The organism is Pseudodesulfovibrio sp. S3 (assembly GCF_004025585.1).
Lineage (GTDB): Bacteria > Desulfobacterota > Desulfovibrionia > Desulfovibrionales > Desulfovibrionaceae > Pseudodesulfovibrio.
The window spans coordinates 170,020-225,789 of sequence record NZ_QTZO01000004.1; the positions used below are offsets into that span (position 1 = coordinate 170,020).

Genomic DNA, 55,770 nt, shown 5'->3' on the forward strand with positions numbered 1-55,770 from the left:
TGAAGAAGGCATGTCGCAAGCTGATCATCGACGGTCCCAACTGTGTTATCGGCTGTCTGCCCGACGGTTCCATGTTCATGGTACAGGATCGCAAGAAGCTGCGGCCCGGCGTGGTCGGGGGTAATCCCGATCTCGGTATCTATGGATTCTCGTCCGAGATATGCGGACTGAACGCTGCTATCCCCGATCGTGACAGGACCAAGGATTTTCAACCCATGCATCTCGATACGGCGATCGTCAGCCCAGATTGCCTGGAGGTTTCCCAATGCTCTCAGAAAGACCCATTACACCTTCAACGTTAAGCCGCAAGGACCTGCCCTGGCAGATCAAGTGGGATATCAACACCTGCACCAAGTGCGGGCGGTGTACCTCGGTCTGTCCGATCAACGCCATTGAACTCGGCGTGTTCCGCAAAAGGGATATCAAGGCCCCCATGGGATTGTCGGCCAAGCCGACCACGGAATTCTCCACCTATTACGGCATCCGTCAGCGCACGGATCCGGCCTATGCCTGCATCGGCTGCTCCATGTGCAACATGGTCTGCCCCAACAACGCCATTGAACCGATACGGCAGTATGACTCCACCACGCTCCAGTTCCAGAACAACCGTGGCGGCCAGTCCCGGACGCGCGGCGGGCGCAGGAACAGTTCCGAGTCGTTGCTCGATCAGATCAAATTCATCCGTATTTCCATGCTCACCGACCCGGCTCTGGATGCCGGCCGTCACGAGTTCGAGATGCGGACCCTGCTCGGTCGTGTGCTTTCACCCGAAGCCGAAATCAAGTGTTTCCGCGAAAACGGCTGGAAACCGCCGGTTCGTGAAATTTATCCGTTGGTTATCGGTGGTATGTCTTTCGGCGCTCTCTCCCCGAATATGTGGGAGGGCCTTCAGATGGGCGTGGCGTATCTCAATGAGGAAATGAACATGCCGGTGCGCGTTTGCACGGGTGAAGGCGGCTGTCCGCCGCGTCTGTTGCGCTCCCGCTTCCTCAAGTATGTCATTCTCCAGATCGCGTCCGGTTATTTTGGCTGGGACGAAATCATCCATGCCATCCCTGAGATGAAGGAAGACCCCTGTGCCATCGAGATCAAATACGGTCAGGGTGCCAAGCCCGGTGATGGCGGCCTGCTCATGTGGTACAAGGTCAACAAGCTCATTGCCGCTATCCGGGGTGTGCCCAAAGGTGTGAGCCTGCCGAGCCCTCCCACGCATCAGACCCAGTATTCCATTGAGGAATCCGTTGCCAAGATGATTCAGTCCATGTCCATGGCCTGGGGATTCCGTGTGCCGGTGTATCCGAAGATCTCTGCATCCTCTACCTCTTTGGCGGTGCTCAACAACCTGGTGCGCAACCCCTATGCAGCCGGTCTGGCCATTGACGGCGAAGACGGAGGCACTGGCGCGGCCTACAATGTGTCCATGAATCACATGGGTCATCCCATCGCTTCCAATCTGCGCGATTGTTACAAGGCGCTCTGCGTTGCCGGTGCTCAGAATGAAATTCCGCTCATCGCGGGCGGCGGTATCGGCAAGAACGGCAATCTGGCGGCCAATGCGGCGGCATTGATCATGCTCGGCGCTTCCACCGTACAGATCGGCAAATACGTCATGCAGGCCGGTGCAGGTTGTCTCGGTTCCGAAAAGGACCGTTGCAACGTGTGTAACATCGGTGTTTGTCCCAAGGGTATTACTTCCCAGGACCCAAGAGTGTATCGCCGCCTCGACCCGGAAAAGGTCGCTGAACGCGTGGTGGACTTCTACCTGAGCTTCGACACGGAACTGCGGAAGGTGTTCGCACCGCTGGGACGCTCCACGTCCCTTCCCATCGGGATGTCCGACGGACTCGGCATCAGCGACAAGGACGCTGCCGAACGCCTTGACATCAAGTACGTGATTTAACCGAAGTTTCAGGATATATCGGAGTATACAATGGCTAAGAAAATACAGCGTATAGACGGGCATGACAATGGTGTCCGGATAGAATCCCGCATCCTGGAAGAGCGTATTCAAACCGCAGTTCGCCAGGGCGGACGCAGGTTTGAGGTTGACGCCATGGGCCAACACGGCATCGGCGGCAGGCTCTGGATTTCCAAGGAAGAGCCGATCTTTGTGTCAATCACGGGGTCGCCAGGGCAGCGCATAGGTTCCAAGGGGTTCCCCGGAACCACCATAGAGGTGTGCGGTCCGGCGTCTGATGACGTGGGTTGGCTGAATGCCGGTGCTGAAATCATCGTCCATGGCAACGTGTCCAACGGCGCGTGCAATGCCATGGCGCAGGGCAAGGTCTTTGTTGCGGGCAACACCGGTTCCCGTTGCATGACCATGACCAAGACCAACCCTCGTTTTGAAGCTCCCGAACTATGGGTGCTCGGTTCCGTGGGAGACTACTTCGCCGAATTCATGGCCGGTGGTACGGCAGTGATTTGCGGTCACGAGGCCCAGAGTCCCAAGAATGTCCTTGGCTATCGTCCCTGTGTGGGCATGGTCGGTGGTCGGATCTTTGTGCGCGGTTCCATTGATGGCTATTCCCAGTCAGACGCCGTGATGGAACCCATTGACGACGAGAGCTGGACCTGGTTGACGGACAATCTCTCGGAATTCCTAAATAAAATTAAACGAACCCGGCTGCTTAAACGGCTTACCAAGCGCGAGGAATGGCAGTTGATTCGGGCCAAGACCCCTTTTGAGAAAAAGGGCAGGGTTCGTCGCTCCATGGCCGATTTTCGGGTCAATGTATGGGATTCGGAGTTGGGCCGTGGCGGTATGATAGGTGATTTGACCGATCTGGACCGTTCGCCCATTCCGCTCATCGTACACGGTGACCTGCGTCGTCGGGTTCCCGTCTGGGAAAACCGCAAGTACATGGCTCCGTGTCAGTCCAGTTGCCCTACGGGTATGCCTGTGCAGAAACGGTGGCAGTTGGTTCGCGACGGACTGGTGGACGAGGCCGTTGATCTGGCCCTTGCGTACACACCGTTCCCGGCTACGGTTTGCGGTTATCTCTGTCCCAATCTGTGCATGGAAGGGTGTACCCGATCCACGCAGCAGGGCATGGCAGCAGTGGACATCACCAAGCTCGGTCGTGAAGGGCACAAGTCCAAGGAGCCGAAGTTGCCGGCATTGTCGGGCAAGCGGGTGGCTGTCATCGGTGGCGGTCCCGCCGGTATATCCGTGGCGTGGCAGATCCGCATGAAGGGCCATGAGGCCGTCGTTTTTGATATGGCCAAGACATTGGGAGGCAAGATTGCCTCGGCCATTCCCTACAGCCGTGTGCCCAAGGAAGTGGTTGAAGCGGAAGTGGCGCGCGCTGCCAAGGTGTTGCCGCATGTGCATCTGCAACAGGAGCTCAAGACCAAGGAATTCGAGGCCTTGAAGTCGGAATACGATTACGTGGTCCTGGCGATAGGCGCGCAGAAACCGCGCATGATCCCGGTGCCGGGTCATGAGCGCATCATCCCTGCCCTGACTTTCCTTCAGGAAGTGAAGAAGGGCACGATGACAGCAGGCAAGCGGGTGGTCATCATCGGCGCCGGAAACGTGGGCTGTGATGTGGCCACGGTGGCCGCAACCGTGGGTGCCGAGGACATCACTCTCATCGATATCCAGGAACCGGCCTCCTTCGGCAAGGAACGCAAGGAAGCAGAGGCTGCCGGGGCGCGTTTCAAGTGGCCCTGTTTCACCAAGGAGATTACGGACGAAGGCGTACTGCTGCAAAGCGGCGAGTTGCTTGAAGCCGATACGGTCATCATGTCCATCGGCGATCAGCCTGACGTGGATTTCCTGCCGGATGACATTGCCCTGGACCGCGGACATGTGGTGGTCAACGACGACTACCAGACCACGGATTCCAAGGTGTTCGCCATCGGTGACCTTGTCCGTCCGGGCCTGCTGACACATGCCATCGGTCATGGTCGCCGTGCTGCCGAGGTCATTGACGATCTCTTCAACAACCGACGTCCCCAGAGCGACACCCGTTCGATGATCGATTATACCCGCATGACCCTGGAGTACTTTGACCCCCGAGTCATCGAATTCAGCGACATGAACCATTGCGGTTCCGAGTGTTCAAGCTGTGGCTCTTGCCGTGACTGTTATATCTGCGACACCGTGTGTCCGCAGAATGCCATCATTCGTAATGAGTTGCCTGACGGCGGATTCGAGCGCGTGGTGGACCCGGAAAAGTGCATTGCCTGCGGGTTTTGCGCCGACTCCTGTCCCTGCGGTATATGGGACATGAAAGACCCGGCTCCCATGGAATAGAGCCTGGCTGCTTAATGAAATAATAAAGGCGGCGAGATTAATCTCGCCGCCTTTATTATTTGGGTTTTGAACCGTGATCAGGGATATCTGCCCCGGTTGCGTTCCTGCTTGAGGCCGTGTTCCGTGAGTTTGTCGTAATCCACCTGATCCTGCTTCATTTTATCCATGATGGTTTTGATACGGTTTTTGATCATGCCCTTGTAGTTGATACAGTCGCCTGCACCCAGAGCTTTGAGCGTGTCGTCAAGTTTATGGGCGGCCTTGGTGGATATCTCGCCGTGAACGAGTTCGTGTTCTTCCAATTGGCCGTAGAATTTCTTCCACCAGGTGCGTGTCTTGTAATCCACGCTGTGGGCCAGTTTGGGATAAAGGTAGGTCAGGTGCAGGTAGATGATCGCATCCTTGATCTGGCATTGCGAACCGCGCTGCTGTACTTTGTATTTGGTCTGAATCTGCGTTCTTGTGTGGGCCTGGTAGGTCTCAGTTCCCTTGTTCAAAGGGGATTGATTCTTCAGATTGTTATAGATCGTGCTGATATCGGTCCCCTCCACGGTGTAATACTCCGTACTCACGGTCAGGACCACATCGGCCAGGGCCGGGGTGGCGAGAAAGAGAATGACTAGGTACGAGAGGAGAAAGCGTTTCATGGTTCCGTGTGGGGTTAGTCTCCTGAAGAGCACTGGTTGTCGAATTGCATCTGGTAGAGCCTGTCGTACAGCGGGCAGGTCTCAAGCAGTTCTTCATGTTTGCCGGTGGCGATTATGCGGCCTTTTTCCATGACGACGATAACATCGGCGGACAGAATGGTCGAGAGCCTGTGAGCGATGACGATGGAAGTACGGCCCTGCATGAGGTTGTCGAGAGCCTTTTGGACCACCCGTTCTGACTCGGTATCCAGGGCGCTGGTGGCCTCATCGAGGATGAGGAGCGACGGGTTCTTCATGATGGCGCGTGCAATGGTCAACCGTTGCTTCTGTCCGCCGGATATCTTCACGCCGCCTTCGCCGACCAGGGTGTTGTAGCCGTTGGGCATGGCCTCAATGAACTCGTGAGCGTAAGCCCCTTCGGCAGCTTTAATCACTGCATCCATTTTGTACTCACCCTGGGCATACGCGATATTTTCGGTGATGGAGACGTTGAACAGGAATGTGTCCTGCGAGACCAGACCTAGATGGATTCGCAGGCTGTCCAGGGTGTAGTCTTCAAGCGCGGTGCCGTTGAGGGTGATGGTGCCTTCCTGGGCCTGGTAGAAGCGGGGGAGGAGGTTGACCAGAGTTGTCTTGCCGGAACCGCTGGGGCCGACAACGGCCACGCGCTGTCCAGCCTTGATGGACAGCGAGACTCCGTTTACGGCAGGGGTCGTGCAATTGGGGTAGGTGAAGCGGACGTCCTTGAAGGATAATTCTTTCAGGTTGCCATCAAAAGCGGTGCTGCCGCTCTGTTCAGTCTGGATATTCGGTGAGTCGAGGATGTCAAAGACACGTTCGGCCCCGGCCAGGCCGCCCTGGATTTGATTGTTGGCAGCGTTGAGCTTCTTGATCGGTTCGTAGAGTTGAACCACGCAGAGCGAGAATGCCATCAGGTCTCCGGGAGTCATGACGCCTTCAATGACCTGCATGCCGCCGACCCACAGGACCGCTGCGCCGGCAAAGGCGGAAATGATGTCCATGACGCGCGAGGAGCCTTCATTATAAAGCATCTGGCGCACGAGGAGTTGAGTCAGGCTGTTGTTTTCCTTGTTGAATTTGAGGTTTTCAAGGAGTTCGTTGGCAAAGGCCTTGATGACCTTGATGCCTGAAAAGCTTTCTTCGAGGACCACGTTGACGCCCGAGAGTTCGGCTTGCATCTTGCGGCCGTATTTCCTGATCTTCTGCCCGAAATAGATAAAGGGATAGATGGCGATGGGCATGATCAAAAGGCTCCAGAAAGCCAGGTACGCATCAAGGTAAATGGTGGTGCCTATCAGGGCAACAAGGGTAAAAACCTGTCGGATGAACATGATTATGCTTGGCAGACAGGTACGCACGGCCGTGACGTCGGAGACGATCCTGCTCATGAGCATGCCGATTTCGCTCTCGGCGAAGTAGGGCATGGGGAGGCGGAGGATTTTCTTGAAAAGGTCACTTCGCAGATCCCGGAGGACCAGGACGCCGGTGGCGTTCATCACATAGACCTGCCCGAGCATCAGGATGCATTTGAGGATATAGAGAGCAACGAATCCCAAGATGCAGAATTTCAGCATGTCGATGTCTTTTGCTATCAGGACATCATCGGTAACGTATTTTCCAAGCCAAGCCAAAGCCGGGGGGATGGGAGCATAGAGAAGCATGGCAATGACAGCCAGGACAACGCGTACCTTGTACTTGGCAAAGTAGCCGATGCTGCGTTTGAGCAGGTAGCGATTTGAAAATGAATGTAGTTTGGTATTGTGGGCCAAAAGAACTCCTGAATGTCCTGTTTTTCGGAATCAAAGGTTTATCGTGCCTTCCTCAAATAAGGTGTTGGGAGGCCATAGTAAAGGAAAATACGGACTGAATTGCAGTATTTTAAAAATAATATCAAATATTACAGAATGTTGATGCGTCGCGTTGAAAGGGGGGGCTTAAGCTGAAAGGAATGTTTCCGCTTCATCTCTTTGTAAGAATCCAAGTCTTATAACCGACATCATGCCGTGATGAGACGCCGGACCAAACTGAAAAAGGACTGCCTTCAGGATTTGGGCAGTCCTTTAATTTATGGTACCTGGGACGAGATTTGAACTCGTACGCCCCGGAGGGCAAGGGATTTTAAGTCTCATTGTCAAACAACTTATCCAATTATTACAGATATTATCTCATAATTCATGCGTTGCTGAGTGTTGCCCACGTGACAATGTGTGTGACTTGGTGTTCAGGGAAGATTTTTAAATGATTAAATCTACTTCGTCATTTTGGCGGTAGTTGTTCTTGTCTTTGATTTAGACTAGTAAATATTCGGTGAGAAGGAAGTTGGGGCAAAATTTTCATTGACAGTGTACCAAAGATTAGTACATTTGAACTAGACGAGGTTCTGAAATGGCTTGGAAAGTTGCCATTCCAAAAAAAACAGTTAAACAAATTGGCCAATTACCGCAACGGGTTCAAAAAACACTCACATTACTGGTTACCGAAATTGAAAATGGAGGTCCAATAAGAGGGAATTGGCCCAATTATGGCAAGTTGACGAGGTATACCCATCATTGCCATTTGAAAAAAGGTAATCCGACCTATGTCGCTGTTTGGCGAGAGGTCGAAGGCGAGATTAAATTGGTGGAGGTGACATATGCAGGCACGCACGAGAAAGCCCCGTACTGACGACACGTTGTTCTACGTTTCTTGTCCCCCTAGTAAGGTTAAGCAGGCAAGAGATTTCCTGAAGCAGATTGGTTGCCAGGTGAATGATGATGTCGATGCGAAGGAAGTCTTCCCTGATCGCGCCCCTGGTACTCTTTTGGCTGGCGCTAGGTATCGTGAAGATATTACCCAGGTTCAGTTGTCTGAGGAGTCCGGCATTCCGAGGCGTCATATTTCCGAGATGGAGAATGGAAAGCGTCCGATTGGCAAGAGTAATGCCAAGAAGCTCGCCGGTGTCCTGAATATTGATTACAGGATTCTTCTGTAGATTTAGCTTCTTGTGTTAAGAAGACTTAACCCGTCCCACCTTGTTGGTAGGACGGGTTTTTTAGGCGATGGTACCGGGAGCGGGAATCGAACCCGCACGATCATCAATGATCTCCAGATTTTAAGTCTGGTGTGTCTACCAAGTTCCACCATCCCGGCTTGAGGTGTGTTTCAGTATCCCGCAAATTGGCGGGGAGTCAATGGTTTTGGCTACCTGAACAAATCCAGGTAGTTTCGGTAGAGCCGGGGGCTGACTCGGGAGTATGGATCGAAATCCGAGATCAATTCCAGGCCCGGAATGACGGCTCGGGTGACCGGGATATTCAGGTCCTTGCGTGTCAAGTCAACATAGGCCGGTGTGTAGCCGTTGGCCATGAGGGTGTTTTCCAGGACCATGAGATCGCCGTCAGCACTGCCGGTGGAGTGGTCGGGCAGGTCTTCGAGTCTGCGGGTTTCCAGTCCTTCCGGGGCCGGGCCGCTCTTGGGGCCGGGGTAGGGATAGGCGGTTTCCGTCATGGCCGAGACCAAGGCTGCCCTGCCGTTCAGATCGCAACCGCCGCCCTTGTTCACGTCTCCGTGTTTGCCCAGTACCACGGACTTATAGCAGGGCACGCCCAGCTCTGTGGTCATGTCCATGAACCAGACATCTATGCCGTCATTCTTGTAGTCATTCAGGAGTTTGCCGATTTCCGGGTCGTGGGTTTCGATGCGGAAGCATTGTTTGGGATCAAAGAGCATGGTGGCGTCCGAGTCCCGTTCGATGACTTCTGTCAGTGCGGAAACCTTTGCTTCAGCCATGGTATTTCCGGAGGCCAGACCTGTGGAACCGAGGGCGCTGAACAGGCTTTGCTCGTCCAGATTGCAAAACAGAAAAATGAACTGGGCCGGGATCAGGATGGGGCTGACGCCGCCTTTGCCATCGGGGCAGTGACCTTCCAGCCAATGGAGTTTCTGTCCGGCATACGGTACTTCCAACCGGATATCGTGGGGATTGAGGGCATTGATTTCAAGATCTTCGTATGCCGCGTGTGTGAGCGGGTATCTTTGCTTGTAGCCGATGATACCGTCTTTTCCCGCACCGGCATAAGAGGAAAAGCGTTCCGCCATCTCCATACAGCAGGAGGCGTCCGCCTGGTTGCGGGACAGGCCGCGGCCATAGCTGGTCTGGATGCCTTCAAGGGAGTTGGACAACCTGCCGCTGACCGAGCGTGTCTTGACCATCCAGTGACGAAGGCTGGCAATGGGCGACAGGGAGGCCTTGTGGGCCATGACCGGGCCGAGAAATGCATCGGCCTTTTCCAGTACGCCGAAGGCGTAGTCGATGGTTTCTTTCAGCGGACGGCGCGGCTTGGGCTGTGGGAGTTGCCCGTCCAGTTTTTTTCGAATCTCTTTCGCAGTAACCGGAGTCGGGAAAACAAGCTCGGATTCGGTATACAGTGATTCCGGTGCTGCTTCCGGTGAGGGGAGTGGGGCCAGGGTGAAAATGTTTTCCCTGAATATTCTGATCCATTGTGCGTGTCTGGGTTGGTCTTCGAGCAGGTTGGAACGGATGTGGATGGCCGGGGTATACTCCAGCAGGGCGGCCGGATTCAGACCTTGAAACAGGGGCAGGAGTTGGGTCTGGCGTTGATGGCAGAGACATGCCTCATACATGACGGCGGTCAGAACCGGATCGGATTCGCCGTTATCCCGCATCACTTCCTTGATGAGTTTTTCCAATTTGCGGGTACGAAAATCCTTGAAGCCCTGGAGCACGAATTCGTGCATATAGTCGTCATACGGTTGCTTTCTGAGATGATCGATCATCTGGTTGAAGCTCAGGTTGCTGTCCGGCAGGGCCGCGAACATGCCCACACCGAAATCCGTATCCATCATCTGCAATTTGTAACGCATCAATCCCTCGTTTGCGCGGTTAGAATCAGTTCCCTGACCTGGGGCAACAGTTTTTGCGCCACGGCAATCACGCCCTGGGCATTGGGATGTATTCCGTCCAGCAGGGTCAGCGAGTTGTCGCCGAAATAGCAGGCCAGAATGTCCGGGAAGAGGGGCAGGGAGTATCGATCGGCCAGCTCTTTGAAAAGCGGGTCGAATTGCCTTTTGTATTCGAGGCCCAGTTCCGGCAGGGCGGTGATGCCCACCAGCAGGATCGGCAGACCTGCTTGGATCAGGGTTTTGATGACGAGTTCGGCATTGGACCGGATGATGTCTACGGGGTCCTCTTCGAAGCAGTCGTTGGCTCCGAATTCGAGGATGACCGCGTCCGGTTCAGCGGCCAGCACTGCGTCGATACGGGCCAGTCCGTCTCCGAATGTGTCGCCAGACATGCCGAAGTTGAGGCACCTGACATCAATACCCTCATCGTGCAGCAGACGCTCCAGGGAGGCGGGCAGGGCCTCGTCGCGAGCCAGCCCATACCCTTGGGTCAGGCTGTCGCCAAAGCAGGCTATGCGCGCCGGGCCATCGGTCATGGGCTATCCGTTGATCCAGAGTTTCACGCTGGCCGCTTCTTCGGCCCACTGTTTGCTCATGCGGAGCTTGAGGAATTCATTGTAGACCACGTCGAACATCTCCAGACACCGTTCCACGAGAAAGAGCTTTTCCAGGAACTTGGCATCCGGGTCGTCGCCATCATCGTCTTTAGTATTTATTTTTGGGGTCTTGAGACCGGACAGGCCAAAGTCGGCGGCGTTCACCGTGACCAGCCAGTTGTCCTGGTCCATGGCAAAAAGCAACTGCGCCTTGCTGACCTTCTTGCCGGTACTCAGGCCGGTCTTGGCCTCGGACAACTCCCCGGCAGGGCTGGAGACTGTGGCCGTGGCCTTGGTTTCGCCTTCGCCGCCCTGGACCGAAAGCTTTTGTTCCATTTGCAAGGTGAAGGTCCGTTTGTCCTTAAGGGCAAAAAGAATGGTGTCGCGGTCTGTCTTGTACCAGAGCCAGGTCAGGAAATCCTGCCCAAGCAGGGTGTTTTCGCGTTCGACGAGTGAAAGATCCATGGCGCGCTCCTTAAACGAATATGGTGGGGTCGAGGTTTTCGAGTCTGGGGGCTGCCTCTTCGCCGAGGATGTCCATGGCCATGAAGAACGGGGTCAACGGTTCGAGGTGAAGGTCGAAGGTCAGGGTGAACTGGTCTTCGAACAAGGCGCATACCTTGGCGTTGGTTGTGGTCAGGTATATCCGGTTGGCCGCGGGGTTCCAGATGATGTCGAACACGGCCGGGATGGGCAGAGTGCGGGCACGCAGCCTGAGGGTTACCTGTTCCTTGACCTCGCGCTTGCGGTCGCGGGATACGAAGTTCTTGCCCTGCTCCTTGTTGTGCTCAAGCTCTTTGTTGAGAGCTATGGTGTTGTGTTTTTTGAGTACGGCAGGGGAGATGCGACGGGTGTCCAGCCTCAGACCGAAAGCGAAGTAGTCTGCCTTTTCCGGCGGCGACTGGGTCCAGTTCATGTCCAGCATGTCGTCGATATTGGTCCAGCCGAAGGAGCGTTCGTCAGCGGTGCCGTCAATGTCAACCATGCAGAATTGCTTCAGTTTGTCTGGTACTTTTTGAAGCAGTTCGTTGGATACTTCCTCGATGATGCGGTAGCGTGTCAGCCCGAGGCTGGCAGAGAGTATACTCACCTTGAATCTCCTCCGAGATGTTCTTTTACAGGGACCCTCTGAGGTAAAATCTATTGAGCCGCATGTAAAGCTTAATTGCCTCCTGAGTGGTTGCCCATAGATATGGGGAGTCCCTTGTTATCCTGTTGTTTCATGGTTATGCTCCGAAAAAAACAGGAGAATGATATGCCTAATCAAGCTGTGCTCGATCTGATAGAGTATCTCGAAGCCGTTAATGCGAAGGTAAAAGAGATAGAAGCCGAAGGGGAACTTGCCCTGAAAAGCGACGGCCAGACGGCCTTTCAGGCGAAATTGGAAAAAAAAGCCAAATTGTTGGCAGAGTTGGCCAAGGATGCCTGGGAGTTGACGGAGAAGGTCGACGGCACTCTCGGGAACGAGATTGCGAAGCGACTGGAACGGTTTTCCATGAGTGCCAGCGCGGCCCTGCGCATCGGCAGTGTGTTTTTCATGACGGCACTGCTCTATCCTGAAGATCACGAACCGGGTGGCCCGAATGATCTTGAGTCGTTTATTACGGAATTGAAGGACAAGGCGTAACTGGTTTCAAGGGGGGCGTAGATTTTAAGTCGGAATCTTGAATTCCGCATCCTTTTTGGCCTTCTTTCGTTCAGCCTGTTGTTTTTGGCCGATCAGAACGATTTTGTGCACCGCATCGTCCTGGGCCCGGTCCAGTTCCACGAAAGCACAGCCGACATTGCCGCGTTCGTGACGCATGACCTTACATAATACACCTACAGCTTCCTTCTTTCCCTCTAAAACGATGTCCATCTCCAGTTTGACTCCGCCCTTGATGCGGGGCTTTTCGAATTTGAAGCCCAGCCCAGTGGGACTGATGTCGGACACTTCGAACGATTTCTTGAGCCGGGGGATAAAGACCTTCAGTCCCTTAACGGAAATGCGCAAGGAGTGGCGTTTTTTGACGTGATCGTCTTTAAGGGAAATGCTGAAACCGAGGGCTGTTTCGTCAATGGGATCGACTGTGACCTGGTGGGATTTCTTTCGGCCCTTGGGCTTGTCCTTCAAGTCGAGGGGGATGGACTCGGTTACTTTGGGAGATCCCTGCCTGCTTTTTTTAACGGTCTTTTTTTTGCCATGCTTCAAAGATATGTCACCAGCAGCGGTTTTTTTCCGTTTTGCGGGTTGGCCTTTGCCTGGTTTGAAAAGAAATTCTTTGAGAGTGTCTATAAGGCCCATGGTTCACCGCTTGGGATGCAATTCATCGAACTTTGGCGCAACTGTATGGAAAAGAAACGGTTCTGACAAGGGAGCAGGGGGCCAGGATTGAAAAGAGGCGCTGTAATTTTCGGAATGGGGTTGACAATGAGCCGTTTTGAAAGGCAAGAAGATACATCTTTTCAAGCTTAAAAGGGTGGAGGAATAACATGATTGGCGAACTGCTTTCCGGAATGGCTCACAGCTCTGGCCCCGGCTTTGTCGGTGTATCCCTGATTTTCATCTATCTTGCATGGATTGTCACCATCGGTATCATCCGTGTTCGTGAGGCCATGCATTCGGATCATCACTAGTCATTAAAAAAAACGCGACCATCCGGTCGCGTTTCCATGTTTCGTGAATAACCGCTTCCACCATTGGTGGAGGCGGTATTCTATTGTTCGGTTATGCGGACATCCCCGGTTCTTCCTCGGCCACTTCCAGAAGGTACTTGCCGTAGTCGTTGTTGCTCATGGCAGCGGCGAGCATGGTCAGTTGCGAGTGGTCGATGAACCCCATGCGGTAGGCGATCTCTTCGGGACTGGAGATGACGTATCCCTGCCGGGCCTGTACCGCCCGTACAAAACTGGCTGCGCCGTGCAGGGACTCATGGGTACCCATGTCGAGCCAGGCATAGCCCCGGCCCAGTGTCTGGACCTCCAGGGTGCCTTTTTCGAGATACAGCTTGTTGATATCGGTTATCTCCAGTTCTCCTCGGGCAGACGGCTTGAGGGATCTGGCCATTTCAATGACATCGTTGTCGTAGAAATAGAGGCCGGTGACAGCATATTTTGATTTGGGTTTCACCGGTTTTTCTTCGATGGACAGCGCCTTGAAATTCTTGTCGAACTCAACCACGCCGTAGCGCTCCGGGTCCTTGACCAGGTAGGCGAAGACGATGCCGCCCTTTTGCAGCCTGCCAGCCGTTTTGAGGATGGAGCCGAGTCCGTGACCGTAATAGATGTTGTCGCCCAGAACCAGGCAGACATTGTCATTGCCGATGAAGTCTTCGCCGATGAGGAAAGCCTGCGCCAATCCTTCGGGGTTCGGTTGTTCTCGGTAGGAGAGATTGAGACCGAGTTGGGAGCCGTCGCCGAGCAGCTTTTGAAAATTGGGCAGGTCGTGCGGCGTGGAAATGATCAGGATGTCCCTGATGTCGGCCAGCATGAGCGTGGACAGCGGGTAGTAGATCATCGGCTTGTCATAAACGGGCAGCAGTTGCTTGCTGACAACGCGGGTCAGGGGGTGGAGGCGGGTGCCGGAACCGCCAGCGAGGATGATGCCTTTCATGGATGCCTCATGGGTGCTGTGATTTACTTCGATATCAAGTTAGGATACATCCCAACTGCATGGCCAATCCCTTACTATAGGGCCGGGATAAAAGCAAAAGCAACAGACCTGCAACAGTCTGGAACAAAGGTGAATATATATGTATCCCTATTTTCAATATTCAGGCGGATTCCTTCCGGTGCTGCTGTTTCTGTTCATGCTCGTTTTTCTCTTTATCCTATTCATATTCTTGCCGATATCCATTGTTGCAGAGGCGTTCTCCAAGCTCGGGCTGACTCCGGTTCAGGGCGTTTTAATGTTTGCGGCCATCTTGGTGGGGCGGTTGGTGAACATTCCGGTGTTTACCAGTGAGCGGTTGGTCGTGGTATCAAAGCCGCGCACGGTGAGCTATGGCATGGACGAGGCGGGACGGCCCGTTCAGATAGAGCAAGAGAGCGCCAACGAACTGAAGAAACAGGTTTTCGCCGTCAACGTGGGTGGATTCATCTTGCCTTTTCTGCTCAGCCTGACGTTTATCCTCCGGCAGCATATGATCTTTCAGGCTGACGGAGTCTACCCCTGGATAGTCTTTGTCATGGTCATGGTGGCCGGGGGATGTTATGTCCTGGCCAAGCCCGACCCCTACACCGGGGTGCGCATTCCTCTGGCCTTGCCTGCCCTGATCACGTTTGTTTGTGTCTATTTTTTTGTTCCCGAGCAGTTTAGGCCTGTGGCTGCCTATGTAGCCGGTACCATGGGGGCTGTGCTCGGCGGCAACATCATTCCGCTTTTGGTGCCGCGCTTCAGGAATCGCGTGGGAACCCAGCAGGTTTCCATCGGCGGACCGGGAGTCTTTGGCGGCGTGTTCGTGGCGGGAATACTGTCGGTCCTTTTGGCCTGATCAAGCATTTGGAGGATATATGTCCGATATCACGGTACGTTATCAACTGACGGCTGCCGTCAACAAGGGAGATCGTCTCTCCCTGTGCGCCTCATCTGACGATCTTCCGGTTGGGAGCATACTGACGGCCGATGTCAGGCCGGGGTTGCGCGTTGGAGAGCGGCTTTCGTGTGAAAGCGGGGCCTTTCTGGTCCAGTCGGCCGGATGGTGGCCCGGCGGCGCAGGAGCCGCTTCACGCCCGGTCTACCTGGTCGAGGCCCTTCAGGACATGAAGCCGGGCTCCGGGGTTTTCACGATTTCGCGTACCGGGGCTACTTTGGCATGGATCACATTGAGCGACAAGGGGTCGCAGGGAAAGCGCGTGGACGAGTCCGGCCCGTTGGTGGGTGAGCTTGTCGGCAAGACGCTGGATTTGGCCTTTGTCCAGGGGTTTGTCATCCCTGACGAGACGGACCGTCTCAAGGGACTTTTGGTCGATCTCGCTCTGAACCAGGGATTCGACCTCATTCTGACCACGGGCGGCACAGGCGTCGCACCACGCGATATCACCCCCGAGGCCACCCTGGCGGTCATTGAAAAAAGGCTGCCCGGTTTCGAACGGGCCATGACTGCGGCCAGCCTTTCCAAGACTCCGCATGGAGCCATATCCCGAGCCGTGGCGGGAACTCTGGCCCATACGTTGATCGTCAACATGCCCGGCAGCCCCAAGGCCGTGGCCGAGTGTCTGGAACCGTTGTTGCCGACATTGCGCCATACGTTGGAAAAATTGCAGGGCGATCCGTCGGACTGCGCTGCTCTGCGAAATGAGTGATTTCATTTTGGCTTGCAGCGTCGGAAAAGAGTTGGTAGTGAAGTAGGTTATTAATTGTTGTTGATTCAACTGGACTCAGAATACACAAGCAGGAATTCACTATGAACCGTAAACGGTTTTCTTTGTTGGTATTGATTGTAGTAAGCCTTTTGGCCACTGCCGGACTTGCCTATGCTCAGGATGCTGATCCTGCCATGAATGCCGGAGATGATGCGACGCCCTCCATTTCCGGTCCCTTTGATCTTGAACGGAGCGTGCAGCGGGCGTTGGAGTTTAATCCGAGCATGACTGCCATCCGTGCCCAATTGAAAGGGGCGGGGTATGGTACCCGTTCGGCCTTGGGCAGCTTTGGTCCGGCTCTTGGCGGCAGCTATGGTTATACGTATTATGACCGTGAATACACATACAGCGGCAAAGAGAATGATTGGGTCGGATCGGTCAATCTCACCCAGCCGGTGTTCAAGGGATTCAATCTTCTGGCCACTTGGCAGAAGGCCTCGTTGAACGAGGAGTCCACCGAGGCTTCTCTGACGAATGTGGAACTTTCCCTGGTCGAAAGTGTCCAATCCAATTTTCTGTCCCTGCTCAAGGCTCGGATGGACGTGAAGAGCGCCGAGGATTCCGTGGCGCGTCTCGAATCCCAGCTCAAGGTAACCAGTGCGTTTTATGAAGTCGGCCTGCGGCCCAAGTCCGAGGTTCTGGATGCCGAGGTTGATCTGGCCACTTCCAAGCAGGATCTCCTCAAGGCTCAAAACAACGTTTCCACTCAGGAGGCGCAGCTCAATACCCTGTTGAATATCCCCATCGAAACTCCTGTGGAGTACATCGGTGAGTTGAAGTATGTTCCGTTCTCCCTGGGACTCAAAGATTGTCTGACCCGTGCATACGCCCACCGTCCCGACCTGCTCATCGGTCAGAAGAGCGTGGAAATTTCCCAGAAAGATGTCACCATTGCTCAAAGCAGTTTCTATCCTTCGGTCGACGCTACATGGGACTATGTCAATAGAGGTGATGATCCCGGCCTGGGCGGTGGCGGTTCATACTCTCATAGACAAAGCGAATACTGGACTGCCGGCGTCAGTGCTTCCATGACCCTTTTTGAATGGGGTCACGATTACTACGATACCAAGCAGTATGAAGAGACGGTGAAGCAGTTGGAAGCGGAGTTGGAAAATACCCGGCTCAATGCGGGTTTTGAAGTGAAGCGTTCGCTCTTGAATATCCAGGAAGCCGCTGACCGTATCACCGTGGCAGACAAGTCCGTGGCTGCAGCCGAAGAGGCATACCGCATGGCTGTTGCGCGGTATCAGGCCCAGGTCGGCACGAACACCGACGTTCTCAACGCACAGGAGCGGTTGACCGCCAGCGAGGCGCAGCTGTCTCAGGCCATGGCCGACTACGGCACTGCTGTTTCAGCATTGTATGTTGCCATGGGTGAGAAGAATCTCGGGTTGAAAGAAGCCAAGTAGAATCATGTTCTCCCACCGTAAGCGTTCTTGGCAAGCCCGGGGCATGGAATGTGCCCAGTGCGGGCTGGATTTGACTGCACACCGGGGATGTCGGGAAGTGGTTCTCCGATGTCCGTCCTGCGGGGCAGCTTATGATCTCAGGGAGTACTCGGCCGAAATGGACGATGACTTCGAGGAGGAAATGGGTTTTGTTCCCATGGACCGAATTTGACGCACTCTCAATCAGGCGCATGATACGCGCGGCCATCGTTACTTCGTTGGCCGCCGTTTTTGTATGCACCGCATTGCTTGGTTCTCCTGGTTGTGCCGATACCTTGTGGCAGCCTCTGGTTGACCAGCTTGTGAAAGACGGGTTTGATCGTCGGAGGGTAGCCTACCTATTTTCCAGTCCCGATCTGGAGTTCGCTCCGACCATCATGGCCCGAAAGATGAATGTGTTGCTCAACACGAAACTGTCCACTCGTGAGCCCGGTCCGTCAGCGGAACCTGAAGTCATGGATCAATATCTCAATCCGCTTCTCATTGCCGGAGCCTATGCGTTTTATCGTGAGCATCGTGCGGATATGACCTTGATCCACGAGCAGTATGGTGTGCCGGGCGAGGTGTTGACTGCGTTGATGCTGCTTGAGACCCGTCTCGGAATGAGCGTCGGCAGTAATAACGGATTCACCATTTTGGCTTCCATGGCCTTGTCTCGTGATTTTGCACTTATCAAACCATACATCGAACGTTCCGACATCTCTGATGAGGATATGCAATGGTTGATCAAGCGTACGGAGCAGAAGGGAAATTGGGCTTATGAAGAACTCAAGGCCCTGATGCGATATGCCCAGGCCAATGGTCAGGATCCGCTCACCATACCCAGTTCGGTTTACGGAGCTATCGGGCTGTGCCAGTTCATGCCGACCAGCGTCGAACATTATGGCAGGGATGGTTCAGGGGACGGGCGTATAGACCTGTTTGAAACACGAGATGCCTTGTACAGCATGGCCAACTTCGTTGCTAGTCATGGTTGGAAGGATTCGTTGAGCCATGAGGAAAAGCTCAGGGTTATCTACCGCTATAACCATTCGGAAAGTTACGCCATGACCATCCTGGCCGTAGCGGAGAAGATTAGAAAAACCAAAGAATTGTTCGGAGGGTGATGAGCTCAGTCTTCGTCGAGCAGACTTTGGTAGAGGTTCAGTGTCCGCTTGAGGAATTCATCCAGAGTCAGTTGCGACATGGTTCGTTTCTGGTTCACGAGCACTTCTTTCAGCAAATCGGGTTGCCGTGCCACCATGCCGATGGTTCGGGCCAGTCCTTGGATGTCTTTGGGCTTGGTCAAGAGCGCAGGGCTGACCAGATCGGGCATGACGCCTACGTCGGTGGAGACCAGAGGGCGTTCCGCTGCCATGATTTCCAGAGCGGACCGGGCAATGGTCTCTGACCAGAGTGAGGCCACCACGCCGATATCAAGGGCACTGATACAGGCTCCGACATCGTCGCGCCTGCCGCTGATCCGGGTGATGTCTTCAATGCCGGCTTCTTTGATGTGTGCCTGGATTTGCTCGCTGGTCATAGCCGTATCAAATCCGATTAGAAACAGGTGGATGTTGCTCATGCCGTCTTTGTGCAGACGGGCTATGGCCTCAATGGTTTCCTTGTGTCCCTTAACCCGGTCGAATCGACCGAGCAGGCCGACGACCAAGTCATCGGGTTTGAAGCCGAACTCGTTTCTGACCCGATCCCGACCAGCCTGGTCAAAGCAGAATCTTGACGTGTCCACACCGCCGTGGATGAGCCATAATCCGTGACCGGGGGTGCGCATTTTTTCCAGGAAATAGTCGGCCATGCGGCGGTTGGTAACCACTACTGCGTCCGCTACGCCTGCGTGGAGCCAGCGGTTGATGGCATCGCTCCGGGGGGGGCGCTGGTCGCCTCGGGTGCGCACCAGCCTGAATCCGAAGCCGGCAAGCTTGAGCAGACCCCAGAGAAAGAAGCCTTCGCCCCGGTGGGAGTTGACGATCTGAGGGCGGTGCTTCCGCAGGAGTTGTATGATATGCTTGGTCGCGCTAAGAAAGCGCACGGGGTTGGTCGTGTTCAGATCGACGGCAACGGTCGATAACCCGGCATCCTTGGCTGCCTTTTCCGCTTGGGTCCCCGCCAGGGTCAGGACTGTGACGTCATGGCCCGCATTGGCCAGGAGGCGGCTCAGGGTGATGGCGTACCATGCGGTGGCGTTGTACCAGCGGACATTGATGACTTGAAATATTCTCATTAATTGCGCCTAGGTGGACTGTTGGATACACAACATGACAGTTCAAGCCGGGGAACGCAAGGGCTTAAATATATGGAACACAGTTTGGTATCAATAATCATGCCCACATACAACAGGGCAGAGTTCATCGGCAAGGCGTTGGATTCGGTGCTGGTTCAGACATACAGGAATTGGGAATGCCGGATCATCGATGATGGTTCCACCGACAATACCCGGGAGGTTCTGGCCCGGTATGACGATCCGCGCATTTATTATCAATTTCAAGAAAACCAGGGCGTTTCCGGGGCGCGCAACACGGGCATCGCCGAAAGCATGGGTACGGTCTTTGCCTTGCTTGATTCAGACGACGAGTGGCTGCCGCACAAGCTCGAAACACAACTGAAGTACATGTACGACAACAGATACGAAATCTGCCAGACTGAAGAAATATGGTTTCGAGGTGGCAAACGGGTCAATCAACCCGCCAAGTACGCCAAACCCGAAGGGTGGTTTTTTGAAGCGTCACTGGAAATGTGTCTGATCAGTCCGTCCTGCACCATGTTTACCCGCAAGGCATGGGAGTTGATGGGGCCGTTCGACGTCAGTCTGCCGTCGTGTGAAGACTATGACATGTGGTTGCGGGCCTGCCTGCACCTTCCTGTGGGGTTGGTCAGGGAACCTTTGACCCTCAAACATGGCGGCAGGCCGGATCAGTTGTCCGTAGCTGTGCCTTGTGCGGACCTGCACCGCATCCGTGCGCTGGTAAAAATCCTGCAAAGTCGAAAACTTGACGACATGCAGCAGGCAGCCGCCCTGAATGCGTTGGAGACAAAGGTTGCCATTTATATGCAAGGGTGTGAAAAGAGGGGGAAAAGTGCAGAAGCAGATCGTGTTTGGAATCTGTTTTGCAAGGTGAGGGACGGGAAAGATATTCCCCTGAATACATTGTGTTAGCGCATACAGGTGGTGAACAATCCCCCTGTATGCTTCATTGTTGACGAATAATGCCTGTCTGGGGCTTGAGGTGGACACGTGCCGGCAATTGCCAAACTCATAGATAAGCTTCCCGAAATAAAACAGTCGAGGCTGGTTGCCTCGGGGTTCGGCATCTGGGTGGCCTGGAAAGGCGAGTTGCACAACTCCATTGACAACACGCTTCAGGAATACGGTGCCTTGTGCGTGGCCCGAGATACGGACCAGGCGTTGTGGTATTGCAACACGGCAGAGGTGTTCCGCGCCATAGCGCGGTTGCAGGTATGGGCGCGCGTCAATCCCATGCAGGTGTTTTGCCAGCTTGTTCCACTGACTTTCCTGGTTGGGTACGACCTCGAATATACCGTTTCCCTTTCCGTTGAGTTGGACCGCCAGAATACGGGAACCCCAAGCGGTTTCGAGGTTGTTGTTCATCCGAAGCTCAAGGATGAAATCAAATCCGTACAAGGGTTGACCACTGAACCTCTGGGCGGGGTCGAGGGGCTTGCAAATGTGGAGTGGTTGCGGCTGGTGGCCGATCAGGCACTGGACTATGAATCTTTCAGGAAATGGTATTTCATAATCAAGCCGTTGGGAAGGATGTCCGACAAGGAGAGCATCCTTGGCTGGCGGGATTTTTCGGCCGACATCATCGAATTGCTTCAGAAGCTCGGACTCAAATATATATCCGACGTCAAGGAGGGAGCCCTCCTCTTTCCTTTGGATAATTTCCGTCTTCTTCGTTCATTTTCCATGGAAATCATGGGTTTGATAAAAGAGAACAAGGAGAATCCGGATAAGAAGAATTGGCCCATTGTCATGGTTGCCATGCCCCAGGGAAATCTCCATTTTACGGCGGATTTGTCGAAAAAGGTGGAGTTGGATTGGAACCGGATGAGTGCCGATTATCCTCATGTTCGCTTCATGGACGGATTTCTTCTGTCTCCGTGGTTTCGTATGAACGAAACCAGGTACGGCACGAACCAGGTTTCGTTGGATTCCTGGTGTACCATCAGTCTCAAGGAAGGCGAGGAGGGCATGGGGTATGGGACCATGCAGGTGGCCTTGCCCAACGCAATGGTGGGAGAGGACGGGGCTGAGTGTTTTTATTGTGGTCTGAAGAACCATTCGCCGAAGCAATGTCCATCCAAACACATCGCGACACTTCAGCCGCAAGTATGGAATCTTTTGGCCAGGGCCAACGTCCAGGATTTTTCCGAAGGTTTTGCCGGCATTGATGCGGATGTGAGCGCAGATAATTTCGTCACCGATATCGCCCGATTGATGGAGTCCAAGGACAGCCTCAAGAGCATCTTGGCCCGGGCTGTTTTCGAAATCAATTTCCCGGCCCAACTTCGGACCCAGAAACTCGTCTGGCGCAGTCGCAGCAAGGAGTGGGACGAAGGCTTCAAGCAGTTGGCCCCACAGGAAGGGGAGTCTATTTGGGATGCCTTGGCACTTATCGAGAATGGCGACCTGGAAAAGGCCGAGCACGTGCTCAAGGAAGCCCAGCTGAAATCTCCGAGAAGCTATCAACCCCACGCATTGTGGGGGTTCTGGCACATGGAGATGGGTGACAAAAATCAAGCCCTGTTTCATTGGCAGGAAGCCGAGCGGACCAGTTATACCCCGTTGCAGCAAGGTTGCATGGCTTATTTGCAGGCGCGGCTCATGGAAGTGGGGGGCGATTACAAGGATGCCATCAATCTCTACAAACACGCCAACACCCTTTCGCCGACATGGGTACAGCCTGTGTACCGGCAGGCCGTATGCATGGTGAAGATGGGTTTCTCCGGTCAGGCCATGGATATCCTTTTCGATCTCATCAGCCGTGATCCGCATGTTTTCAATCGGATTCTTGTTGATCCGGAGATGGACAGAGGCCGGGTGCAGCTCATGAACGCATTATGGGAGAAATGGGCTTCGGCTGAAGAGGCTGTGGAGAATACGCGGGCCGAAGTCGATCAGTTGACTGACGACATCTCCAAGCGTTTTGATGAAAATCATAATTATTTCGAGACGGCCAGCGAAGAACTGGATCGCCTCAAACAGCTCGGAACGACCTCCAACTATGTGGCATATTACCAACTTCTTCGGGGGGCGGAGAAATTTCAGGCCACTTTGAACCTGGAGGTCAAGCGGGAGATCAAGCGCATAAACAGCAATATCGAGCACCTGTCGGACCGTGTGCGCGACATACAGAAGGAGGCCGCCTGGTTTCCTTTCCCCAAATTGTTGCTTGAGTTCAACAAGGAATTCAATTTCTGTGTAGACAAGATCAACTGGATCAAGACGCAGCGCCTTCAGGAGGCGGACAATTTCCGCAAGTCACTACGGTTTGTCGAGGAGATAGGGGAGCATATAGACAGCCTTCAGAGTCGGCTGGTCACCCTGCGCATCATCCGGGATTCCACCTTGTTCGTCCTCATGCTGGGGCGGAACTTCATCTGGCTTGAAATCATTGGTCTTGGTCTGCTGCTCGTGGGGCTGCCGTCGCTGATATATTTTACCAGGGATATTCAGGGAAATTATTTTCTCGATATGATCAACGATCCCGGTCAACGTTGGGAGATTTCCAAGGGATTGGTCATCATTTTGAGCATTTGCTCCGTGGCGTTGGCTGCGGTCAAGAGTGCTCTTACATTCGACAAGCGCAAGCGTGAACTCTTCGACCAACTTGATGAAGAGATGCGCGGTACGGCTCCAAAACGATATTGATTCATTCCTTTTCCACCTTTTCAAGAACCGCTGTCTCGGGTTATGCTGCAAATCCATAAACCGGATTTGAAGCGGAGGCGTCATGCACAAGCTGGTATTGATACGGCACGGACAAAGCGAGTGGAACCTGGAGAACAGGTTCACCGGATGGACGGATGTGGATTTGACAGAGCAGGGGAAGCGCGAGGCTGTCCAAGGTGCGCGAATGCTCAAGGAAGAAGGTTTCGCCTTTGATGTCGTCCATACCTCTTTGTTGAAGCGGGCCATCCGCACACTTTGGCTCGTATTGGACGAGATGGATCTCATGTGGTTGCCGGTCTCCAACACCTGGCGGCTCAATGAGCGACACTACGGCGCGCTCCAAGGGTTGAACAAGGCCGAGACAGCCCGGAAATACGGAGATGACCAGGTATTCACCTGGCGGCGCAGTTATGACATTCCACCGCCGGAGCTTGAGCCGGATGACGAACGGTATCCTGGGTTGGACCCCAGATACAGCGATCTGACTCCGCAGGAACTGCCTCGTTGTGAAAGTCTCAAACTCACCATAGATCGTACCATGCCATACTGGTTCAATGTCGTTGTCCCTCAAATATCCAGCGGTTTGAGGGTGCTCATCGTGGCCCATGGAAACTCTCTTCGGGGGTTGGTCAAGTATCTCGACACGATGTCCGACGAGGAAATCACTGCTTTGAACATCCCCACGGGATTGCCGCTGGTCTATGAACTCAACGACGACCTGACGCCCATTCGGCATTACTACCTGGGGGATCAGGAGGCTGCGGCCAAGGCTGCCGAAGCGGTTGCGAATCAGGCCAAGGGCGGGTAAGAGAATCCCGGCATGAACGGGATATCATTCACTCGGCAACTGCTCGACTGGTACGACGCCAATGGTCGGAACCTGCCCTGGCGGCAGCGTCCGGAACCTTATGCTGTCTGGGTTTCCGAGATCATGGCCCAGCAGACCCAGATCGATCGTGTGGTGGATTACCATGCCCGGTGGATGCAGCGGTTTCCCGACATTCCGGCCCTTGCCAATGCCAGTGAAGATGAGGTTCTGAATCTGTGGGAAGGGCTTGGCTACTACACGCGCGCCCGGAACATGCACAAAACGGCCATACTCATTCAGGCCGAGTTTGGTGGAATATTCCCTTCGGATTTTGCGGATATCCGTTCCCTGCCCGGTGTGGGCGACTACACGGCCGGGGCTGTGGCCAGTATCGCCTTCGGGCAGTCCGAGCCAGCCGTGGATGCCAACGTACTCCGGGTGTTCGCCAGGCTCCTCGATGTGGCTGAGTCTGTCCGGGACAAGGCCGGACGCAACCCTATCGAAAAGCAGGTCAGACGACTTATCCCGGATGATCGGCCCGGAGACTTCAATCAGGCTGTCATGGAGCTGGGCGCTTTGGTGTGCCGCAAGAGCCCCCATTGCGGGAGATGTCCCGTTCAGGATCATTGTCAGGCATTGGGGGCAGGCACAGTGGCCCTCAGGCCGGTCCTGCCTGCCTCCAGAGAAATCCTTCGCATCAACATGGCCACGGGCGTGCTCGTGCATCAGGGGAGGATGCTCATTCAGAAGCGCAAGCCCGGCGATGTGTGGCCCGGTCTGTGGGAATTCCCCGGCGGGGGCATTGAGGAGGGGGAAACTCCTGAGCAGGCCGTGGTTCGCGAATTCATGGAAGAGGTGGAACTGACGGTCAGGCCTGTGGAGAAGATCACGGTGATCAAGTATAACTACACCCGTTATCGTGTGACCATGCATTGCTTTTTGTGCCGGGTGATCGGCAATGAGGCACAGCCTGTCTTCAACGAGGCAGTGGAAGGCGGTTTCATGGCTCCCGACGACTTGAAGAATTTTGCCTTTCCTTCCGGGCATCGAAAGCTGGCGGTGTTCATGCAGTCTGATGACCGATTTGCCTCTCTCTTCCCTGCTTTCTGATTATCTTTTAATTTCAAGCTGATGTGTTGATAGGCACACCATTTGCTTTCCTACGTGTGGAGGCCTTTGTTCAGGCCAAAATTTTGACGTAGGAGTGCTGCATGTCTTTTGGCAAGATCGGCGAATATGACGCCCTGAAATCCGTGCAAGGTGCAACCGGGACCGCTCCCGGCGTGCAGGGAGGTGCGCGTCTGGCGCATCTTCAAAGCGCTTTCGACAACCAGATGAACATGGCGCAGAATCTTTTTGGAGACGGGGCGGAGGATTACGGCGATGAGCCTTCTGCCGGCTCTTTCGACGTCTCCATGATCAATGATTCAAGGATGCTTGAAGCCTTGGCGACTATTTCCCGGCTGATGCGCAACGAATCCGGCCTGCAGCGTGGGCGGGCGAATGTTGATGGTCAACCGATGGAACGGGTCAGGGAGGCTTCGCCGCCCGGAAAGGCGTATCATGTTCCCGGAGAGCTGTCTGCCCGGTTTGAATCCGGCGAGGCCGGTGCAGGGGCTGTCGGATATGATCGGGTGGGCGGCACTTCCTATGGGAAGTATCAGATTGCTTCCAAGCCCGGCACCATGGATAGGTTCCTGACCTATCTCGACAAGGAGTCGCCCGAATGGGCAGACAGGCTGCGCAGTGCCGGACCGGCTGACACCGGTTCCGTGGAAGGCGGCATGCCCGCCGCATGGAAGGCCATTGCCGCAGAGAATCCCGCGAAGTTCGAGAAGGTTCAGCACGATTTCATTGCACAGGAAACGTATATGCCCGCCAGGGAAATGATCCTCAGACAGACGGGGCTGGATTTCGACAATGCGCCGTCCGCCCTACGTGAAGTGCTGTGGTCCACTTCGGTCCAGCACGGTCCCACGGGCGCTGCCAGGATTTTCAATAAGGTTATTGATCGTTTTGTAGGCGACGGGCAGGATGAGGATTTCAATTCCATGCTCATCAAGGGCGTCTATGATACCAGGAAAGGGCAGTTCGGGTCCTCTACCGAGCGGGTGCAGCAGAGCGTCGCCAACCGAATGGATACAGAGAAGCGACTTGCCCTGAATATGCTGGAAAACAGGACTCTCAACCGGATCGTTTAAAGCATCTAGCCGGAATAATGTGATATTATACCGGTAACAAGTCTTGTCTCAAGACGGTAATGCGCTCAGGGGAGACAACGGTTTGGTTCAGGAACAGGGGCATGGGGGAAACCATGCCTCTTTTTTTTTGTCCGTGGGGCTGTGGGGCAAAATCAGCTGAGCGCGTTTTCCAGGGCAGCATCAAGGTCCACGCGCAGGGTGCCGAGCTTGCGGTCCACGACCACCTGTCCGAGGTTGAATCCCTTGACCTTTCGTACGTCCTTGACCAGGGCGTACATGATGTCCGCTTTGCCGTCGTCCTTGCGGTAACTTTTCAGTCCGCACAGGATGGCGGCCTCGGTTAATGTGGTGTCCGGCACTTCCTGGCTCGGATGGTCACGTTTCAGGATGACGTGAGAGCTGGGACCGTCCTCGGCATGGAACCAGTAGTCGAAAGGACTGGCCGCCTTGCTCAGCATGTCGTGGTTGGCTTTCTTGTTCTTGCCCCGGATGATGGTGAAACCATCGGTGGAGCGGAACAGGGCCACGGCCAGCCCCCTGTACCGTTTGGGCAGGACTGTGGGGCCGTCCGCAGGAGGGGCGGTGTTCTGGGCTACGGCTGGGTGCACCTCGAGGGTGCCGTTTTCGGCCTGTTCGAGTTGCGCAAGCAGCAGGCGGCGACGGCGCTTGAGATGGGGGAATCCTCGTTGGGCCTTACTCGCCAGTTTGAAGTAATTCTCCATGTTCTCGGTGGGAGAAAGAAACGGATTGAGCGGTACCGTCATGCTCTCGTGTACCGGATGGATGACCGTAATCTCTTCAAGTCCCACGCTGTCCTTGAACCGGTAGAGTTCGGCCTGTAATGCCTCGGCCTTGATCTGTTCGGTCGAGAGTTGGGTCAGGCGGGCCTCTTCCTGGTCCAGGCGGGCCAGGCTCCGTTGGATTTTCTTTTTGCCACGCTTGAGGAGGGTGGCCTGAGGTTTGTCCTCTTCCATCTCAAGAAGGGGAAACAGCGTGCGTTCGCCGTAGGCGTTGGCTGCGTCCAGGGCCGAAGCAAAGCATTCTTCCTCTCCGCTGGCAGTCCAGGCCAGCGGTGGCGCCCAGCCGTCTTTGGTCCGAGGAAGGTGGAAGGTGCTGCTGCCGCCGGTGGCCACGGTGAAGTAGAGAGAATGCGCCTCGTCCTCGGGAAGTGCGCCGACGGCCTTGCGCAGCAGCGGCGAAATGTGCGGATAGCTGCGCCAGATGTCCGGGTCGTGCCGGACGTCTTCCAGGGCGGGCCATTCGGGCTGTTGTCCGAACCCCTGGTCCAAATCGTCGGCAAGGGTCATTCCTGTCCGGCAGTCGAGGACCAGGAATGTCTTGCCGTCAGGGTCGGTTCTGGGTGTCAACTCAAGAGCTAGGCGCAAGGATGGCCAGTCCTGGTGGACGGCCAGGATTTTGCGGTTTCTGAGCCGTTTGCGGAACCACATGGCCATGGCAGGAGCCGTCGCCGGATTGGCCGGTTTGACGGCGGATAAAAATAAATGGCCCGCCAATTTGGCGGGCCTGAAGAGCAGATGTAACGGCTCGCCCGTGTTCTGGATATTCAGGACCCAGGTTCCGGGCATGGGAGAGAAGACCTTGTCGATTCGGCGACCGGTCAGCGTAGACCCGAGTTCGGCGCAAAGGAAGCGGAAGAAATTGGCTTCCATGGCTGGCCCGGTAAGTGCGAAGGTCGGCGGCTAGTCGCCGCGAACGGCCTCGTCTTCTTCCTGTTTGCTCTTGCAGTTGATGCAGAGCGTGGTCATGGGTCTGGCTTTCAGGCGCGGAATGGCTATGTCATCGCCGCAATCCGTGCAAATGCCGAATTCGCCGTCTTCGATACGGTTGATGGCTTTCTGTATCTTTTTGATCAGTTTTCGTTCCCGGTCGCGCAGACGCAAGGTAAAGGCCCGATCGCTTTCAGCGGTCGCCCTGTCTGCGGGGTCGGCATACACTTCACCTGATTCCGTCATGTCTTCAATGGTAGCCTCGCTTTTCTTGAGGATATCATCGAGCATTCCGTTCAGGGTTTCCTTAAAGTACTTCAGATCATTCGTTTCCATATTACCTCCCCTCTGAGAGTGAACGTTCTGTTGAGGAGCTAAGGGTATAACCCCTTTTGTACTGAATTAAACCGCGTTGGTATACCAAAAAGGTTCTAAAAGTAAAGTCTTTCCATTAGGCTAAAAAAATCAAACAGTTCAAGTCGCTCGGAAAAGTGGAAAAAAAATAAAATCCGCTTGACAGCCAAACAGGGCACGGGTAAACAGTGGTTCGCTTTTGAGAGCGGGAATAACTCAGTGGTAGAGTGCAACCTTGCCAAGGTTGAAGTCGCGGGTTCAAATCCCGTTTCCCGCTCCAAATTATGGCGACATAGCCAAGTGGTAAGGCAGAGGTCTGCAAAACCTCCATTCTCCGGTTCAAATCCGGATGTCGCCTCCACTAAGCGGGAATAACTCAGTGGTAGAGTGCAACCTTGCCAAGGTTGAAGTCGCGAGTTCAAATCTCGTTTCCCGCTCCAGAGAATTAAGCCGACCTCATTGAGGTCGGCTTTTTTGGTATTTGTCCCGAATGCAATCCACTGGATGCCGGTATTGTGGGTGTTCTTAATAAAATACATTTTTCATGAGCATTTTGGCATGCGCGGTATAGTCCGTGCAGATGTGAACTCGACGGCAACATTTTCCCAACCGAGAACTCCGCCATACAATTATGAACAAGATAGACATCCAATACCGAAGCACGCAGGATTGCGGCACTTTCGCCACGGGGCTGACCTGGTCTCCTCTTGCGTCCGCGGGTATCCAGGCCAGGAATTTCACGGCAGCCATTCAGACTCTGGGAGCGGGTATCGCCCCGGATTTTTATTCGCCTGACAGTCTGGCGGTGATTGTGGAGCGGCTGTGCGATCCTGAAGAGCCGCTTTCCGACACGGGGCTGCTCAATGTTGCCGTGAAATATTTCTTCTCCTACGTGCACGAAGGCGCGCACAACGACCCCATTCCCTATGCGGAGTTGGCGGAGTTGTACGAGCAGTTCTCTCGGCATCAGAGCATGAATGAACCCACCGACAACATCGAGATCATGAATCGGCTCAGGATGTGGTCCTCCGTGTTGCGAGTGCTGGCGGATGCGCCTCGTGCGGCCCATGTCATGCGTGCGGTCATCGGCCGGGCGGACATGCGGCAGGGGGGAGGCGGCCCGTTCGTGGGTGTGGACATCGGAGCCGGTACCGGCATCATGCTTCTGGCCTTGCAGATATTGGCCAGACGCAATGGTTTTACCGACATCCAGACCTTGGGATACCAGACCGACCCCGTGTCCGGCGAGCGTACCCACGATCTCGTCCATTCCTTGGGGGCGGGCAGCGTCATGTTGGCTGATCCCACCAAGGAAAACGCCTATGGCATGGTGCGGGGGCGGACGGCCAACTATGTGGCCAACGAGGTCATGGCCGGGATACAGCAGTCGTTGTGTGCCGAAAACTGTTTCAACAAGTATAGGGCGTTCTTTGCTGCGGTGGGCGACAGCGTAAGTAATGCCATGTTCTTTCCTGAAGGGGTGATTGCGCACAGCGCCGCTACCCATGCTTCCGTGATTCTGGCCAGTGAGAACGGGTTCCAGCCGCCGATTGAATTCCTGGGCGACAAGTTCATTCCCCAGGGGTTGATACTGGAAGGCAAAGTTTTGCCTATGCACAAGCTGGGTAGGGATTTTTACCGTTATTTGACGTGATGCCAATTGAGATGAACATAAAGAAATCGGCCCGGATCATCCGGGCTTTTTTTATCCGAACAATCCGATTACGACTGCTCCGGCGGTCATGATGGCCGTGCCGAGGAGTCGGTAGCGTATGCCCTGTTCGCGAAAGAGGAGCCAGCCGTACAGGACCGAGAAGATGCCTGCCATGCGTTTGATGGTGATCATGTAGGCTGCCGTTACCATGGATATGGTCAGGTTGTGGCATATGAGTTCCAGGAAAAGAATGAGTCCCGCACCGAAACCGAGCAGGGGTTTACGAAGGATTGCCTTGAGGGAGGCCTTGCTGGTTACCACAAGGATGAGCGTCAGAAAGATACCGTATACGCAGAGCAGGACAGTTCCGGCGAACAGCGGGGAGGATTCGAGGATGATGACCTTGCCGCCTACGGAAGTCAGTCCGTAGAGGGCGGCCACGATCAGCATCATGACGGAACCGGGTTCATGCCAGATGGCTTTGAGGGGGCCGAGAAAACCGTTTCTCACGGCATCCAGATTGATGATGTACCCGCCCGCGACCACAAGAAGTATGCCTGTGATGCCATTGGAATTGATCTGTTCGTTCAGGATCAGATCGCCTGTGAACAACACGAAGACAGGGGTGAAGCTCAGGAACGGCAGGGTCAGTGACAGCGGGGATACGTGGATGGCCCTGAAATGGAGGACAATGGCTGCCATGATCAGGGGCAGGACCCATGCCAAGGTCGGGACGAATCCGGGGCCGATGGGCGGTATGTCGATGAAGAGCAGCGTGACCACGCAGAACGGCATGGCATAGATTATGGGAATGAGGGCTAAATCCCATGGCGAGACATCGGGGAAAAAGCGCTTCACGTATGCGGAATTCGTGGCCAGGAAAAAGGCGGCGCCCAGGGAGAGCAGAAACCAGATCATGAGTATTCTTTTACCGCACCATCGCTTCGGGCAGAGCGGTCAGGGAATGGTATGGGGTGGATCATGGTGTGGGCTATACCTCCTGTTCAATATAATGTAAAACTAACTTGCGATTTGCAAAGACCGGATGTAAGGACCGGTAAAGTTAAAGAAAAGGAGCCTGACGCGTCATGTTAAAACCGTCTGTCGGTATTGCCCTGGAAGGGCTGCCCTATATCATCATCGCTGCATTCACCACTCTGATCTTTGCCGTTATGGGGTTCTGGCCCGTGGCTCTGCTCGGACTGGGCGTCACCGCATTCATCGGTCATTTTTTCCGTGATCCCGAACGCGTCGGTCCTGAAGATGCCGAGGCGGTCTCCTCTCCGGCGGACGGCAAGGTCATCAAGGTCAGTCGCGAGACCGATCCGGTCACCGGCGACGTCCGGCAGGTCATTGCCATATTCATGAATGTCTTCAACGTACATGTGAACCGTATGCCGGTCAGCGGCAAGGTCGAGATCATACGCTATATCCCCGGCAAATTCTTCAACGCCTCCTTTGACAAGGCCAGCAAGGACAACGAGCGCAATATCGTGGTCGTCACCGGCAAAGGAAATCAGCGGTTCACCATGGTCCAGATCGCCGGTCTCATTGCCCGGCGCATCGTTTGCTGGGCGGAACCGGGTGATAAGCTCAAGCGCGGTGAGCGGTTTGGCCTGATCAAATTCGGTTCAAGAGTTGACCTTTACATCCCGGATGGCTATGTTCCAGTTGTCAGCGTTGGTCAGAAGGTCGTCGCTGGCGAAACCTCCCTGGCGGAAAAGCGTCCTGTCTGATCTGAGAAGGGTTCATTAACTAGTCGTTATGGTTGAAGGAAGTAATGTGACACGCCACAAAAGCGTCTATCTTCTGCCGAACATGCTGACCACGGCCAGCCTGTTTGTCGGTTTTCTGGGATTGATCCGGGCCATTGATGGAGACTATGCCTCCTGCGCCCTGTGCATCCTGGCGAGCTGCGTGTTCGACGGATTGGACGGCAAGGTCGCTCGTTTGACCAAAACCACCAGCGAATTCGGCGTCCAGCTTGATTCCCTGGCTGATTTGGTCGCGTTTGGCGTGGTTCCGGCTACCATGACATATCTGTGGCTCCTCAAGGATTTCGATCGCCTGGGCCTCATGGCCGCGTTCCTGTTCATGACCTGCGGCGCGCTCAGGCTTGCCCGGTTCAATGTCCAGGTAGCGTCTACATCAAAAAAGCATTTCGTAGGCCTGCCCATTCCCGCGGCAGCCTGCACGCTGGCGACGCTGGTGCTCTTCACCGAGTACATTCCCCAGGAATATATGCATTCGGTGGTTTCCATCGGCACCTTGGTGCTTGTCTATGTGTTGTCCTTCTTTATGGTCAGCACCATCCGCTTTTATTCCTTCAAGGAAATCAGTGCGTTCAAGGCTCATCCCTTCAGTTGGATGGTGACCGCGATTCTGCTTTTTTCCTTGGTCGCGTCCCGACCCAAGGTGCTCGGTTTCGTTATCTTCATGACCTATCTTCTTTCCGGGCCGCTCTACACCCTTTTCCTACTATCCCGTCGAAACAAACGACTACTAAGGGATAGCTCCAACGAAGAGCTAGGCTAGCTCTCTCTCATCCCATATTAGTACGTCGTACTGACCCTTATCGCCACGCACCCGATGTGGGTTTTCGCGTTTGGCGGTTGCATCCCTATTCGCAAACATTTATGAACAAATCCCATCAGGGGAATTATCCGGAGGATACCATGGCTGAAAGAGTGTATGTATTTGATACTACCTTGCGTGACGGCGAACAGTCTCCCGGCGCAACCATGAACCTGGATGAGAAAATCCGCATGGCACGCCAACTCGAAACCCTGGGTGTGGACATCATCGAAGCGGGTTTCCCAATTGCCAGTCAGGGTGATTTTGAAGCGGTACAGGCCATTGCCAAGGCTGTGGGCACAGTCCAGGTCGCGGGCTTGTGCCGTGCGGTGACCGGCGATATCGATCGCTGCTGGGAAGCCGTCAAGGAAGCGAAGAATCCGCGTATCCATACCTTCCTGGCCACCAGTGAAATTCACATGAAGCACAAACTGGGCAAGACCGCAGACGAAGTCATCGTCATGATTGACAAGGCGGTTCGCCATGCCCGGCAGTATACGGATAACGTGGAGTTCTCTGCCGAAGACGCTTCCCGTTCCGATTGGGATTTCCTGGTCAAGGTGGCCGAGGTGGCCATTGAGGCAGGGGCCAGTGTGGTCAATATTCCTGACACCGTGGGGTATACCCAGCCCTTTGAGTACTATGAGCTGATCAAGTATCTCATGAACAACGTGAAGAACATTGATAGGGCCATCCTCTCGGTTCATTGTCACAACGATCTCGGCTCCGCAGTGGCCAACAGCTTGGCCGCCGTGAAAGCGGGCGCCCGCCAGGTGGAGTGCACTGTTCTCGGCATCGGTGAGCGTGCAGGCAACGCGGCTCTTGAGGACCTGGTTATGGCCATCAATACCCGCAAGGAACTCTATGATGTGGAAACCGGTATTGATACCGAACAGTTGTTTCCGTCATGCCGTCGTCTCTCCCAGATCATCGGCATGCCCATTCCTCCCAACAAGGCCATCGTGGGCGCCAATGCCTTTGCCCATGAATCCGGCGTGCATCAGGACGGCGTTCTCAAGAACCGTTTGACCTACGAGATCATGACCCCGGCCTCCATAGGCAGAACGTCCAATGATATCGTCATAGGCAAGCATTCCGGTTCCCACGCGGTCAAGAACAAGGCTGAGGAATTGGGGTATGCCCTGGACGACAAACAGATTCAGTTGCTGTTCAAGGCGGTCAAGGACTTGGCCGATAAGAAGGAGCAGGTTTTTGACGAAGACGTCGAAGCGCTCATCCTGGAATCCGTATATCGCCGCAAGGACCGGTTCCGCTTGGTGGATATGTCCGTGTTTTCCGGTACCGGGGACGTGCCGCCTCATGCCGCCACGGTTATGGAGTTCGGAGCCGAAGGCGAGGCTGAAGTTAGGCGGACCAGTAATTTCGGGGAAGGTTCCATTGACGCGGTCTTTCAGTCCATCTACTCATTGGTGGGCGTATCGCCGAAACTGGAAATGTATTCGGTCAACGCCGTGACGGAAGGATCGGACGCCTTGGCCGGCGTGGCTGTGCGCATCGAGCACGATGGGGTCAAAGCCGTGGGGCGCGCCAATGATGGCGATGTGGTCAAGGCTAGCGCTTTGGCCATGATAAACGCACTCAATCGTTTGGAAAAAGCCAAAGAGGAGAAATAGATAATGGGTCAGACATTAGCAGAAAAGATTTTGCAGAAACACACGGACCAAGAGGTCACCGGTGCCGGACAGATCGTCCAATGCAAGGTGGACATGGTCCTGGCCAACGATATCACCGCTCCCCTGGCCATCAAATCCTTCAAGGCCATGGGCGCAAAAAAGGTGTTCGACCGGAATAAGGTCGCCCTGGTCTGTGATCATTTTACGCCCAACAAGGATATTGATTCGGCGGAACAGGTGAAGGTGGTTCGGGAATTTGCCGAGGAAATGGGTGTGACCCATTATTATGAATGCGGTGAAGTCGGAGTGGAACATGCGCTCCTGCCCGAGAAAGGCATTGTCGGTCCCGGTGATGTCGTGGTCGGCGCAGACTCCCATACATGCACCTACGGCGGCCTGGGCGCGTTCGCCACCGGCATGGGATCCACCGATATCGGTGCGGCCATGGCGCTGGGCGAGACCTGGTTCAAGGTCCCCCCGACCATCAGGGTGAACCTGACCGGCACGCCGAAGCAGTATGTCGGCGCAAAGGATTTTGTCCTGAACCAGATAGGGCAGCTCGGTGTTTCCGGTGCCTTGTACAAGGCGCTTGAGTACTCCGGCGAAGTCGTGGACAATATGTCCGTGGAAGGCCGTATGACCATTGCCAACATGGCCATCGAGGCGGGCGGCAAGGTCGGCCTGTTCCCGGTGGACGCCAAGACCATGGACTATGCGGCCAAGGCCGGCTTCTCCGGCGGCGAGGCGATGGTCGCTGACGCCGATGCCGTGTACGAGCGGGTATTGAACATCGACGTCACCGACATGGACCCGCAGGTGGCCTGTCCGCATCTGCCGGACAACGTCAAGCCCGTGGACGAGACTTCCGGCCTGAAGATCCATCAGGCGGTCATCGGCTCCTGTACAAATGGTCGCATCGAGGACTTGCGCGTTGCCGCTGCCATTCTGAAAGGACGCAAGGTCGATCCCAAGGTGCGCTGTATTATCCTGCCCGCCACTCCGGCCATCTGGAAGGCGTGCATGAAGGAAGGGCTGATGGAAATCTTCATGGATGCCGGTTGTATCGTCGGTCCCCCGACTTGCGGCCCTTGTCTGGGCGGCCACATGGGCATTCTGGCGGGAGGCGAGCGCGTCATTGCCACCACCAACCGCAACTTCAAGGGCCGTATGGGCTCTCTTGAATCTGAAGTTTTCCTTTCCAATCCGGCCGTGGCCGCTGCCAGCGCCATTGCCGGTGAGATCATCAACCCTGCCAAACTGTAGGAGGGAACTAGAATGAAAGTTACCGGAACCGCTCACAAAGTGGGCGACCATATAGATACCGACGCCATCATCCCGGCCCGTTTCCTTGTGACCACCGATTCCAAGGTGCTCGGCGAGAACTGCATGGAAGGGTTGGAGGCCGGATGGGTCAGCCGTGTGAAAGAAAACGACGTCATGGTTGGCGGCAAGAACTTCGGCTGTGGTTCGTCGCGCGAACATGCGCCCATATCCATCCTTGGAGCAGGAATCCCGGTCGTGCTGGCTCACAGCTTTGCCCGCATCTTTTATCGCAACGGCTTCAACATGGGTCTGGTGCTGCTCGAGATCGGCGATGATATCGAAAAATTAAACGATACTGATGAGATAGAGGTTGATACCGCCACGGGTACTGTCAGGAATCTGACCTCGGGCGTGACCATCCAGGCGGCGGCCGTGCCTCCGTTCATGCAGGAGATCCTGGATGCAGGCGGACTGGTCGAATACGCCAAGCGGAAGTTGGCTTAAACGGTAGACTTGAAACCGCTTTTGGCGCGGTATGGTCGAGGAGTCGCCTTGGCTTGACCGGCTTCCCCCGCGAAGCGGCAACAAAAGTTTTGGAGAGTCCGGCGAAGGCGAGCGCCGATAGGCACGCCCAGGGCATCTCACACCAATAGGAGATTTACATGAAGATTTGTGTACTGCCGGGTGACGGCATCGGTCAGGAAATCATAGCCCAGGCCCTGCGTGTGCTCGAGAAGGTGGGCGGCAAGTTCGGTCGTACCTTTGAAACCACGGAAGCGTTGATCGGCGGTTGCGCCATTGATGCCGAAGGCGTACCGCTGCCTGCCGACACCGTTGCCAAGTGCAAGGATTCCGATGCGGTGCTGCTCGGCGCCGTCGGTGGCCCCAAGTGGGACACCATCGATCCGGCCATTCGCCCGGAAAAGGGGCTGCTCGGCATTCGCAAGGAACTTGGGCTGTTCGCCAACCTGCGCCCGGCCAAGTTGTTCAAGGAACTGGCCGAAGCCTGTTACCTGCGCCCGGACATCGTGGCCAGGGGGTTGGATGTCATGGTCGTGCGCGAACTGACCGGCGGCATCTACTTCGGCGAGCCTCGTTTCGACGGCGAGAAGGACGGCGAGCGGTTCGGTTACAATACCATGACGTATTATGAGCATGAGATCCGCCGTATCGCCAAGGTTGCGTTCGAGGCCGCCAGAAAACGTTCCGGCCGTCTTTGTTCCGTGGACAAGGCCAATGTCCTGGATGTTTCCCGCGTCTGGCGCGAGATCGTCATCGACGAGCACAAGAATTATGCGGACGTCGAGCTTTCGCACATGTATGTGGACAATGCGGCCATGCAGTTGGTGCGCGATCCGTCCCAGTTCGACGTGATCGTCACCGGCAATCTGTTTGGTGATATCCTGTCTGACGAAGCGGCCGCCATCACCGGTTCCATCGGTATGTTGCCGTCCGCATCCCTGGGTGAATCCAACCCCGGCCTGTATGAACCCATTCACGGCTCTGCCCCGGATATTGCCGGTCAGAACAAGGCCAATCCTCTGGCCACCATCTTGTCCGTGGCCATGATGTTGCGTTATTCCTTCGACATGGTCGAAGAAGCGGATTGCATCGAACAGGCCGTGGAAAAGACCTTGGAGCAGGGATACCGCACAGGGGATATCCTCCAGCAAGGGTGCAAGCCCGTGGGTTGCGCGGAGATGACCGAAGCCGTATTGGCGAATATGTAAGTTTGATCAATTCATGTAAAACGGGCCGTGTCGCTTGGCGATACGGCCTGTTTTCATTATTCGGTTGGGCTACTTGGGGTTGTTGGCCTTGAGTGCCAATTTGCTGGTTTCGAGGTCGATGAAGCCGAGTGTCAGACATATGCTGAGGAAGTCCATTTTCATGACCTCCATTTTTTTGAGCGCCTGTTCATTCTGCTCCATGGTAATCATGCCCTGGGAAACAAGATAGCGGCTGACCTTGACGGTTGCATCCTCTTCTTCAAAGTCCAGGTCCTCGGCTGAGATGGTCTTGATGCCCTGGGATTTGTTCTTGAGGGTGGCCAGTTTTTGCTCCTTGTCGACAGCTTCCCTTTTCAATTCTCTTTTCTGGCTGACCATGAAATCATATCTGGCCTGTACTTCCTGTTGCTGACTTGTCAGTCTGTTTATGGTCGTAACCCTGTGTTGGGAAATCAGCCGGAAAATGACCAAAAACAGAAGAAGTATGAATCCGAGGATGAATCCTATGGTTGTCATTGCTGACCCCGTTCTTCCAGGATTTCTATCTGCTCATCGATTTCGTCGATTCTGATTCTGAGGTCGATGATCTGTTGTTCGAATATGTCGGATTTGGCCGTAAGCTGAGAGGTCAGGTTCCTGACTTCGTTTTGCTTCCGTTGTATGAGGTCCGCACTGTTGTGGTGGTGCAACACGAGTACCGCCACCAGGACGAAGGCGAACATGGCAAGGAGAAGATATATGGTGCTTACTTCTAACATGTCCAAGATAAAGAATTAAATTGTGTTTATCAGCGTTTGAAGAATCGGGATGATTACTTGCCGGGGCTCTGTTTGGCAAGTGAATGTGTGCATCAGATCGGCTTTGTCATAGTGCTGAAACAGGGATGTTTGACTGGATTCGGGAGATCTTTTTATCCTTGGGTAATTTCTTTACTTCGATTTCCAGTTTCAGGGCAGTGCTCTTGTCGGCTACTTCCGTGATGGCAGCCAGTATGACCGGACGACGGGAACGGGTGTATTTTGAAGCTGTCCCCGAGTTGTGCGCGTCCAGCCTTTTGTCTATATCGGTGGTAATGCCGCAGTACAGACTGTTGTCGGTGCATCGGAGCAGATAGACATACCATGGCTGCATGTCCAAAGTGTAGCCTGAAGCGGGAGCGCGGTCAAAACAGTTGCCAATCTTCTGCGCCCATTATATCTCCTATCGCAAGCAATAAAAGGGTATTATTTTCATGTCACGAATCACTGTTCAGAGTCTCGGGAAATCCTATGGCGGGGAAGCGGTTTTTTCTGATGTCGCTTTTGAAGTGACACCGGGAATGCGTCTTGCCCTGACCGGTCCCAATGGGTGTGGCAAGAGTACGCTGCTCAAAGTGTTGGCTGGTAGGATAGAGCCGGATGTGGGGCAGGTGACACTCTCCAAGGGGGCGCAGGTAGGGTATGTGGCTCAGGAAATGAAAGGTACGGTGCTCGAAGAGCAGTTGTTGTCCTGGGTCCTGTCAGCATTGCCGTCCTGGAAGGAATTCTGGAAGGCATGGGAAAAGGCCGTGGCGGACGGCGACGATGCCCGCATTGCAAAGCTCTCTCACCGTCAGGCGGAATTCGAGTCTTTGTACGGATACAACCCGGACCACAAGGCGCGGGCCATTCTGACGGGGTTGGGTTTTGACGACGACGAACTGTTGAAACAGATCGGTGAACTCTCCGGCGGTTGGAGGGAGAGGGCCAAGCTTGCACGGGTATTGTTGCAGGGGGCTGATGTCCTGTTGCTCGACGAGCCCACCAACCATCTCGATCTTGAAGCAGTGGAATGGCTTGAGGATTACCTCCTGAACTTTCGCGGGACACTGGCCTTTGTTGTGCATGATCGCATTTTTCTCAACCGGGTGGGAACCCACGTGTTGTTCCTCGGTGCGGGCAAGCCCGTATTGCGCAAGGGGTCCTTTGATGAATTCCTGATTTGGGATGAGGAAAATCGGGAGCAACGCCGCAAGGAAGCGGCCAAGCTTTCGGCCAGAATCGATACCGAGTACAAGTATATCAACAAGTTTCGGGTCAAGGCTCGCAAGGCGGCCCAAGCGCAGAGCAAGCTCAAGAAGGTGGTGAAGCTCGAGCAGGAGCTGAACCAGATAAAAGAGGCGCAGGCAGCGTCTCATCGGGGAAAGAGCCTGAATTTTCGTCTGCCCGAACCAAAACGCGGTGACAAGGTCCCGGTGGCGGCCGTTGACCTCGAATTTCATTATGAGGGTGGACATTCTGTCTGGTCCAAGCTCAATTTCCAGCTTTTTCGCGGTAAGAAGGTGGCTGTGGTTGCGCCCAACGGTGCCGGTAAATCCACCTTGCTCAAGCTCATCACCGGCGGACTTGCCCCGTCGGGCGGGCACGTCAAGATAGGGTCCGGTACCGATGTCGGCTACTTCAGCCAGCATCAGCACGAGATTCTCAATCTCGACAATTCGGTCATCTCCGAGATCCGTCGGCTTTCCGACCCCGGCCTGACCGAACAGCAGGTCATGAGCGTGCTTGGCCTGTTCCTGCTTGGCGAGCCGTTTTTCGAACGCAAGGTCAAGGGGTTGTCCGGCGGTGAAAAGAGCCGTTTGCTCCTGGCGACCCTGTTTCTGGCTCGGGCAAATCTTCTCATTCTCGACGAACCCACCAACCATCTGGACATCGAGACCCGCGAAGGCCTCATACGTGCCCTCCATGATTATGAGGGGACGTTGCTGTTCGTGGCCCATGACCGCTATCTGTTGAACGAGGTGGCCGAAGAGGTGTGGGCGCTGGATGAAAACGGAATAGTGCCGTATCTGGGCGGGTTCGAGGAATTTCATTCCAAGCAGAAGCAGGAGGAGGCGTGCCGGACCGGACTGGCATCCTGCAAGCCGGAGGAGGTGCTGGAGAAGCGAAAGCTCTCCAAGGAGGACAAACGCCGCCAGGCCGAGGAGCGCAACCGGCTGTACCGGCAGCTCAAGCCTTTGAAGAAGAAGTACGACAAGCTGGAGACGGACCTGGAGAAGGTCCTTGAAGACCAGGCCCGGCTGGAAGCCAAAATGAACGACCCCTTGACCTACGAAAGGCCGGAGGAGGCGCTCAAGATCAATGCGGATTACAAGGACGCTTCCGAGTGGGCTGAAACACTCATGGAGCAGATGGCCGTATTGGAGGAGCAGATGGAAGCGATCACCAGTTTGCAGGAAGAGGAAGCATGAAGCCTGTCCTGAACGTGGTTGCCGGTATCATCTGGAGGGGAACCGAGTACCTTGCCGTTGAACGCCCCGAGGGCGCGCGCATGGCCGGGTGGTGGGAATTTCCCGGTGGCAAGATCGAAGCGGGCGAGTCCCGTGACCAGGCCCTTGTTCGGGAATTTCAGGAGGAGCTGGGCATCACGCCTACGGAATTCGAGTACTGGCGGGATCTGGAACATGAATACGACGAGTTTGTCGTTCGGTTGTCTTTTTTTCATGTGCGTAAATATTCCGGTCAGTTACTGGGTCTTGAAAACCAACGAATGGCCTGGGTCGATCCTGCACAACCTCCCTCCCTCAGATACCTCCCCGCTGACATTGCCATAGTCGAAGCCCTTCATCGGTAGTTTTCCCTACTCTTTGCCCGGGAATCCCGGTATTTCTCCATTGAAGGTTGCGCCAAGAAGGAGTATGTAACTTCTCTTGCCCTTTCAGGGTCGTACTGCATATTTTGCTGAAGGAGTAGTGCTTTGCGCGTTTGTGATCTGATCGAAGGGAAATCCCCTTTCATCTCTTTGGAGTTTTTTCCTCCCAAGGAAAAGGACGCCTGGCCCGAGTTTTTCGAGGTTGTGCAGGAACTCAAGGTGCTGGAGCCGCTGTTTGCATCCGTAACGTATGGTGCCGGCGGCGGAACCCAGGACAACACCTTGGAGATCGCCACCAGAATGAAAAGGGATCATGGCATTGAGCCGCTTACCCATCTGACCAGCGTCGGTGCATCGGCCGAAAAGCTGGACGGTTTTCTTCAAAGTCTGCGCGCGGCCGATATTGAAAACGTGCTCGCCCTGCGCGGTGATCCGCCGCGGGGTGTCGAAAATTTCGACTTCAATTCCCAGGAATTCAAGCATGCCACAGATGTCATAGAATTTATTTGCCGGAAATACCCGGAAATGTGCGTGGGCGGGGCAGCCTATCCAGAGCCGCATTTCGAGTCCTCAAGCATCAGGTCCGACCTGGAAATGGTCCATCTGAAAGTGCAAAAGGGTGCGCAGTTTTTGGTTACTCAGTTGTTTTTCGACAACCGACTGTACTTCGATTATGTTGAGCGCCTGAGAGTCATGGGGTCGAACGTGCCTGTCATTCCCGGCATTCTTCCCATCATGAGTCTCAAGTCGGCAAAATTCATTCTCGGTTTGTGTGGCGCCGCCATTCCCGGCAAATTTTTGAGCGCCCTTGAGCAGGCACACGAGAAAGGTGGCGATGACGCTGTCTACGAACTCGGCATCGACTACGCGACCAAACAGTCGCAACAGCTCATCGACGGAGGCGCCCCCGGCGTGCATCTGTACACGCTCAATCGCGCCAAGGCAGTTCTCGAAATCGGACAGAATTTAAAGTTTTAGGGGGGAGGGTTCATCATGAGTAAGGATTTAGTGGTGGCAGTCTGCGGCGCAACCGGTGCCGTCGGACAGGAGATGTTGAAGGTTCTGGAGCAACGGGATTTCCCCTACGGCACGCTCATTCCCATGGCTTCCGCCAAGAGCGTGGGCAAGAAGGTGTTCTGCAAGGGTGAGGAACTGTCCGTGGTGGAGTTGACGGAAGATTCTTTCAATGGCGTGGATATCGCCCTGTTCTCCGCTGGCGGGGCAACCAGCTTGAAGTACGCCCCCGCAGCGGCCAAGGCCGGCTGTGTGGTGGTGGACAACTCCGCTGCCTGGCGCATGAACGACGAGTGCCCTCTGGTGGTTCCCGAAGTGAACCCGCAGGATCTCGACTGGCACAAGGGCATCATCGCCAACCCGAACTGCTCCACCATCCAGATGATGGTCGCTCTCAAGCCCATCCACGACGAGGCCAGAGTCAAGCGCGTGGTGGTCTCCACCTATCAGGCCGTTTCCGGCACCGGCCAGAAGGCCATCGAGGAGCTGGAAAACCAGGTGCGCCGCCTTATGTCCGGCAAACCCGTGGTGGCTGAAGTGTATCCGCATCAGATTGCCTTCAACTGCCTGCCGCATATCGATGTCTTCCAGGACAACGGGTACACCAAGGAAGAGATGAAGATGGTGCACGAGACGGTCAAGATCATGGGTGATCCGACCATCAAGGTGACCGCCACCTGCGTCCGGGTACCCGTCTTCTACGGCCATTCCGAGTCCGTCAATATCGAGACCGAAGAGAAGCTGACCGCGGACGACGTGCGTGCACTGCTGGCCAAGGCCCCCGGTGTCATCGTTGAAGATTATCCGGCCAAGCTGGCCTATCCCATGGCGATCAACGCCGCCGGGGAAGACGCCACTTATGTCGGCCGTATCCGTGAGGATGAGACCATCGACAATGGCATCAACATGTGGATCGTTTCCGACAATATCCGCAAGGGTGCTGCTCTGAATACCGTCCAGATCGCCGAAACGCTGATCGAACGCGACCTCGTTCGCGTTCCCTAGGGATAAATATCGTGACCAAAATAGTCGATTCCAAGGATTACATGGAAGCCCTGCTGGCCGTGGACAGACCCGGAGCAGATGAAATTCATGCCTTTTACGAGCACCGTGTGGGCGTTATCTGCACGGACCCGAAGATGATGCTCATGCCATGGGACGACCACCTGGTGCACCGTGGTGACGGCATCTTCGAGACCATGAAGTTCATCGGCAAAAAATTGTATCAGCTCGAACCGCACATGGCCCGGATGCAGCGTTCCTGCGAGGCTATCTATCTAAAGCCGCCCTGTTCCTGGGAGACCATCCGCGACTTGATCGTTGATGTGGCTCGTGCGGGCGGGCGTGAGAACGGCATGGTCCGGGTGCTTCTCGGGCGCGGTCCCGGCGGGTTCGGTATCTACCCGTCGGAATGTCCTGAAGCGAGCCTGTACGTGGTGTCGTATGATCTGCATCCGAAACCGGAATCGGTGTACGAGAAGGGCGTGACCGCCTTCAAGACATCCATCCCGGCCAAGCAATCGTACCTGGCGGCCATCAAATCCATCGACTATCTGCCGAATGTGCTCATGAAGCACGAGGCCGAAGAAAAGGGCTATGATTTTCCCTTCTGCTTTGATCAGAACGGCCTGCTGGCTGAAGGGGCCACGGAGAACGTGTGCATCGTGGACGATTCGGGAAGGTTGATCATCCCGGAATTCACCAACGCCTTGGCGGGAACCACTCTTCTGAGAGCTGTGGACCTGATCAAAAGCGAGATGTCCATCGTGTTTCGGGGCATCAGCGAAGAGGAATTGCTCCTGGCCCGGGAGATCATCATTGTCGGCACCACGGGTGACGCAATACCGGTGGTCCGGTTCAACGGCAAGCCCATCCATGACGTGAAGCCCGGTCCGGTAGCCAAGAGAATCCGTGAACTGCTCAAAAAGGATCTGGTTGAGACCGGCATCGATTTGTAACGAAGCCAGTAAATCGAAATATGAAGGGCTGCCCGGTTGGGTGGCCCTTTTTTTGTCAGATGGTGGTGTCGGAATTCATGACTGCCTGGTCGAATTGGCGGATGGCCTGCTCTGCCATGAGGTCGGTGCCCATGGTCCGCATGGCGTAGTCGTGCAGCATGTGGGTGACGTCCATGGGGCCGGGAATGCTCATGAAATGGTATGCCTCGGCCCAAGCGTCGCCGCGCAGGTAGGCCAGAGCCCAGCGCACGGTGTGTTCATGAAAGAACCCGGAGTTGTTGATGACGATGATGGCCTTGCACCGGCCGTCTTCCGCCCGTTCGCGGAACGAGATCTTGCGGTGTTCGCAGGAAGCCAGGGGATAATTGACGTGATAGAAGACGCTGCCTGCCAGGGATGCTTGAATCCACAGATCCCAGTCGCGGTAGAAGGTGTTGTCCCGGAAACCCGCGGTGCTTTCCCAGGCCCTGCGTGTCAGGAGTACCCCGGGACCGAGGAAGCCCCGAGCCTGAAGCAGTCCGTCCCTGAACTTGGGCAATTGGACCATGCCCGGTCCTGCGGAGCGATCGTTTTTGGGTGCGAGCCGAATGTAATCGGCATAGACGATGTCTGTTTCAGGGTGGTCTTCCAGAACCGTCATGGTTGTGGTCATGAACTTGGGGTCGAGACGGTAGTCGGGCCGCAGGAATACCAGTATTTCGCCGGTTGTCATGGCTGCGGCTCGGTTACGTGCTTGAGAGGGGGTGGTGGAGCGGTCGAAGACCTGGAGGCGTATGGAATCCATGCCGGTGATGGCCTGCCATACCCCCGGATCGGTCGGAGCATGTCCGCCATTTCCCGCAATGATGATCTCCATGGCATCCAGTCCCGTGGACTGCCTGGAAATGGACAGCAGCAGTCTCGGCAGGCTGGCGTGGGTTTCCAAGTCGGAAATGATTATGGAGACTGTACTCTTGCGCATGGGTCGCCCTTCCGTGGGATAGCTGTTCGTCACGAGTTGTCTGGCGCGATCCATGCGCACAGTTTGCCTTACTCGTGATAATCTTATCGACGGTTAAATGGAGAACTTTAGACATTGAAGAGTGTTTTATGAAAAAAATGTTGGATGGAATTCGAACCCTTGGCTTGCGCGAGGACAGGGGTTAACGTATGTATTTAAAGGCGTGAGACAATGTTGCAACCGGTCGGCATATCCGGTTCTTTCGTGTATCCCTTGACCCCCCGGTGGTATCTCGTGGCGATTTTCAAGTGCGACTCCTGTGGTTATGAACGCAACGTACCCGACACATTGTCCGGGAAAAAGGCCAAGTGTCCTGGTTGCGGTCATGGCGTGACCATCGTCGATCAGCTTCCCGAAGACGAATTGCCCTATGATGTGGAGTTCGAGGAAGATGAGCCTTCCGTCGAAGCGGAAAGCATAGAATCTGTGGATATGCCTGATGGTGCCCCATTGGAAACGGCCATCAATCTTGATGACTGTGACGCGGTCATTGCCCCGGATAAACCTGTCGATATCATTTGTGCACAGTGCGGCCATGTCCAGGAGTCCGGGAAAGAGCGTGTATGCTCCAAATGCGGCGCTCCACTTGATGAGGTGGAGGATATTCCTGACATCGACGAAAGCGACATCGATGTCAGCGATCTGGCCGAAAACGAGGCTCCCCAGGTGTGGGATGCCGATTTTCAGGGCAGCTCCGATGAATTGGAGTCCATCGAGGAGACAAAAGACCCGGATCAATGGCATCTGTTCCAGGGGGCGTTTACGTTCAATCTTTATGCGGGCATTGTTTCCGGTGTGCTGTCGTTGTTTTTCGTCTATTCCCTGTCGCTGCTGGCGTCCTCGCAATCGGGCATGTACGACTTTCTGCCCTACGTGCTGGGCACTGCCTTGTCCGGTGTTATTGTCGGCAGTATTCTTTATTCACTGCTTTCCCGGATTCCCTTTGCCTTGGTAGGCCCTGAAACGGTTTTGACTGCCGTGCTCTTCCTTTTCATAGGCAAGATATGCCATTCGATGACCGGCGCCTATGCCGTGGAACTTATTTTGCCGACTATTTTGGCGGGAATAGCCTTGATGGCATTCATTGCCGGATTCAGTCTGTTTGTTCTCGGAAAATTCAGAATCGGGGAGTATGTCCGATATATACCGCTTCAGATAATAGGCGGTGTCATTGGAGGCGTGGGCGTATTTGTTCTTTTGGGGGCATTCGACTGGATGGGGCGGTATAATCTCGATTGGAGCAATATCTATACCCTGGCCCTGTCCATTTCCACGAATGTCCGGTTTGAGCAAGGGCTGCAGGTCATGGGACCGAGCATGGTTTTCGGGCTCGTGCTGTTCCTGGCCATGTCCCGATCAAAGAATTCACTGTTGCTCTTGGCGATGATCCTGGCAGCGTCCGGTGCCGGCTATGCCGTAGGAATATGGGGCGGTGACGCGGCGTTCAGGAGTCTGGCTGATCCAGTGGAATTTTCAGAAGGTTCCCTGTTGATGCATCTTGTGGATGTCTTTGATGCCGATCTTTCATTGAGCAATATTCAGTGGGCCATCATAAAAAGCCAAGGTCTTTACATTGGCGCCCTGACCGTCTTGATCGTGTTGACGGTCATGTACCGGGTAACTCGACTGGAACTCATCAGAGGAAGGGAGAGTGATCTCAACAAGGAATACAGTGCTCTGGGCGTGACCAATATGGTGTCCGGCCTGTGCTGCGGCATGCCGGTTTCCCTGTCCTTCGGCCGGAGCGCAGGCAACTATGAATCCGGCGGTCGGGGACCCGTGGCCGGTATTGTCGCCGGTTTGGTCTGCGCCTTTGCGCTGTTTTATGCGGATTTCGTCCTGCCCATGATCCCCAGGTTCGTGCCGGAGGGGCTGCTCATATACGCAGGCCTTGATCTCATCCGTGATTGGGTGTTCAGGACCAAGACCGCGTTCACCAGCCGGTCAGAGATTTGGCTGCTCAGGTTGACGTTCCTGGCGACCGTTTGTCTGGGATTGCTTGAAGGTATCGGTTTCGGGGTGGGCTTGGCCCTGATGGTCACCGTCAGCCGGGCCAGTCGGGGCGGGGTCGTTCGCAATGTGCTCTCAGGTTCCGGGTATACCAGTAATGTCGACAGGGCGTCAGCCCAACAACGGATTCTCAAGGAGTTCGGCGATCATATCCACATCATGCGCCTGCAAGGCTTTTTGTTTCTGGGTTCCATGGAGAGGCTGCTCAAGGATGTCCGAAAGCGTCTCGACGACAGGAACCAGTTGCCGGTTGAGTATCTGATACTCGACTTCAAGCTGGTGAACGGCTTTGCTTCGGCCACGGGCATAGGATTTTTCAAGTTGCGTCAGTTGGCCGTTGATTATGATCTCGATCTGATCATAACCAGTGCGCCTTTGGAACTGGAAGAACATTTGGAAGAAATTGGGCATGTGGGCGAGGAAGACGGTTTGTTCAAGACATTCCTGAACCTCGATTACGCCCTGGAGTGGTGTGAGAACCGGGTTCTGGATTCCGAGAACATGCTTGAGATGAAGCAGATGACGTTGCCGGAATTGCTGGCGCCTGTATTCCCGGAACCGAAGTATATTCCGGCCCTGATGAAGGTGCTCAAACGTGAGGTGGCTGAAACCGGTGAGGCTGTCTTCCGCCAGGGCGACAGGTCGGATTCCATGTTTTTTGTTGAATCAGGCCGGTTGGATGTAGAGCTGGAATTGGAAGGCGGCAAGATCCTGCGGCTCAAGAAAGTCGGTCCGGGTGCCGTGTTCGGAGAGATGGGCATCTATACGCTGGCTGCACGCTCTGCTACGGTACGGGCTGCCGAGAAGTGCGTTCTCTACCGGATGACATTGGACAAGCTTGACGCCATCGAGGCTCGAGCACCCAAGTTGGTCACGGCTATCAACCGCTTTTTGATCAACCTGTTGTCAACGCGCCTGGCCGATGCCAATGCCAAGGTCCGGGATCTGATGCTCTAGACTGCCTTGGTCGGTCAGGTTTCTGGATGAAGGTTCAGGTCTTCAAGGACATATTGCCTGAGTGCGTTTTCCCACCTGCGGGGAGTCACGCCTGTGGTCCGTGTGAATTTGGATAAATCCAGCACGGAATACGCCGGACGTTCCGCCCTGGTGGGATATTCCGTGGAGGGCACGGGCGAGACCATGCAGTCCATTCCAGCCAGGTTCACGGCCATATTCGCCAGTCCATGCCAGGAGGTTTCTCCGGAATTGGCCAGGTGGTATACGCCCGTTGCATCCTTCTCCAGGAGCCTGATCGTGTTTTCCGCTATATCCGGGGCATAGGAGGGGGAGCCGATCTGGTCGTTGACAACGGTCAGTTTGTCGCGGGATTTCGCTAGTCCGAGAATTTTTTTCACAAAATTCGTTCTTCCGGGGCCGAAAAGCCAGGAGATACGGATGATAAGAATCCGATCATATCCGAGTTTGAGCAAACCGCGTTCGCCGTCGGCTTTGCTGATGCCGTATACCGAGAAGGCCCTGGTTTCGTCGTATTCGGTGTACGGGGAGGATTTATGTCCGCTGAAGACAAAATCCGTACTGTAGTGGACAAAGGGGATGGACCGTCGGGCTGCAAGGGACGCCAGCAGGGGCGGGGCTGTGGCGTTGAGGGCAAATGCCATGTCCTGATCGTCTTCGGCCAGGTCGACTTGCGTGTAGGCGGCGGCATTGATCATGATGTCCGGGTCGTTCCGGTTCAGCCAATCTTCCACGGATTTGGGGTTTAGTATGTCGCAGTCCTGCCGCGACAGAGGGAGTGCCTCCGCACCAGCGGAACCGAACGCCTTTGTCAGGGCCTGTCCCAGCAATCCGGTTCGGCCTCCAAATACGGCAACCCGAAGTCCGTTCATTTGCATCAGGAACGCTCCTCGTACCAGCTGTCCATGAACGTTCGATATTCCCCGCTCTGCACTTGTTCGAGCCAGGTGGTGTTGGCTTCGTACCAGCCAAGGGTCTTTGCCAACCCTTCCGTAAAATCCAGGGTCGGAGCAAACCCCAGCTCTTTTTGCGCCAAGGAGAAGTCCATGGCGTAGCGTTTGTCGTGGCCTGGCCGGTCGGTGACGTGGGTGATCAGCGATTCGGGTTTGCCCAGAATGGAGAGCAGGGTTCTGACCACATGAAGGTTGGTTTCCTCGGCATTCCCGCCGAAATTGTAGGCTTGTCCTTCACGTCCTTTGGTCAGGGTCAACTCTACGCCCAGGCAATGGTCGTCAACGTATATCCAGTCCCGGACGTTCAACCCGTCTCCGTAGACGGGAAGCGGTTTGTCCTTTTTGGCGTTCAGAAACATGAGCGGAACGAGTTTTTCAGGGAATTGGTAGGGGCCGTAATTGTTGGAACATCGGGTGATCAACACCGGAAAACCGTATGTTTCGAAGTAGGCGCGGGCCATCAGATCAGCCCCGGCCTTGCTGGCAGAATAGGGGCTGTTCGGGGCCAGTGGAGTGGTTTCGGTGAATTTCCCGGTGGGGCCGAGGGTGCCGTAGACCTCGTCGGTGGACACGTGGACGAAGCGACCGATATTGCATTGCCTGGCGCATTCCATGAGATTCTGTGCCCCGCTCACATTGGTGGTGACAAAGGGCGAGGGATCGTTGATGGAGCGGTCCACATGGGATTCAGCCGCGAAATTGACCACGGCATCGATGCGGCGGCCGGACAACAGGTCCGTGACCAGATCCCGGTCGCAAATGTCGCCTTGCACGAAATCATAGCGGGTTTCGCGCTCTTCCAGGTCCATGAGGTTCAGCCGGTTGCCTGCATAGGTGAGCTTGTCCAGATTGACGATGGACCAGTCGGCATGCTTCTCCAGCATGAGCCTGATGAAATTGGTGCCGATAAATCCGCAACCGCCGGTAACGAGTAATTTCATGTAATTATGCCAGCCCTGAAGTGAGTGGTTTGTGGTCCGTGGTCAAACCGAAGCCTACAGTCCTGCGGGGAAAAGTTCAAGATGATAGAGGGTCGTCCACGATCAGGTCCGTCTGTCGAAGGGCCTCAAAGAGCAGGATGCCCGTGGCCGTCGACAGGTTCAGACTGCGGACCTGTCCCCAAATGGGGATGCGTACCTGCGGGTGCCCTTTCATCATTTCAACGGGCAGTCCCCTGGTTTCGGGGCCGAGTATGATAGCGTCGTCGGGTTGAAAGTCGAAACGGTGATGCGGTGTCCGGGCCTTGGTGGTGGCCATGACCAGACGGCTGGGACATACCGTCCTGAGAAAATGGTCGAAATCCGGGTGTACCGTGACATCTACGTGCGGCCAGTAATCAAGCCCGGCCCGTTTGAGGTGCTTGTCGTCCACGGAGAATCCCAGCGGTTCAATGAGATGAAGCGGGGTTCGGGTGGCTGCGCACAGCCGGGCTATGTTGCCGGTGTTGGGTGGTATCTCCGGTTCGAAGAGGACGATGCGCATGAAGGCTTAAACGTCCAGTTTGATGGTGGCTTTGCCGGGAGAGTAGCCCTTGAGGGTGCGGATCATCTCGCGGATGGAGGCGGAAATGATGTCTTCCACAAAAGGTTTCATGCCGACGGGGGAGCCGTTGATGTCGACTTCAATGGAATTGTGCATTGCCAGACATGCTCTTGTCGTGGCCCTTCCTGCAACGATGTCGGCCGCCAGGGTCCGACAGTCCGGGCGGCCGCAGGTCTTGCAATCCATGCCGGGCAGGAAGAATCCTTTTTCCAGGATTCGGGCAGCCAACAGTTCGATATCGTTGAGTGTCTGGATATTGTCCACGCTCTTGTCGCCGTAGCTGGCGACGGCAAGCTCCGGGGCGAGCCAATCGGTGCCGTCGGCGAGATCGCCGTTCAGGCAGAGAATGCGGGGAAGGAAGCCCAGGTTTTTGCCGCCTTCCACAATGAGAACGTCTGCCGTCAGCAGGGGGAGCAGGTCAGGGAGAAACCGGTGGTCTGTCCAGTGGACAAAGGTTTCCTTGGGACCGAATCCGGCCACAGTGTCGCAGATGGCGGCATATTCGGTGGTGTCCGTATCCTTCCAGTCGAATCCGTGGTGGCTGAATTTGGCTGCGGATACGGTCAGCCCCTGGTCCTTGAAATGACGTGCGAGTTTGAGGCCTAAGGTTGTTTTGCCCGATTTTTTGGGGCCGACGAGGGAAATTGCCTTCATGTAATCCTCCGGACAGGAGTGTTATGCGGTCGTAATGATCTTTCCGTTTTCAAGAAAGAGGGTGTGGTCAGCGACTGCATCAAGCCATGCCATATCATGACTGGCGATGACAAGGCTCGCACCGTATTCTTCGCGGGCGGACAGTGCGGCTTGTTGGATCAGGGCCGCGCTTTTTTTGTCCAGGCTGGCGGTGGGTTCATCCATGAGCAACAACTTGGGCTTGAGGGCCAGACGCGCTGCCAGGGCCACCCTTTGGACCTCTCCCCCCGAAAGCTCGAACCATTGCCGTTTGCAGAACGTTTCGGGGTCAAGTCCGACAATTTCAAGGGCGCGGGACACCTTGGCGGGGATGTCGTTCTTGTTGCGGATCTTCAGACCGTAGGCAACGTTGGCGTAAACCGAGCGTTTGAGCAGATACGGTTCTTGCACGAGCAGGGTCACCTGGCGGTTGACGGTACTCGATCTGGCCGCAGCCGGAAGACCCAGAAAACGGATAGTTCCCTGTGCCGGGGATTCCAGGAAAGCGAGCAGTCTGAGCAGGGTGGACTTGCCTGAACCATTGGGACCGGCCAGGCCGATGATGCTGCCCTGGGCTATGTCCAGGTGGTCCACTGCAAGTACGGTGCGGTCCGAATAGCGCTGGCGAATGTCGGTGAGCGTTATCAAGGGGATCGTCATTGGACGGCCCTTTTCTTTAAACCGGCTGCGCCGATGTTGACCAGAAGTGCCACTGTAAGGAGGACCATGCCCAAAGCGATGCCCACGGCGAATTCGCCTTTGCCTGTTTCCAGGGCAATGGCCGTGGTTATGGTGCGGGTGTGCCATTTGATGTTGCCGCCCACCATCATGGAGATGCCCACTTCGGACACGATGCGGCCGTATGCGGACATGGCTGCAAGCATGATGGAGTATCGTGCTTCCAGAACCGTGGCCCACATCATTTGGCGTGGTGTGGCCCCGAGGGTGATCAGGGTCATGGGCAGGCGTCGGTCAAGGGCTTCTACCGCCGTGGCGGTCATGGCAATGATTATGGGCAGGCCGAGCAGGGTTTGGCCCAAGGCAACGCCCGGGATGGAAAACAGCAGGCCCGAGCCGCCAAGGGGGCCGTTGCGTGTGAGAAATGCGTATACGAGCAGGCCGATGACGACCGTGGGAAAGGAAAGCAGGGTGTCCACTATGGTGCGGACGACTTTTTTGCCGGGAAAAGACTTGTATCCAAGAAGAAACCCCAAGGGAACGCCCAGAGACATGCCGCATGTCATGGACAGCGTTGAGGCATACACGGTTGCCCATATGGCGGAATATGCCTCGGCATTCCCTGTGAAGAGAAGAACGAATCCTTGCAGGAATCCTTGAAGTAAATAGTCCATTTTTTTTGCTTTATTGCGGGGGAGGAGGGGGAAATCCTCCTCCCCCGGAAGGTCGATTAAGAGAGGTTATTTTGCGTTGGGAATGAAGAGGGGCTTGCCCAAAAGCTTGAAGTCGCCTATGGCCTTCTGCGTTTCGGCCGAAGCCATCCACTCGATGAACTGGGTGGCCAGGTCGTATTGGGCGTCCTTGCACAGCTTGGTGTTCACGGCCAGTCCGCTGTACTGGTTGAACAGGGTCTTGTCGCCCTCCACGAGGACTACCAGCGGCGGGTTGCCGCCATTGGTGTCGGCATACTTGATGAAAGTGCCGCGGTCGGTCATGGTGTAGCCGTTCTTTTCATTGGCGATATTGATGGTCGGGAGCATGCCCTGACCGGTCTGGACATACCAGGCGGCCTTTTCGGGAATTTCCATGCCAGCGGCCTTCCACAGGGAAAGCTCTTTCTTGTGGGTGCCGGAGTTGTCGCCACGGCTGGCGAAAACGGCCTGTTTCTCAGCGATGGTCTTCAGGGCGTCGGCAACGCTCATTCCTTTGACCCCGGCGGGGTCGGCAGCCGGGCCGATTATGACGAAGTCGTTGTACATCAATTCCTTGCGATCCACGAGTACGCCTTTGTCGACATAGGTTTTTTCGGATGCGGGGGCATGCACCAGCACAACGTCAACATCGCAATTCTCGGCCATGGCCAGGGCTTTTCCGGTACCCACGGCAACGAATTTGATCTCAATACCTGTGTCCTTCAAGAATTTCGGAACGATCAGTTCGTCCAGAAGACCGGTGTTGGCGGTGCTGGTGGTGGTAGCCATCATCAGGGTTTTGCCTGCAAATGCGGGCAGGGCCATGGTAATGGTAACAACAAGTGCAAGTGCGGTAATAAGCAAACGTTTCATTATTTCCCTCCAAGGAAAACAGTTATATCCAGATCCCTCAATCTGAACCATTTTATTGCATGTCGTCGCGGTAAAACTCACCTGATTTCTTGACCTCGACATTCAATAACTCGGATGCGCGTTTCGTGGCATAGTCTTCAACATCAAGGTAAAAATGCAGGAATTGCTCCATGAGTTCCCTGCCAAATGGCGACAGATTGAATCTTTGACCTTTCCCCTTGGTCTTTTCGACCAGAGGCTGGCCGATACGTTCTTCAGCGTTTTTAAGTTTCCCCCATGCTCGGCGGTACGACATACCGAGTGCTTCTGCTGCCTTGCGCAGAGAACCGAGGTTGTCAACGTGTTGAAGCAGCAGTGTGCTGCCTATACCGATATAGGTTTTGTCTTCCTGTTCGAGCCAAACGCGTAGCCTGAGAATGGTTTCCGGTTCATGCTTCATCAAAAAACTCCTGATGTCCTTGTGGAATAAAGTGTCTCTGTAAGACTTCTGTAAATTAGATTATATATGGAATCAATAAATTATGCAAAAGTTAGCATAATGCCCCAGGTGACAGTACTTGTTTACAGTGTAATGGTTTCGAAGGTTTGCGAGCATAAATCCACTACGAGCATCTTCCCGGCCAGTGTCGAGGTGTGGGAGAGGATGTTGACAGTTTCGGATGCCATCAGGGACGCTATAAACGTTACTGCCGGGGCAGGGCAGCCGAGTTCTTCTTCAGCGGCATTATTTGTGCCCATGATGTCGGCGGGGCCGATCTGGCCGGGCATGACCACGCCTACATAGCCAGTCCAGCCTGCCAGGGCGCCGGTTACCAGGGGAATACCCGCCTGTGAGGCGGCCTGTTGCAGGTGGCGGCGCATGGTGAGACCGCCAAGAGCGTCCACGGCTAGATCACAACCTTCAAGGAACAATGGCAGGGATTCGGGCGTCAGAAATTCATTGACCGTTTCAAGGCATGTCGATGGGTTGATCTCCGCAGCCATGAGTTCGGCTGCACGGACCTTTGGTTGTCCCATATTGGAGATTCTAGACAAGGCCTGACGGTTGAGATTGCTTGCTTCGAAGACATCGCCGTCGGCGGCGCGTATGCGGCCCACACCGAGTCGGAGAAAATGTTCCAGCAGGGTACCGCCCAGTCCGCCGATGCCAACCTGGGCCACGCGGGATTCGAGCAGTCGGATCTGGGCTGCCGGAGTGATGGATTGCATGTTGCGCAGATAGCGGTCCGGGAAAATGCCGAGTTGCAGGGCGAGCGCTTCTATTTCACAGCCCGGCATGTCATGTGCGCGAACAAGTTCATTGATTTTGTTCAGGGCAAGGATATTCCCCTGTACGCCCCAGGGAAGCGATGTTTGGCGTGCATGACCGCGAATGTCGTCATGAAGGGACGGTTTCAAGACCTAACCCCCGCCCACGGGAGGGAACAGTCCCACCCGATCTCCGTCCTTGATTTCGCTATCCAGTTGGGAGCGCAGGGAATTTATAAACATGAGGGTGACTTCCTTTTCCGGTATGGCGAGCTTTTTCACAAGCGACCGGACAGTCTCGCCGGACTCGATTGGATAATCGTCACTGTTTTCAGGAAGGAACTTGGCCAAGGTCGCAAAACATTTAATTTCTATTCCCATGGGATGGAATTTAGACGCTTAGGCTTGTGGGGTCAACGGTAAAAGAAAGGGCCGGGGGAAAAACCCGGCCCTTGTGGATATCGAATGGATTCGGCTTTAGACCTTGGCGCCCTGAAGCTCGTCTTCGTCGTAGTCCCAGACCACGTTGTGAGGCGGCAGGGGGTCGGTTTCGAAGAAGCGGGGCAGTTTGTCATCCATCTTGGTGAAGCCCGCGCGCTTGTTGAACTCCTGTTCGTCTTTCATGGTTCCGGCACCGAGGGCGATGAGGTCGTCAACGGTGAAGGTATTGCCGGTCCAGGACTGAACCAGGTCAGCCATGGTCTGGACGCCGTTTTCGGAATCCAGGACCGCAAAGGCCACGAACAGGCAGAACCCCATGGAGTCGATGGCGGCGGTTGCGACCTGCAAGTTCTTGGACAGTTCGATGTTGCCTTCCTTCTTGTGCCCGTCGATGGAACCACCGACACCCAGGATGTTGGCGGTGACACCGTAACCTGCAGTGTGGTCGGCACCCATGGCCGTTGTGGCATAGGTCACGCCGACGCCCTTGACCGCACGCGGATCATACGCGGGCATGGACTGGCCCTTGACCGTGGGCAGGCGTTCCACGCCGAAGGCACCGCCTGCGAAGTCCACGCCGTTACCCATGATCATGCCCATGGGATCTTTGGTGCCGACTTTCTTGAGCAGCTCAATGGCGGCCTTGCCGTCACCCCAGGGGATGATGCCGCCGTCCATGGCAATGGCCACGGTATTGCCCATTTCGATGGAGTCCATGCCTTTTTCGTCGCACAGACGGTCCAGGGTGGCGATGTCGTCCATGTCTTTGATCATGGAGTTGGCACCGAAGGCCCAGACTGTTTCGTACTCGAATCCGGAGGTAAGGTAATTGCCGTCGGCATCATTGTACTGCTGGGAGCACTGGATGATGCAACCGGCATGGCAGCCCTCAGTGGTCTTGCCGCCGCGAGCATTGATGATCTCGGCAATTTTTTCGCCGGAGATTTCCGCCGCATGGTCGATCTGGCCAAAGCGGAAGTTCTTGGCGGGCATCGCACCGGCTTCGTTGACGACGTTGACCAGTACGGAAG

General features: G+C 55.1%; 58 protein-coding genes and 4 tRNA genes (2 of these 62 cut by a window edge). 34 read left to right on the forward strand and 28 right to left on the reverse strand.

Going from position 1 to position 55,770, the window contains the following annotated elements; translation table 11 throughout:
• The 3 genes in view from DWB63_RS06195 to DWB63_RS06205 are tightly spaced (at most 30 nt apart) and all read left to right on the forward strand, a layout consistent with a single transcriptional unit that may run on beyond the window.
• Positions 1-302 carry the 3' end of a glutamate synthase gene (locus DWB63_RS06195; protein ID WP_128327951.1) on the forward strand. The gene continues 835 nt to the left of window position 1, outside the view, so 302 of the gene's 1,137 nt are visible here — the last part of the coding sequence; its start codon lies off the left edge, out of view; the stop codon is at positions 300-302.
• Positions 266-1,900, forward strand: coding sequence for a glutamate synthase-related protein (locus tag DWB63_RS06200; RefSeq protein ID WP_128327952.1), 1,635 nt, complete (start codon positions 266-268; stop codon positions 1,898-1,900). The genes DWB63_RS06195 and DWB63_RS06200 overlap by 37 nt, the downstream gene beginning before the upstream one ends.
• Before the next feature lie 30 nt (positions 1,901-1,930).
• Positions 1,931-4,261 (forward strand): FAD-dependent oxidoreductase, encoded by a 2,331-nt coding sequence (locus tag DWB63_RS06205; RefSeq protein ID WP_128327953.1) that lies wholly within the window; start codon positions 1,931-1,933, stop codon positions 4,259-4,261.
• Between the two features lie 77 nt (positions 4,262-4,338).
• On the opposite strand, the gene DWB63_RS06210 is transcribed toward DWB63_RS06205, so the two are convergent.
• The gene (locus DWB63_RS06210) at positions 4,339-4,908 is read right to left on the reverse strand and encodes a DUF922 domain-containing protein (protein WP_128327954.1); all 570 of its coding nucleotides are present in this window, start codon (positions 4,906-4,908) and stop codon (positions 4,339-4,341) included.
• A 14-nt stretch (positions 4,909-4,922) separates the two neighbouring features.
• Positions 4,923-6,698: an ABC transporter ATP-binding protein gene (locus DWB63_RS06215; protein WP_128327955.1), complete on the reverse strand. Its 1,776-nt coding sequence runs from the start codon at positions 6,696-6,698 to the stop codon at positions 4,923-4,925.
• A gap of 616 nt (positions 6,699-7,314) precedes the next feature.
• On the opposite strand from DWB63_RS06215, the gene DWB63_RS06220 reads away from it, so the two are divergent.
• Together DWB63_RS06220 and DWB63_RS06225 are read left to right on the forward strand one after the other, a co-directional pair.
• The gene (locus DWB63_RS06220) at positions 7,315-7,593 is read left to right on the forward strand and encodes a cytotoxic translational repressor of toxin-antitoxin stability system (RefSeq protein ID WP_128327956.1); all 279 of its coding nucleotides are present in this window, start codon (positions 7,315-7,317) and stop codon (positions 7,591-7,593) included.
• Entirely contained in the window at positions 7,562-7,900 is a 339-nt protein-coding gene (locus DWB63_RS06225) for a helix-turn-helix transcriptional regulator (protein WP_128327957.1), read from the forward strand. The genes DWB63_RS06220 and DWB63_RS06225 overlap by 32 nt, the downstream gene beginning before the upstream one ends.
• 68 nt (positions 7,901-7,968) lie before the next feature.
• On the opposite strand, the gene DWB63_RS06230 is transcribed toward DWB63_RS06225, so the two are convergent.
• From DWB63_RS06230 to DWB63_RS06250, 5 genes are all read right to left on the reverse strand, one after another.
• Positions 7,969-8,058, reverse strand: a tRNA-Leu gene (locus DWB63_RS06230).
• 51 nt (positions 8,059-8,109) lie between these two features.
• Positions 8,110-9,792 (reverse strand): YcaO-like family protein, encoded by a 1,683-nt coding sequence (locus tag DWB63_RS06235; RefSeq protein WP_128327958.1) that lies wholly within the window; start codon positions 9,790-9,792, stop codon positions 8,110-8,112.
• The gene (locus DWB63_RS06240) at positions 9,792-10,367 is read right to left on the reverse strand and encodes an arylesterase (protein ID WP_128327959.1); all 576 of its coding nucleotides are present in this window, start codon (positions 10,365-10,367) and stop codon (positions 9,792-9,794) included. Before DWB63_RS06240 ends, DWB63_RS06235 begins: the two co-directional genes overlap by 1 nt.
• 3 nt (positions 10,368-10,370) lie before the next feature.
• Positions 10,371-10,892: a hypothetical protein gene (locus DWB63_RS06245; protein ID WP_128327960.1), complete on the reverse strand. Its 522-nt coding sequence runs from the start codon at positions 10,890-10,892 to the stop codon at positions 10,371-10,373.
• Between the two features lie 10 nt (positions 10,893-10,902).
• Positions 10,903-11,517, reverse strand: a complete 615-nt coding sequence (locus DWB63_RS06250) for a recombination-associated protein RdgC (RefSeq protein ID WP_128327961.1) — start codon at positions 11,515-11,517, stop codon at positions 10,903-10,905.
• A gap of 165 nt (positions 11,518-11,682) precedes the next feature.
• On the opposite strand from DWB63_RS06250, the gene DWB63_RS06255 reads away from it, so the two are divergent.
• On the forward strand, positions 11,683-12,054 hold the full coding sequence (locus DWB63_RS06255; protein ID WP_128327962.1) for a hypothetical protein: 372 nt from the start codon (positions 11,683-11,685) through the stop codon (positions 12,052-12,054).
• 24 nt (positions 12,055-12,078) lie between these two features.
• Here DWB63_RS06255 and DWB63_RS17230 read toward each other — a convergent pair whose 3' ends face one another.
• A complete protein-coding gene (locus DWB63_RS17230) occupies positions 12,079-12,420 on the reverse strand; it encodes a PilZ domain-containing protein (protein ID WP_164879795.1) in 342 nt (113 codons plus the stop codon).
• An 18-nt stretch (positions 12,421-12,438) separates the two neighbouring features.
• Between DWB63_RS17230 and DWB63_RS17235 the strand changes: the two genes are divergently transcribed.
• A complete protein-coding gene (locus DWB63_RS17235) occupies positions 12,439-12,777 on the forward strand; it encodes a hypothetical protein (protein ID WP_164879796.1) in 339 nt (112 codons plus the stop codon).
• Positions 12,778-12,899: 122 nt separating this feature from the next.
• Positions 12,900-13,043, forward strand: coding sequence for a hypothetical protein (locus tag DWB63_RS17240; protein WP_164879797.1), 144 nt, complete (start codon positions 12,900-12,902; stop codon positions 13,041-13,043).
• Positions 13,044-13,134: 91 nt separating this feature from the next.
• On the opposite strand, the gene rfbA is transcribed toward DWB63_RS17240, so the two are convergent.
• Complete coding sequence (gene rfbA / locus DWB63_RS06265; protein WP_128327964.1) at positions 13,135-14,019, reverse strand: glucose-1-phosphate thymidylyltransferase RfbA; 885 nt, start codon at positions 14,017-14,019, stop codon at positions 13,135-13,137.
• A 139-nt stretch (positions 14,020-14,158) separates the two neighbouring features.
• On the opposite strand from rfbA, the gene DWB63_RS06270 reads away from it, so the two are divergent.
• From DWB63_RS06270 to DWB63_RS06290, 5 genes are all read left to right on the forward strand, one after another.
• On the forward strand, positions 14,159-14,899 hold the full coding sequence (locus DWB63_RS06270; protein ID WP_128327965.1) for a DUF1614 domain-containing protein: 741 nt from the start codon (positions 14,159-14,161) through the stop codon (positions 14,897-14,899).
• A gap of 19 nt (positions 14,900-14,918) precedes the next feature.
• Positions 14,919-15,710, forward strand: coding sequence for a MogA/MoaB family molybdenum cofactor biosynthesis protein (locus tag DWB63_RS06275; RefSeq protein ID WP_128327966.1), 792 nt, complete (start codon positions 14,919-14,921; stop codon positions 15,708-15,710).
• 131 nt (positions 15,711-15,841) lie between these two features.
• A complete protein-coding gene (locus DWB63_RS06280; protein WP_241648661.1) occupies positions 15,842-17,179 on the forward strand; it encodes a TolC family protein in 1,338 nt (445 codons plus the stop codon).
• 43 nt (positions 17,180-17,222) lie between these two features.
• The gene (locus tag DWB63_RS17515; protein WP_277749739.1) at positions 17,223-17,390 is read left to right on the forward strand and encodes a dual CXXC motif small (seleno)protein; all 168 of its coding nucleotides are present in this window, start codon (positions 17,223-17,225) and stop codon (positions 17,388-17,390) included.
• Positions 17,391-17,409: 19 nt separating this feature from the next.
• Positions 17,410-18,324, forward strand: coding sequence for a lytic murein transglycosylase (locus DWB63_RS06290; RefSeq protein ID WP_241648662.1), 915 nt, complete (start codon positions 17,410-17,412; stop codon positions 18,322-18,324).
• A 5-nt stretch (positions 18,325-18,329) separates the two neighbouring features.
• Here DWB63_RS06290 and DWB63_RS06295 read toward each other — a convergent pair whose 3' ends face one another.
• Positions 18,330-19,439 (reverse strand): glycosyltransferase family 4 protein, encoded by a 1,110-nt coding sequence (locus DWB63_RS06295; protein ID WP_128327970.1) that lies wholly within the window; start codon positions 19,437-19,439, stop codon positions 18,330-18,332.
• A gap of 99 nt (positions 19,440-19,538) precedes the next feature.
• Between DWB63_RS06295 and DWB63_RS06300 the strand changes: the two genes are divergently transcribed.
• The 5 genes from DWB63_RS06300 (at position 19,539) to DWB63_RS06320 (ending at position 26,138) form a co-directional block, all read left to right on the forward strand.
• Positions 19,539-20,372 (forward strand): glycosyltransferase family A protein, encoded by an 834-nt coding sequence (locus tag DWB63_RS06300; RefSeq protein ID WP_241648663.1) that lies wholly within the window; start codon positions 19,539-19,541, stop codon positions 20,370-20,372.
• A gap of 78 nt (positions 20,373-20,450) precedes the next feature.
• Positions 20,451-23,108, forward strand: a complete 2,658-nt coding sequence (locus tag DWB63_RS06305; protein WP_128327972.1) for a tetratricopeptide repeat protein — start codon at positions 20,451-20,453, stop codon at positions 23,106-23,108.
• Between the two features lie 82 nt (positions 23,109-23,190).
• Positions 23,191-23,937, forward strand: coding sequence for a 2,3-diphosphoglycerate-dependent phosphoglycerate mutase (gene gpmA / locus DWB63_RS06310; RefSeq protein WP_128327973.1), 747 nt, complete (start codon positions 23,191-23,193; stop codon positions 23,935-23,937).
• Between the two features lie 12 nt (positions 23,938-23,949).
• On the forward strand, positions 23,950-25,047 hold the full coding sequence (gene mutY / locus DWB63_RS06315) for an A/G-specific adenine glycosylase (protein ID WP_128327974.1): 1,098 nt from the start codon (positions 23,950-23,952) through the stop codon (positions 25,045-25,047).
• 101 nt (positions 25,048-25,148) lie between these two features.
• The gene (locus DWB63_RS06320) at positions 25,149-26,138 is read left to right on the forward strand and encodes a hypothetical protein (RefSeq protein ID WP_128327975.1); all 990 of its coding nucleotides are present in this window, start codon (positions 25,149-25,151) and stop codon (positions 26,136-26,138) included.
• A gap of 152 nt (positions 26,139-26,290) precedes the next feature.
• Here the strand turns inward: DWB63_RS06320 and DWB63_RS06325 are convergent, their stop codons facing one another.
• Both DWB63_RS06325 and dksA read right to left on the reverse strand, forming a co-directional pair.
• Entirely contained in the window at positions 26,291-27,808 is a 1,518-nt protein-coding gene (locus tag DWB63_RS06325; protein WP_128327976.1) for an NFACT RNA binding domain-containing protein, read from the reverse strand.
• 30 nt (positions 27,809-27,838) lie between these two features.
• Positions 27,839-28,201 carry an RNA polymerase-binding protein DksA gene (dksA, locus tag DWB63_RS06330; protein WP_128327977.1) on the reverse strand — a complete coding sequence of 121 codons (363 nt, stop codon included), beginning with the start codon at positions 28,199-28,201 and terminating at the stop codon, positions 27,839-27,841.
• Between the two features lie 223 nt (positions 28,202-28,424).
• Here dksA and DWB63_RS06335 point away from each other — a divergent pair.
• From DWB63_RS06335 to DWB63_RS06350, 4 genes are all read left to right on the forward strand, one after another.
• A tRNA-Gly gene (locus DWB63_RS06335) sits at positions 28,425-28,499 on the forward strand.
• Positions 28,500-28,505: 6 nt separating this feature from the next.
• A tRNA-Cys gene (locus tag DWB63_RS06340) sits at positions 28,506-28,580 on the forward strand.
• 4 nt (positions 28,581-28,584) lie between these two features.
• Positions 28,585-28,659, forward strand: a tRNA-Gly gene (locus tag DWB63_RS06345).
• A gap of 191 nt (positions 28,660-28,850) precedes the next feature.
• A complete protein-coding gene (locus DWB63_RS06350; protein WP_128327978.1) occupies positions 28,851-29,873 on the forward strand; it encodes a hypothetical protein in 1,023 nt (340 codons plus the stop codon).
• Positions 29,874-29,924: 51 nt separating this feature from the next.
• Here the strand turns inward: DWB63_RS06350 and DWB63_RS06355 are convergent, their stop codons facing one another.
• Positions 29,925-30,791, reverse strand: coding sequence for a DMT family transporter (locus DWB63_RS06355; RefSeq protein ID WP_128327979.1), 867 nt, complete (start codon positions 30,789-30,791; stop codon positions 29,925-29,927).
• A gap of 170 nt (positions 30,792-30,961) precedes the next feature.
• On the opposite strand from DWB63_RS06355, the gene DWB63_RS06360 reads away from it, so the two are divergent.
• The 6 genes from DWB63_RS06360 to leuB all read left to right on the forward strand — a co-directional run bounded on the left by DWB63_RS06360 (position 30,962) and on the right by leuB (position 37,074).
• Complete coding sequence (locus DWB63_RS06360) at positions 30,962-31,609, forward strand: phosphatidylserine decarboxylase family protein (protein WP_128327980.1); 648 nt, start codon at positions 30,962-30,964, stop codon at positions 31,607-31,609.
• Positions 31,610-31,637: 28 nt separating this feature from the next.
• Positions 31,638-32,408, forward strand: a complete 771-nt coding sequence (pssA, locus tag DWB63_RS06365) for a CDP-diacylglycerol--serine O-phosphatidyltransferase (protein WP_128327981.1) — start codon at positions 31,638-31,640, stop codon at positions 32,406-32,408.
• A gap of 140 nt (positions 32,409-32,548) precedes the next feature.
• Positions 32,549-34,081, forward strand: a complete 1,533-nt coding sequence (locus DWB63_RS06370; protein WP_128327982.1) for a 2-isopropylmalate synthase — start codon at positions 32,549-32,551, stop codon at positions 34,079-34,081.
• Between the two features lie 3 nt (positions 34,082-34,084).
• Entirely contained in the window at positions 34,085-35,344 is a 1,260-nt protein-coding gene (gene leuC / locus DWB63_RS06375) for a 3-isopropylmalate dehydratase large subunit (RefSeq protein WP_128327983.1), read from the forward strand.
• Positions 35,345-35,356: 12 nt separating this feature from the next.
• Positions 35,357-35,848, forward strand: coding sequence for a 3-isopropylmalate dehydratase small subunit (locus tag DWB63_RS06380; RefSeq protein WP_128327984.1), 492 nt, complete (start codon positions 35,357-35,359; stop codon positions 35,846-35,848).
• 158 nt (positions 35,849-36,006) lie between these two features.
• Entirely contained in the window at positions 36,007-37,074 is a 1,068-nt protein-coding gene (gene leuB / locus DWB63_RS06385; RefSeq protein WP_206613141.1) for a 3-isopropylmalate dehydrogenase, read from the forward strand.
• Between the two features lie 69 nt (positions 37,075-37,143).
• Here the strand turns inward: leuB and DWB63_RS06390 are convergent, their stop codons facing one another.
• From DWB63_RS06390 to DWB63_RS06400, 3 genes are all read right to left on the reverse strand, one after another.
• Positions 37,144-37,590 (reverse strand): hypothetical protein, encoded by a 447-nt coding sequence (locus DWB63_RS06390; protein ID WP_128327986.1) that lies wholly within the window; start codon positions 37,588-37,590, stop codon positions 37,144-37,146.
• Positions 37,587-37,832 (reverse strand): hypothetical protein, encoded by a 246-nt coding sequence (locus DWB63_RS06395; protein ID WP_128327987.1) that lies wholly within the window; start codon positions 37,830-37,832, stop codon positions 37,587-37,589. The genes DWB63_RS06390 and DWB63_RS06395 overlap by 4 nt, the downstream gene beginning before the upstream one ends.
• Positions 37,833-37,938: 106 nt before the next feature.
• Complete coding sequence (locus DWB63_RS06400; protein ID WP_128327988.1) at positions 37,939-38,205, reverse strand: GIY-YIG nuclease family protein; 267 nt, start codon at positions 38,203-38,205, stop codon at positions 37,939-37,941.
• Positions 38,206-38,305: 100 nt separating this feature from the next.
• Here DWB63_RS06400 and DWB63_RS06405 point away from each other — a divergent pair, with 100 nt between their 5' ends.
• From DWB63_RS06405 to DWB63_RS06425, 5 genes are all read left to right on the forward strand, one after another.
• Complete coding sequence (locus DWB63_RS06405; RefSeq protein ID WP_128327989.1) at positions 38,306-40,282, forward strand: ABC-F family ATP-binding cassette domain-containing protein; 1,977 nt, start codon at positions 38,306-38,308, stop codon at positions 40,280-40,282.
• A complete protein-coding gene (locus DWB63_RS06410; protein ID WP_128327990.1) occupies positions 40,279-40,665 on the forward strand; it encodes a (deoxy)nucleoside triphosphate pyrophosphohydrolase in 387 nt (128 codons plus the stop codon). The genes DWB63_RS06405 and DWB63_RS06410 overlap by 4 nt, the downstream gene beginning before the upstream one ends.
• Before the next feature lie 123 nt (positions 40,666-40,788).
• On the forward strand, positions 40,789-41,661 hold the full coding sequence (locus tag DWB63_RS06415; protein ID WP_128327991.1) for a methylenetetrahydrofolate reductase: 873 nt from the start codon (positions 40,789-40,791) through the stop codon (positions 41,659-41,661).
• Positions 41,662-41,676: 15 nt separating this feature from the next.
• Positions 41,677-42,702: an aspartate-semialdehyde dehydrogenase gene (locus DWB63_RS06420; protein ID WP_164879798.1), complete on the forward strand. Its 1,026-nt coding sequence runs from the start codon at positions 41,677-41,679 to the stop codon at positions 42,700-42,702.
• An 11-nt stretch (positions 42,703-42,713) separates the two neighbouring features.
• Positions 42,714-43,655: an aminotransferase class IV gene (locus tag DWB63_RS06425; protein WP_128327993.1), complete on the forward strand. Its 942-nt coding sequence runs from the start codon at positions 42,714-42,716 to the stop codon at positions 43,653-43,655.
• Positions 43,656-43,710: 55 nt separating this feature from the next.
• On the opposite strand, the gene DWB63_RS06430 is transcribed toward DWB63_RS06425, so the two are convergent.
• Complete coding sequence (locus tag DWB63_RS06430) at positions 43,711-44,616, reverse strand: glycosyltransferase (protein WP_128327994.1); 906 nt, start codon at positions 44,614-44,616, stop codon at positions 43,711-43,713.
• A gap of 210 nt (positions 44,617-44,826) precedes the next feature.
• On the opposite strand from DWB63_RS06430, the gene DWB63_RS06435 reads away from it, so the two are divergent.
• Positions 44,827-47,622 carry a SulP family inorganic anion transporter gene (locus DWB63_RS06435; RefSeq protein WP_241648665.1) on the forward strand — a complete coding sequence of 932 codons (2,796 nt, stop codon included), beginning with the start codon at positions 44,827-44,829 and terminating at the stop codon, positions 47,620-47,622.
• A 14-nt stretch (positions 47,623-47,636) separates the two neighbouring features.
• Here the strand turns inward: DWB63_RS06435 and rfbD are convergent, their stop codons facing one another.
• The 11 genes from rfbD to DWB63_RS06490 form a co-directional block, all read right to left on the reverse strand.
• Positions 47,637-48,518 carry a dTDP-4-dehydrorhamnose reductase gene (gene rfbD, locus DWB63_RS06440; RefSeq protein WP_206613142.1) on the reverse strand — a complete coding sequence of 294 codons (882 nt, stop codon included), beginning with the start codon at positions 48,516-48,518 and terminating at the stop codon, positions 47,637-47,639.
• Positions 48,518-49,534, reverse strand: coding sequence for a dTDP-glucose 4,6-dehydratase (rfbB, locus tag DWB63_RS06445; protein WP_128327995.1), 1,017 nt, complete (start codon positions 49,532-49,534; stop codon positions 48,518-48,520). Before rfbB ends, rfbD begins: the two co-directional genes overlap by 1 nt.
• Positions 49,535-49,610: 76 nt before the next feature.
• Positions 49,611-50,075 (reverse strand): tRNA (cytidine(34)-2'-O)-methyltransferase, encoded by a 465-nt coding sequence (locus DWB63_RS06450; protein ID WP_128327996.1) that lies wholly within the window; start codon positions 50,073-50,075, stop codon positions 49,611-49,613.
• 6 nt (positions 50,076-50,081) lie between these two features.
• Positions 50,082-50,789 (reverse strand): molybdopterin-guanine dinucleotide biosynthesis protein MobB, encoded by a 708-nt coding sequence (locus tag DWB63_RS06455; RefSeq protein WP_128327997.1) that lies wholly within the window; start codon positions 50,787-50,789, stop codon positions 50,082-50,084.
• 21 nt (positions 50,790-50,810) lie between these two features.
• Positions 50,811-51,467 (reverse strand): ATP-binding cassette domain-containing protein, encoded by a 657-nt coding sequence (locus DWB63_RS06460; protein WP_128327998.1) that lies wholly within the window; start codon positions 51,465-51,467, stop codon positions 50,811-50,813.
• The gene (locus tag DWB63_RS06465; RefSeq protein ID WP_128327999.1) at positions 51,464-52,159 is read right to left on the reverse strand and encodes an ABC transporter permease; all 696 of its coding nucleotides are present in this window, start codon (positions 52,157-52,159) and stop codon (positions 51,464-51,466) included. The genes DWB63_RS06460 and DWB63_RS06465 overlap by 4 nt, the downstream gene beginning before the upstream one ends.
• Positions 52,160-52,225: 66 nt before the next feature.
• A complete protein-coding gene (locus DWB63_RS06470) occupies positions 52,226-53,050 on the reverse strand; it encodes a substrate-binding domain-containing protein (RefSeq protein ID WP_128328000.1) in 825 nt (274 codons plus the stop codon).
• 52 nt (positions 53,051-53,102) lie between these two features.
• Positions 53,103-53,489: a LysR family transcriptional regulator gene (locus DWB63_RS06475; protein ID WP_128328001.1), complete on the reverse strand. Its 387-nt coding sequence runs from the start codon at positions 53,487-53,489 to the stop codon at positions 53,103-53,105.
• Positions 53,490-53,611: 122 nt separating this feature from the next.
• The gene (locus tag DWB63_RS06480; RefSeq protein WP_241648667.1) at positions 53,612-54,448 is read right to left on the reverse strand and encodes a ThiF family adenylyltransferase; all 837 of its coding nucleotides are present in this window, start codon (positions 54,446-54,448) and stop codon (positions 53,612-53,614) included.
• Positions 54,449-54,451: 3 nt separating this feature from the next.
• Positions 54,452-54,679, reverse strand: coding sequence for a MoaD/ThiS family protein (locus DWB63_RS06485; protein WP_128328002.1), 228 nt, complete (start codon positions 54,677-54,679; stop codon positions 54,452-54,454).
• Between the two features lie 96 nt (positions 54,680-54,775).
• Positions 54,776-55,770: the 3' portion of an aldehyde ferredoxin oxidoreductase C-terminal domain-containing protein gene (locus DWB63_RS06490; protein WP_128328003.1), read on the reverse strand. Its footprint extends 733 nt past the window's final position; the window shows 995 of its 1,728 coding nt (coding positions 734-1,728); its start codon lies beyond the right edge, outside the window — the gene reads right to left on this strand; its stop codon occupies positions 54,776-54,778.

Coding starts and splice junctions, on each gene's coding strand:
- DWB63_RS06200 (WP_128327952.1), top strand. CDS start 266: ATGCTCTCAGAAAGACCCATTACACCTTCAACGTTAAGCCGCAAGGAC.
- DWB63_RS06205 (WP_128327953.1), top strand. CDS start 1,931: ATGGCTAAGAAAATACAGCGTATAGACGGGCATGACAATGGTGTCCGG.
- DWB63_RS06210 (WP_128327954.1), bottom strand. CDS start 4,908: ATGAAACGCTTTCTCCTCTCGTACCTAGTCATTCTCTTTCTCGCCACC.
- DWB63_RS06220 (WP_128327956.1), top strand. CDS start 7,315: ATGGCTTGGAAAGTTGCCATTCCAAAAAAAACAGTTAAACAAATTGGC.
- DWB63_RS06225 (WP_128327957.1), top strand. CDS start 7,562: ATGCAGGCACGCACGAGAAAGCCCCGTACTGACGACACGTTGTTCTAC.
- DWB63_RS06235 (WP_128327958.1), bottom strand. CDS start 9,792: ATGCGTTACAAATTGCAGATGATGGATACGGATTTCGGTGTGGGCATG.
- DWB63_RS06240 (WP_128327959.1), bottom strand. CDS start 10,367: ATGACCGATGGCCCGGCGCGCATAGCCTGCTTTGGCGACAGCCTGACC.
- DWB63_RS06245 (WP_128327960.1), bottom strand. CDS start 10,892: ATGGATCTTTCACTCGTCGAACGCGAAAACACCCTGCTTGGGCAGGAT.
- DWB63_RS06255 (WP_128327962.1), top strand. CDS start 11,683: ATGCCTAATCAAGCTGTGCTCGATCTGATAGAGTATCTCGAAGCCGTT.
- DWB63_RS17240 (WP_164879797.1), top strand. CDS start 12,900: ATGATTGGCGAACTGCTTTCCGGAATGGCTCACAGCTCTGGCCCCGGC.
- rfbA (WP_128327964.1), bottom strand. CDS start 14,019: ATGAAAGGCATCATCCTCGCTGGCGGTTCCGGCACCCGCCTCCACCCC.
- DWB63_RS06270 (WP_128327965.1), top strand. CDS start 14,159: ATGTATCCCTATTTTCAATATTCAGGCGGATTCCTTCCGGTGCTGCTG.
- DWB63_RS06275 (WP_128327966.1), top strand. CDS start 14,919: ATGTCCGATATCACGGTACGTTATCAACTGACGGCTGCCGTCAACAAG.
- DWB63_RS17515 (WP_277749739.1), top strand. CDS start 17,223: ATGGAATGTGCCCAGTGCGGGCTGGATTTGACTGCACACCGGGGATGT.
- DWB63_RS06290 (WP_241648662.1), top strand. CDS start 17,410: ATGATACGCGCGGCCATCGTTACTTCGTTGGCCGCCGTTTTTGTATGC.
- DWB63_RS06295 (WP_128327970.1), bottom strand. CDS start 19,439: ATGAGAATATTTCAAGTCATCAATGTCCGCTGGTACAACGCCACCGCA.
- DWB63_RS06300 (WP_241648663.1), top strand. CDS start 19,539: ATGCCCACATACAACAGGGCAGAGTTCATCGGCAAGGCGTTGGATTCG.
- gpmA (WP_128327973.1), top strand. CDS start 23,191: ATGCACAAGCTGGTATTGATACGGCACGGACAAAGCGAGTGGAACCTG.
- mutY (WP_128327974.1), top strand. CDS start 23,950: ATGAACGGGATATCATTCACTCGGCAACTGCTCGACTGGTACGACGCC.
- DWB63_RS06320 (WP_128327975.1), top strand. CDS start 25,149: ATGTCTTTTGGCAAGATCGGCGAATATGACGCCCTGAAATCCGTGCAA.
- DWB63_RS06325 (WP_128327976.1), bottom strand. CDS start 27,808: ATGGAAGCCAATTTCTTCCGCTTCCTTTGCGCCGAACTCGGGTCTACG.
- dksA (WP_128327977.1), bottom strand. CDS start 28,201: ATGGAAACGAATGATCTGAAGTACTTTAAGGAAACCCTGAACGGAATG.
- DWB63_RS06350 (WP_128327978.1), top strand. CDS start 28,851: ATGAACAAGATAGACATCCAATACCGAAGCACGCAGGATTGCGGCACT.
- DWB63_RS06355 (WP_128327979.1), bottom strand. CDS start 30,791: ATGATCTGGTTTCTGCTCTCCCTGGGCGCCGCCTTTTTCCTGGCCACG.
- DWB63_RS06360 (WP_128327980.1), top strand. CDS start 30,962: ATGTTAAAACCGTCTGTCGGTATTGCCCTGGAAGGGCTGCCCTATATC.
- pssA (WP_128327981.1), top strand. CDS start 31,638: ATGGTTGAAGGAAGTAATGTGACACGCCACAAAAGCGTCTATCTTCTG.
- DWB63_RS06370 (WP_128327982.1), top strand. CDS start 32,549: ATGGCTGAAAGAGTGTATGTATTTGATACTACCTTGCGTGACGGCGAA.
- leuC (WP_128327983.1), top strand. CDS start 34,085: ATGGGTCAGACATTAGCAGAAAAGATTTTGCAGAAACACACGGACCAA.
- DWB63_RS06380 (WP_128327984.1), top strand. CDS start 35,357: ATGAAAGTTACCGGAACCGCTCACAAAGTGGGCGACCATATAGATACC.
- leuB (WP_206613141.1), top strand. CDS start 36,007: ATGAAGATTTGTGTACTGCCGGGTGACGGCATCGGTCAGGAAATCATA.
- DWB63_RS06390 (WP_128327986.1), bottom strand. CDS start 37,590: ATGACAACCATAGGATTCATCCTCGGATTCATACTTCTTCTGTTTTTG.
- DWB63_RS06395 (WP_128327987.1), bottom strand. CDS start 37,832: ATGTTAGAAGTAAGCACCATATATCTTCTCCTTGCCATGTTCGCCTTC.
- DWB63_RS06400 (WP_128327988.1), bottom strand. CDS start 38,205: ATGCAGCCATGGTATGTCTATCTGCTCCGATGCACCGACAACAGTCTG.
- DWB63_RS06405 (WP_128327989.1), top strand. CDS start 38,306: ATGTCACGAATCACTGTTCAGAGTCTCGGGAAATCCTATGGCGGGGAA.
- DWB63_RS06410 (WP_128327990.1), top strand. CDS start 40,279: ATGAAGCCTGTCCTGAACGTGGTTGCCGGTATCATCTGGAGGGGAACC.
- DWB63_RS06420 (WP_164879798.1), top strand. CDS start 41,677: ATGAGTAAGGATTTAGTGGTGGCAGTCTGCGGCGCAACCGGTGCCGTC.
- DWB63_RS06430 (WP_128327994.1), bottom strand. CDS start 44,616: ATGCGCAAGAGTACAGTCTCCATAATCATTTCCGACTTGGAAACCCAC.
- DWB63_RS06435 (WP_241648665.1), top strand. CDS start 44,827: ATGTTGCAACCGGTCGGCATATCCGGTTCTTTCGTGTATCCCTTGACC.
- rfbD (WP_206613142.1), bottom strand. CDS start 48,518: ATGCAAATGAACGGACTTCGGGTTGCCGTATTTGGAGGCCGAACCGGA.
- rfbB (WP_128327995.1), bottom strand. CDS start 49,534: ATGAAATTACTCGTTACCGGCGGTTGCGGATTTATCGGCACCAATTTC.
- DWB63_RS06450 (WP_128327996.1), bottom strand. CDS start 50,075: ATGCGCATCGTCCTCTTCGAACCGGAGATACCACCCAACACCGGCAAC.
- DWB63_RS06455 (WP_128327997.1), bottom strand. CDS start 50,789: ATGAAGGCAATTTCCCTCGTCGGCCCCAAAAAATCGGGCAAAACAACC.
- DWB63_RS06460 (WP_128327998.1), bottom strand. CDS start 51,467: ATGACGATCCCCTTGATAACGCTCACCGACATTCGCCAGCGCTATTCG.
- DWB63_RS06465 (WP_128327999.1), bottom strand. CDS start 52,159: ATGGACTATTTACTTCAAGGATTCCTGCAAGGATTCGTTCTTCTCTTC.
- DWB63_RS06470 (WP_128328000.1), bottom strand. CDS start 53,050: ATGAAACGTTTGCTTATTACCGCACTTGCACTTGTTGTTACCATTACC.
- DWB63_RS06475 (WP_128328001.1), bottom strand. CDS start 53,489: ATGAAGCATGAACCGGAAACCATTCTCAGGCTACGCGTTTGGCTCGAA.
- DWB63_RS06485 (WP_128328002.1), bottom strand. CDS start 54,679: ATGGGAATAGAAATTAAATGTTTTGCGACCTTGGCCAAGTTCCTTCCT.